At 46.7% G+C, this 57,528-nt stretch carries 60 protein-coding genes and 5 pseudogenes (1 of these 65 cut by a window edge); 2 read left to right on the forward strand and 63 right to left on the reverse strand.

From position 1 onward, the window contains the following. The 31 genes and pseudogenes from OGM81_02610 to OGM81_02760 all read right to left on the reverse strand — a co-directional run. On the reverse strand, nt 1–83 hold the 5' end (the start) of the coding sequence (locus OGM81_02610) for a CD0415/CD1112 family protein (protein ID UYJ44055.1). It extends 790 nt beyond the left edge of the window; the window shows 83 of its 873 coding nt (coding positions 1–83); the start codon lies at nt 81–83; the stop codon falls past the left edge of the window. A 29-nt stretch (nt 84–112) separates the two neighbouring features. Further along, on the reverse strand, nt 113–274 hold the full coding sequence (locus OGM81_02615; protein UYJ44056.1) for a Maff2 family protein: 162 nt from the start codon (nt 272–274) through the stop codon (nt 113–115). 21 nt (nt 275–295) lie between these two features. Beyond that, entirely contained in the window at nt 296–1,906 is a 1,611-nt protein-coding gene (locus OGM81_02620; GenBank protein UYJ44057.1) for a recombinase family protein, read from the reverse strand. Between the two features lie 111 nt (nt 1,907–2,017). Further along, nucleotides 2,018–2,206, reverse strand: coding sequence for a transposon-encoded TnpW family protein (locus OGM81_02625; protein UYJ44058.1), 189 nt, complete (start codon nt 2,204–2,206; stop codon nt 2,018–2,020). Beyond that, nucleotides 2,203–3,057, reverse strand: a complete 855-nt coding sequence (locus tag OGM81_02630; protein UYJ44059.1) for an ATP-binding protein — start codon at nt 3,055–3,057, stop codon at nt 2,203–2,205. Before OGM81_02630 ends, OGM81_02625 begins: the two co-directional genes overlap by 4 nt. Beyond that, nucleotides 3,054–3,803: a phage replisome organizer N-terminal domain-containing protein gene (locus OGM81_02635; GenBank protein UYJ44060.1), complete on the reverse strand. Its 750-nt coding sequence runs from the start codon at nt 3,801–3,803 to the stop codon at nt 3,054–3,056. Before OGM81_02635 ends, OGM81_02630 begins: the two co-directional genes overlap by 4 nt. Beyond that, nucleotides 3,793–4,005 (reverse strand): hypothetical protein, encoded by a 213-nt coding sequence (locus tag OGM81_02640; GenBank protein UYJ44061.1) that lies wholly within the window; start codon nt 4,003–4,005, stop codon nt 3,793–3,795. The genes OGM81_02635 and OGM81_02640 overlap by 11 nt, the downstream gene beginning before the upstream one ends. Nucleotides 4,006–4,190: 185 nt before the next feature. Then, nucleotides 4,191–5,813, reverse strand: coding sequence for a relaxase/mobilization nuclease domain-containing protein (locus tag OGM81_02645; GenBank protein ID UYJ44062.1), 1,623 nt, complete (start codon nt 5,811–5,813; stop codon nt 4,191–4,193). Beyond that, the gene (gene mobC, locus OGM81_02650; protein UYJ44063.1) at nt 5,785–6,183 is read right to left on the reverse strand and encodes a plasmid mobilization relaxosome protein MobC; all 399 of its coding nucleotides are present in this window, start codon (nt 6,181–6,183) and stop codon (nt 5,785–5,787) included. Before mobC ends, OGM81_02645 begins: the two co-directional genes overlap by 29 nt. A gap of 92 nt (nt 6,184–6,275) precedes the next feature. Next, complete coding sequence (locus OGM81_02655; protein UYJ44064.1) at nt 6,276–6,545, reverse strand: hypothetical protein; 270 nt, start codon at nt 6,543–6,545, stop codon at nt 6,276–6,278. Nucleotides 6,546–6,811: 266 nt separating this feature from the next. Beyond that, nucleotides 6,812–7,015 (reverse strand): annotated as a pseudogene (locus tag OGM81_02660) (YfbM family protein). Between the two features lie 70 nt (nt 7,016–7,085). Next, nucleotides 7,086–8,525: an aminoglycoside O-phosphotransferase APH(2'')-Ia gene (gene aph(2'')-Ia / locus OGM81_02665; GenBank protein ID UYJ44065.1), complete on the reverse strand. Its 1,440-nt coding sequence runs from the start codon at nt 8,523–8,525 to the stop codon at nt 7,086–7,088. After that, nucleotides 8,526–8,825: pseudogene (locus OGM81_02670) on the reverse strand (GNAT family N-acetyltransferase). After that, nucleotides 8,804–9,079 (reverse strand): YfbM family protein, encoded by a 276-nt coding sequence (locus OGM81_02675; GenBank protein ID UYJ44956.1) that lies wholly within the window; start codon nt 9,077–9,079, stop codon nt 8,804–8,806. Before OGM81_02675 ends, OGM81_02670 begins: the two are co-directional and overlap by 22 nt. A 170-nt stretch (nt 9,080–9,249) precedes the next feature. Then, nucleotides 9,250–9,378, reverse strand: a pseudogene (locus OGM81_02680) (Maff2 family protein). A gap of 235 nt (nt 9,379–9,613) precedes the next feature. Beyond that, nucleotides 9,614–10,447 (reverse strand): annotated as a pseudogene (locus OGM81_02685) (TraG/TraD/VirD4 family protein). A gap of 41 nt (nt 10,448–10,488) precedes the next feature. Continuing rightward, nucleotides 10,489–10,647 carry a transposon-encoded TnpW family protein gene (locus OGM81_02690; protein ID UYJ44066.1) on the reverse strand — a complete coding sequence of 53 codons (159 nt, stop codon included), beginning with the start codon at nt 10,645–10,647 and terminating at the stop codon, nt 10,489–10,491. A gap of 142 nt (nt 10,648–10,789) precedes the next feature. Beyond that, the gene (locus tag OGM81_02695; protein ID UYJ44067.1) at nt 10,790–12,661 is read right to left on the reverse strand and encodes an AAA family ATPase; all 1,872 of its coding nucleotides are present in this window, start codon (nt 12,659–12,661) and stop codon (nt 10,790–10,792) included. Nucleotides 12,662–12,672: 11 nt separating this feature from the next. Then, nucleotides 12,673–12,975, reverse strand: a complete 303-nt coding sequence (locus OGM81_02700; protein UYJ44068.1) for a hypothetical protein — start codon at nt 12,973–12,975, stop codon at nt 12,673–12,675. Then, nucleotides 12,972–14,468: a MobA/MobL family protein gene (locus tag OGM81_02705; protein UYJ44069.1), complete on the reverse strand. Its 1,497-nt coding sequence runs from the start codon at nt 14,466–14,468 to the stop codon at nt 12,972–12,974. Before OGM81_02705 ends, OGM81_02700 begins: the two co-directional genes overlap by 4 nt. Continuing rightward, entirely contained in the window at nt 14,434–14,793 is a 360-nt protein-coding gene (locus OGM81_02710) for a DUF3847 domain-containing protein (GenBank protein UYJ44070.1), read from the reverse strand. Before OGM81_02710 ends, OGM81_02705 begins: the two co-directional genes overlap by 35 nt. Nucleotides 14,794–14,837: 44 nt before the next feature. Next, complete coding sequence (locus OGM81_02715; protein ID UYJ44071.1) at nt 14,838–15,023, reverse strand: hypothetical protein; 186 nt, start codon at nt 15,021–15,023, stop codon at nt 14,838–14,840. A 119-nt stretch (nt 15,024–15,142) separates the two neighbouring features. Beyond that, entirely contained in the window at nt 15,143–15,661 is a 519-nt protein-coding gene (locus OGM81_02720; protein UYJ44072.1) for a ClbS/DfsB family four-helix bundle protein, read from the reverse strand. A gap of 136 nt (nt 15,662–15,797) precedes the next feature. Continuing rightward, entirely contained in the window at nt 15,798–16,142 is a 345-nt protein-coding gene (locus OGM81_02725; protein UYJ44073.1) for a TnpV protein, read from the reverse strand. Then, nucleotides 16,139–19,078, reverse strand: coding sequence for a DUF4368 domain-containing protein (locus OGM81_02730; GenBank protein ID UYJ44957.1), 2,940 nt, complete (start codon nt 19,076–19,078; stop codon nt 16,139–16,141). The genes OGM81_02725 and OGM81_02730 overlap by 4 nt, the downstream gene beginning before the upstream one ends. Before the next feature lie 98 nt (nt 19,079–19,176). Continuing rightward, entirely contained in the window at nt 19,177–19,674 is a 498-nt protein-coding gene (locus tag OGM81_02735; protein ID UYJ44074.1) for a PcfB family protein, read from the reverse strand. Between the two features lie 31 nt (nt 19,675–19,705). After that, entirely contained in the window at nt 19,706–19,891 is a 186-nt protein-coding gene (locus OGM81_02740; GenBank protein UYJ44075.1) for a hypothetical protein, read from the reverse strand. A 4-nt stretch (nt 19,892–19,895) separates the two neighbouring features. Further along, on the reverse strand, nt 19,896–20,558 hold the full coding sequence (locus OGM81_02745) for a phage antirepressor KilAC domain-containing protein (protein ID UYJ44076.1): 663 nt from the start codon (nt 20,556–20,558) through the stop codon (nt 19,896–19,898). A gap of 12 nt (nt 20,559–20,570) precedes the next feature. Next, nucleotides 20,571–21,452: a replication initiator protein A gene (locus OGM81_02750; GenBank protein UYJ44077.1), complete on the reverse strand. Its 882-nt coding sequence runs from the start codon at nt 21,450–21,452 to the stop codon at nt 20,571–20,573. Nucleotides 21,453–21,826: 374 nt separating this feature from the next. Then, on the reverse strand, nt 21,827–22,447 hold the full coding sequence (locus tag OGM81_02755; GenBank protein UYJ44078.1) for a sigma-70 family RNA polymerase sigma factor: 621 nt from the start codon (nt 22,445–22,447) through the stop codon (nt 21,827–21,829). 404 nt (nt 22,448–22,851) lie between these two features. Then, nucleotides 22,852–23,058, reverse strand: coding sequence for a hypothetical protein (locus tag OGM81_02760; GenBank protein UYJ44079.1), 207 nt, complete (start codon nt 23,056–23,058; stop codon nt 22,852–22,854). Nucleotides 23,059–23,338: 280 nt separating this feature from the next. Here OGM81_02760 and OGM81_02765 point away from each other — a divergent pair, with 280 nt between their 5' ends. Together OGM81_02765 and OGM81_02770 are read left to right on the forward strand one after the other, a co-directional pair. Continuing rightward, entirely contained in the window at nt 23,339–23,740 is a 402-nt protein-coding gene (locus OGM81_02765) for a helix-turn-helix transcriptional regulator (protein UYJ44080.1), read from the forward strand. A 45-nt stretch (nt 23,741–23,785) separates the two neighbouring features. Further along, on the forward strand, nt 23,786–24,340 hold the full coding sequence (locus OGM81_02770; GenBank protein UYJ44081.1) for a hypothetical protein: 555 nt from the start codon (nt 23,786–23,788) through the stop codon (nt 24,338–24,340). 71 nt (nt 24,341–24,411) lie between these two features. Here the strand turns inward: OGM81_02770 and OGM81_02775 are convergent, their stop codons facing one another. From OGM81_02775 to OGM81_02930, 32 genes and pseudogenes are all read right to left on the reverse strand, one after another. Beyond that, nucleotides 24,412–24,738 carry a hypothetical protein gene (locus OGM81_02775; protein ID UYJ44082.1) on the reverse strand — a complete coding sequence of 109 codons (327 nt, stop codon included), beginning with the start codon at nt 24,736–24,738 and terminating at the stop codon, nt 24,412–24,414. Between the two features lie 67 nt (nt 24,739–24,805). Next, nucleotides 24,806–25,801: a hypothetical protein gene (locus OGM81_02780; GenBank protein UYJ44083.1), complete on the reverse strand. Its 996-nt coding sequence runs from the start codon at nt 25,799–25,801 to the stop codon at nt 24,806–24,808. A 182-nt stretch (nt 25,802–25,983) separates the two neighbouring features. Further along, nucleotides 25,984–27,657 carry a phospho-sugar mutase gene (locus tag OGM81_02785; protein UYJ44084.1) on the reverse strand — a complete coding sequence of 558 codons (1,674 nt, stop codon included), beginning with the start codon at nt 27,655–27,657 and terminating at the stop codon, nt 25,984–25,986. 5 nt (nt 27,658–27,662) lie between these two features. Then, complete coding sequence (locus tag OGM81_02790; GenBank protein UYJ44085.1) at nt 27,663–28,649, reverse strand: class I mannose-6-phosphate isomerase; 987 nt, start codon at nt 28,647–28,649, stop codon at nt 27,663–27,665. 19 nt (nt 28,650–28,668) lie between these two features. Next, nucleotides 28,669–29,985, reverse strand: coding sequence for a sugar phosphate nucleotidyltransferase (locus OGM81_02795; protein UYJ44086.1), 1,317 nt, complete (start codon nt 29,983–29,985; stop codon nt 28,669–28,671). A 254-nt stretch (nt 29,986–30,239) separates the two neighbouring features. After that, nucleotides 30,240–31,184: a GDP-L-fucose synthase gene (locus tag OGM81_02800; GenBank protein UYJ44087.1), complete on the reverse strand. Its 945-nt coding sequence runs from the start codon at nt 31,182–31,184 to the stop codon at nt 30,240–30,242. Between the two features lie 14 nt (nt 31,185–31,198). Beyond that, nucleotides 31,199–32,287 carry a hypothetical protein gene (locus tag OGM81_02805; protein ID UYJ44088.1) on the reverse strand — a complete coding sequence of 363 codons (1,089 nt, stop codon included), beginning with the start codon at nt 32,285–32,287 and terminating at the stop codon, nt 31,199–31,201. Next, complete coding sequence (gmd, locus tag OGM81_02810; protein ID UYJ44089.1) at nt 32,287–33,333, reverse strand: GDP-mannose 4,6-dehydratase; 1,047 nt, start codon at nt 33,331–33,333, stop codon at nt 32,287–32,289. Before gmd ends, OGM81_02805 begins: the two co-directional genes overlap by 1 nt. 379 nt (nt 33,334–33,712) lie before the next feature. Further along, nucleotides 33,713–34,036 carry a hypothetical protein gene (locus tag OGM81_02815; GenBank protein ID UYJ44090.1) on the reverse strand — a complete coding sequence of 108 codons (324 nt, stop codon included), beginning with the start codon at nt 34,034–34,036 and terminating at the stop codon, nt 33,713–33,715. A 240-nt stretch (nt 34,037–34,276) separates the two neighbouring features. Then, nucleotides 34,277–34,795 (reverse strand): dTDP-4-dehydrorhamnose 3,5-epimerase, encoded by a 519-nt coding sequence (locus OGM81_02820; GenBank protein ID UYJ44091.1) that lies wholly within the window; start codon nt 34,793–34,795, stop codon nt 34,277–34,279. Nucleotides 34,796–34,865: 70 nt separating this feature from the next. Continuing rightward, the gene (locus OGM81_02825; GenBank protein UYJ44092.1) at nt 34,866–35,729 is read right to left on the reverse strand and encodes an AraC family transcriptional regulator; all 864 of its coding nucleotides are present in this window, start codon (nt 35,727–35,729) and stop codon (nt 34,866–34,868) included. A 161-nt stretch (nt 35,730–35,890) separates the two neighbouring features. Continuing rightward, nucleotides 35,891–37,759: a glutamine--fructose-6-phosphate transaminase (isomerizing) gene (glmS, locus tag OGM81_02830; protein UYJ44093.1), complete on the reverse strand. Its 1,869-nt coding sequence runs from the start codon at nt 37,757–37,759 to the stop codon at nt 35,891–35,893. 85 nt (nt 37,760–37,844) lie between these two features. Then, nucleotides 37,845–39,230 carry a phosphoglucosamine mutase gene (glmM, locus tag OGM81_02835; protein ID UYJ44094.1) on the reverse strand — a complete coding sequence of 462 codons (1,386 nt, stop codon included), beginning with the start codon at nt 39,228–39,230 and terminating at the stop codon, nt 37,845–37,847. A 34-nt stretch (nt 39,231–39,264) separates the two neighbouring features. After that, complete coding sequence (locus OGM81_02840) at nt 39,265–40,089, reverse strand: acyltransferase family protein (protein UYJ44958.1); 825 nt, start codon at nt 40,087–40,089, stop codon at nt 39,265–39,267. Further along, complete coding sequence (locus OGM81_02845) at nt 39,983–40,276, reverse strand: hypothetical protein (GenBank protein ID UYJ45023.1); 294 nt, start codon at nt 40,274–40,276, stop codon at nt 39,983–39,985. The genes OGM81_02840 and OGM81_02845 overlap by 107 nt, the downstream gene beginning before the upstream one ends. Further along, on the reverse strand, nt 40,273–41,706 hold the full coding sequence (locus OGM81_02850; GenBank protein ID UYJ44095.1) for an oligosaccharide flippase family protein: 1,434 nt from the start codon (nt 41,704–41,706) through the stop codon (nt 40,273–40,275). Before OGM81_02850 ends, OGM81_02845 begins: the two co-directional genes overlap by 4 nt. Nucleotides 41,707–41,725: 19 nt before the next feature. Then, entirely contained in the window at nt 41,726–42,961 is a 1,236-nt protein-coding gene (locus tag OGM81_02855) for a Coenzyme F420 hydrogenase/dehydrogenase, beta subunit C-terminal domain (protein UYJ44096.1), read from the reverse strand. Between the two features lie 119 nt (nt 42,962–43,080). Beyond that, nucleotides 43,081–44,154, reverse strand: a complete 1,074-nt coding sequence (locus tag OGM81_02860; protein UYJ44097.1) for a polysaccharide pyruvyl transferase family protein — start codon at nt 44,152–44,154, stop codon at nt 43,081–43,083. An 18-nt stretch (nt 44,155–44,172) separates the two neighbouring features. Beyond that, nucleotides 44,173–45,363 carry an O-antigen ligase family protein gene (locus OGM81_02865; GenBank protein ID UYJ44098.1) on the reverse strand — a complete coding sequence of 397 codons (1,191 nt, stop codon included), beginning with the start codon at nt 45,361–45,363 and terminating at the stop codon, nt 44,173–44,175. 156 nt (nt 45,364–45,519) lie between these two features. Then, nucleotides 45,520–45,624, reverse strand: a pseudogene (locus OGM81_02870) (sugar O-acetyltransferase). A 145-nt stretch (nt 45,625–45,769) separates the two neighbouring features. Further along, entirely contained in the window at nt 45,770–45,910 is a 141-nt protein-coding gene (locus OGM81_02875) for a hypothetical protein (protein UYJ44099.1), read from the reverse strand. Beyond that, nucleotides 45,900–46,820 (reverse strand): hypothetical protein, encoded by a 921-nt coding sequence (locus OGM81_02880; protein ID UYJ44100.1) that lies wholly within the window; start codon nt 46,818–46,820, stop codon nt 45,900–45,902. Before OGM81_02880 ends, OGM81_02875 begins: the two co-directional genes overlap by 11 nt. A 12-nt stretch (nt 46,821–46,832) precedes the next feature. Continuing rightward, entirely contained in the window at nt 46,833–48,035 is a 1,203-nt protein-coding gene (locus tag OGM81_02885; protein UYJ44101.1) for a glycosyltransferase, read from the reverse strand. 30 nt (nt 48,036–48,065) lie between these two features. Beyond that, nucleotides 48,066–49,148, reverse strand: coding sequence for a glycosyltransferase (locus OGM81_02890; GenBank protein UYJ44102.1), 1,083 nt, complete (start codon nt 49,146–49,148; stop codon nt 48,066–48,068). Between the two features lie 627 nt (nt 49,149–49,775). Then, complete coding sequence (locus OGM81_02895) at nt 49,776–50,849, reverse strand: glycosyltransferase family 4 protein (GenBank protein ID UYJ44103.1); 1,074 nt, start codon at nt 50,847–50,849, stop codon at nt 49,776–49,778. Nucleotides 50,850–50,857: 8 nt separating this feature from the next. Next, nucleotides 50,858–51,640, reverse strand: a complete 783-nt coding sequence (locus OGM81_02900; GenBank protein UYJ44959.1) for a WecB/TagA/CpsF family glycosyltransferase — start codon at nt 51,638–51,640, stop codon at nt 50,858–50,860. A gap of 77 nt (nt 51,641–51,717) precedes the next feature. Beyond that, nucleotides 51,718–52,710, reverse strand: coding sequence for an NAD-dependent epimerase/dehydratase family protein (locus OGM81_02905; GenBank protein ID UYJ44104.1), 993 nt, complete (start codon nt 52,708–52,710; stop codon nt 51,718–51,720). A 22-nt stretch (nt 52,711–52,732) separates the two neighbouring features. Next, nucleotides 52,733–53,170: a serine acetyltransferase gene (locus OGM81_02910; GenBank protein ID UYJ44105.1), complete on the reverse strand. Its 438-nt coding sequence runs from the start codon at nt 53,168–53,170 to the stop codon at nt 52,733–52,735. 11 nt (nt 53,171–53,181) lie between these two features. Beyond that, nucleotides 53,182–54,414: a nucleotide sugar dehydrogenase gene (locus OGM81_02915; protein ID UYJ44960.1), complete on the reverse strand. Its 1,233-nt coding sequence runs from the start codon at nt 54,412–54,414 to the stop codon at nt 53,182–53,184. A 4-nt stretch (nt 54,415–54,418) separates the two neighbouring features. Then, complete coding sequence (locus OGM81_02920) at nt 54,419–55,195, reverse strand: nucleotidyltransferase family protein (GenBank protein ID UYJ44106.1); 777 nt, start codon at nt 55,193–55,195, stop codon at nt 54,419–54,421. Between the two features lie 17 nt (nt 55,196–55,212). Further along, on the reverse strand, nt 55,213–56,385 hold the full coding sequence (locus OGM81_02925) for a GHMP kinase (GenBank protein UYJ44107.1): 1,173 nt from the start codon (nt 56,383–56,385) through the stop codon (nt 55,213–55,215). A gap of 22 nt (nt 56,386–56,407) precedes the next feature. After that, a complete protein-coding gene (locus OGM81_02930) occupies nt 56,408–57,457 on the reverse strand; it encodes a GDP-mannose 4,6-dehydratase (GenBank protein ID UYJ44961.1) in 1,050 nt (349 codons plus the stop codon). Between the last annotated feature and the right edge of the window lie 71 nt (nt 57,458–57,528).

Genomic DNA, 57,528 nt, shown 5'->3' on the forward strand with positions numbered 1-57,528 from the left:
ATCGTACTCAGGTTGGACTCCACCATGCCGGAAAGAAGTTCCCTCATCCATTTTTCGATTGCTGCGAAAATATTATCGAACAATGGCGGGTTTTCCTCCTATCGCTTGTTGATTAACCGAACAGACCAGAGAGCAGCGGGATCAGCTGGGTGCCGATGAGAATGACACCGCCGCCGGACATCAGCTGCTTCATGCCCTGCGACTTTACTGATGTGCGATAAAGAAGTAATAGAAGTGTAAAAAATTTTGCCGTTCCTATCCGGCACTTGCGCATTGTGTCGGATAGGTCGGGCGGTTATTCGGGCAAGTCCACCTTGCCAACAAAAGAATAATAAATCTCAATGTCCTGTCTGCGGGTCTTGTTCTCGTCATAGCTGCACTCATGCACAACGATTTTCTCTACAAACTCCCGCAGCAGAGTAGGGGTAAGTTCTTCAAAGCTGGTATGCCGCCGGACAACATTCATAAACTTTTCTGCGTTCACGGTGGCTTCCTGTGCTTTGGAAAGCTCCGCTTGAATAGCAGCGGCTCTTTCTTTCAGCTCCCGTTGCTCTGCTTCATAGTCTGCCGACAGCTCTGTGAAACGCTCGTCTGATATGCGCCCGGTCACGCTGTCCTCATACAGCCGCTTGAAGATAGCGGATAACTCGGCTATGCGTTTCTCGGAGGCTTCCAGTTCCTTTTTCTTGGCGGCGTTCCTGCGTTTGCCCCCGTCCTCGTTCTGCTCAATCAAGAGTTTCATAAACCGGGCTTCATGCTTTGCCGCATAGCTGGTCACTTTCCGCAGATTGGAGAGTACACCAGCGGTCAAGAGGTCGGTGCGGATAAAGTGCGCCGTACAGTCATGGGTGCGTTTCTTGTAGTTGCCGCAGATATAACAGTCCTGCTTGCGCTTGTCCGTCTGGTATCGCTGCTGATACATCACGCTGCCGCAGTCCGCACAGAACAGTATGCCGGAGAACAAACCCACTTCATCATAGCGGTTTGGGCGTTTGCGCTGTTTGCGAAGCTCCTGCACCCGTTCCCATGTTTGGGTGTCTATGATAGGCTCGTGGTGGTTCTCGAAAATCACTTGCTTTTCCGGGGGATTTTCTACACTGTGCTTGACTTTGTAAGAAAGTTTTTCTGTCTTGAAATTTACCAGACAGCCTGTGTATTCCCGGTTTTCAAGGATATGCACTACGGTATTGGTCGCCCACTTGCACTCATAGCCGGGGTGGTAGCGGCGGGTGCTGCCCGTCCTGCGGTATTCAAGCGTTCCCGGCGTGGGGATTTGCTGCTCTGTGAGCATACGGGCTATCTTGGTCGGACCATTCCCGGCAAGACAGAGGTTGTATATCTGCTTGACTACGGGTGCAGCTTCCTCGTCAATAATGAAATTTTCATCCTCGTCCATGAGGTAGCCATACACAGGCTTGCTTGTGATGGGCTTGCCATTCATGCCTTTTGAGCGTTTTACTGCTTTGATTTTCTTGCTCGTATCTCTCACCAGCCATTCGTTAAAGATATTCCGCAGCGGGGCAAAGTCATTGTCGCCCTGTGCGCTGTCCACTCCGTCATTGATAGCGATGAAGCGGACACCTTTCTGTGGGAAAATCATTTCCGTGTACATTCCCACTTGCAGGTAGTTTCGCCCTAACCTCGACATATCCTTTACGATAACTGTCCCGACTTTTCCGGCTTCAATGTCCGCAAGCATGGCTTGAAAACCGGGTCTTTGAAAGTTCGCACCAGAATAACCGTCGTCCGTGTACCAGCGCAGATTGGAAAAGCCGTTCTGCTTTGCATAGGTTTCAAGGATACGCTTCTGATTGGAAATGGAATTGCTTTCGCCTTGCAGCTCGTCCTCATGGGATAGTCTTGGGTAAAGGGCGGTAATTGGTTGTTGGTTGGTCTGTCTTAACATAAAATCCTCCGTTTCCGACAGCCAGCCCCACTATTCCGTACCTTGATTGTACCACATGGGGCGGCTGTCTGTATAGCGGCAAAAGCGTCAAATCTGCTTCTTTATGGTCGGTCAAATCGCCGTTTTTTGTGTAGCAGCTTCCGCTTCCAGCACTTTCATCATCTTGTCGGCTGCGGTGTCGGTTGCGCCCTGCTTGAAGAAGCCGGAAACGGTAAGGACGGAGTTGCCCATGCGGATTTCCGTCACACAGTCCGGGCGGCGGTCTGTTTTGGTGGTGCTTGTCTGTTTCGTTTCTGTCATAGGCTCTCCTTTCGCTGCTTCATCAGTTGCTTTAAGCGTTCCAGCTTTTCCTGTGCGGTTTCCTTTCGGAAGTTGCTGCCCGTGAAGCGGACGGGGGCGCACATGGAAGTCAGCCTGTCATAGATACGGGCGTGGGGCGTGTCCTGCGGGTGCTGCAATTCCTCCAGCGTGAGGTTGGTCGTGGCGATCAGCGGCTTGCCGCTTCGGTAACGGCTGTCAATCACGCTGTAAACCTGTTCCAGCCCGTATTCTGTTCCTCGCTCCATACCGAAATCATCAAGTATCAGCAGAGGGTAGCTGCAAAGGCGGGAAATATATTCGTTCCTGCCCTCAAAGCTGGCGGCAAGGTCACCCAGTATCGTTGCAAAGTTTGTCATGCAGACGGCAACCTCTTTTTCCATAAGGGCGTTGGCGATACAGGCGGCAAGGTAGCTTTTTCCCGTCCCCACGCCGCCCCAAAACAGGTAGCCGATATTTTCAGCCTGCATGGTTTCCCAGCTCTCCACATAAAAGCGGGCGGTTTCGGTCTGCGGGTTTCTGCCGTTGTCATGCTCAAATGTCCAGTTCCGCATAGCAGGGTCGGTAAAGCCCCGGCGTTTCAAGTCCTCCACTTTTTCAAGGTGCTTCTGTCGGCTTTCGGCGGCTTGCTGCTTTTCACGGGCTGCCCGCTGGCAGTCGCACTCTGCCGGGTGGCGGTCACGCCCGAAACAAGTCTTTCCCTCTGCAAAATAGGCTTCTTTGGGCGTATGGCACTTACCGCAGTATAAAAGCCCGTCCTCGCCTGTGTAGTCCTCCGCTTCGGCGGTAGTGGCTGTAATGTCCGTAATCATAGCTTCAATTCCGTTTTTCATAAGCTCTCGCCCTCCTTGCATGAATAATCGGGTATGCCCTGTTTCGGGGCAGCCTTGCCTTTGGCAGCGTCCTCCTGCGCCCACTTGTAAATGGTGGCTGCATGGCTGTGGTACTGTTTCCCGGTGGAAGCGATATGGCAGGAAAGCCGGTCAATATAATACTCCCACTTGTCGGGCAACTCTGTTTTTAGCCCGGAAAGCTCTGTATCGGTCAGTATCACATTGTTGTATCTGCCATAAGCGGCGGGGGCGGGGTGTCCCGTTTCTCCCTCTCTCTCTTTTTCTATCTCTATCTCTTTCTCTAACTCTATCTCTATCTCTGGTGGACGAATGTCGGACAAATGTCCGCCTTTTGTCCGGGGCGGTAAAAGTGCCTTGTTTTCCAGTCTTGCAGCCCGTTTCCGCTCGGCTTCGGTAGAGGACTGTCCTATCATCAGCTCAATGTCGGTCATATAGAAAGCCCCGCTGTCAAGCTGCTCCACAAGCCCCAACTGCCGGAAAATCTCTAAAGCCCTCTCAACCGTCCCTATCTGGTGGCGGGTCAGTGTCGCTATCATCTGCGCTGTGTAGGGGATATGCTCGTCAAGCTGCAATTTCCCGCCGTTTTTCAGCGATTTTAAGTACAGCTTCAAGAGGATATTGGAGTATAAAATCCCGTCTTTCATATCTTCCAGCAGCACAATGGAGTCGCTGTCAAAAAAGTTCTCTTTCAGCTTGAGGTAGTAATACTTGCGGTTATCTGCCATTGTCCCTGTCCTCCTTTTTCCGGCGTTTGGAGTAGTAGTGGGGGCAGAGTATGATAACCGCCCGGAAGCTCTGCTTGCAGCTATGGGTACAGCCCCGGCAGAGGTCATTGTATGTGATACGATCGCAGGTGGAATTCCCGACTTTCACTTGCCGCAGGAAAAAAGACCATTCCAGCCGCCGTTTCTTGCTCATTCTTGGCATGGGTGCGCTCCTTTCTGCCGTTTCCGCTGGTGTGGCGGTATCGGCGGTAATTCTGTATCATCTCGGTATCATTTTCGGGTTTTTTCTGCCCTATAAGCCCGTTAAAAAATCCTTTGGTATTTGCGGATAGGGTACGGGGCAGCCCCCTTGTTCTGTATAGGTTCGGGTACATTTTGGGGCGGTTTTTATCGTTCCTGTTCCTGCCTTTTCACAGGCTTGCGCTCCCGGTGTAAAATCTGGTCGATATTGCCCTTGACAGTCTGTAAGCGGCGGTATTCCTCCCGTTTTGCCCGGTAATCGTTGTAGCCGCTGTTTTTCTCTTGGATAAGGGTTTCAATCTCTGCTTGCAGGGCTTTATAGCTCGGCAGCTTGGAAATGCCGTTTTCCCTGAAATAGCGGGCGGCTGCGTCTGCTATGATAAAGTCGCTTTCGTACTTCTGACGGTAGGCTGCTTTTGCTTTGGCGTTTTTCTGCTGTTTCAGCCCGTCCCGGACAGGGCGGGTCTTGGAATAGGCAAGCACCTGCCGTTGCAGCTCCTTTTTCCCGTTCAGCGTCTTTTCCATCTGCTTCAGCTCTGTAAGGCTTTCCCGCATGGCGGTATAGGCGGCAGAACAGGCTTCGTCCAGTTCCTCCGGGGAAGAAAAGCCGTACTGCTGATAGGCGGTAACGGTAGCTGCCATTTGCTTTAGGTTGTGCTTTGCCGCCCAGCGGTCATAGCCCACGCCCTTGCCCTCGGCTCGCTTGGCTTCCCGGTCAACCATGCGCTGCAAGGTGTTGTCTGCCGGGGTGGTTTTTGTGGTTTTTTCCCCTTGTGACAGCTTTTTAACCGCGGCAGGGTATTCGAGTATGGCTTTGCTCTGTTCGGCGGCTCTGTGGGCGTTCTGCGTAAGCAGGACAAGGACAGCAGCCTTGTCAAAATCGTCCCCCAGCTTCCGGGCTGTGATAGGCTTTGTCCTGTCCGGCGTGAGGTAGGAAAGCCGCCCCCGGCTCTCCTTGACGGTCACACCCTCCCGCAGCAAAAGGGAAGAAAATTCGTCAAAGCTGCCAGCTTGGGAAAGTGCCTGCCGTATCGTCCGGCGCAGCTTCGCCTTGTCCGTTTCAAACTTGGTGGGCTTGGTCGGCTGTCCTGCGGCTTCTCTGACAGCGTTCTCTTTATCAAGGGCAAGCTGTCCTTTCTTTGCCGCCCAGTATTCCCGTTCGGTTATCCGTTCCTTGCTGCCGCTTAGGAGGTCGATTTGGTAAAGCCCCTCCCGGTGGCACATCTCCATGACTTCACTCTTGAAATATTCCATAGCGGCGTTGGTGCAGCGGTGCTTGCAGCCCTCCCGTGTGTCGGCTGGTCTGTCCATGTAGGGCAGAAGCGGGACTTCATAAATCCGCAGGGAGTTGATGACGATATGCACATGGATATTGCCGCTGTGGTTATGCCCGTCCGGGTGGGTGCAGACTAAGGCTTGGTGTCCGGGGAAATGCTCTTTACAGAACTGCTCGCCCAGCTCCTGCGCCCGGTCTACGGTCAAGCCGTTGTCTGTCCCGTCCCGTGGGTCAAAGCTGATGATATAGTGGTGGCTTTTCACATCTTCCCGTTTTTGGTTTTTCTCATAGCGGAGATTAGCCCGCATACAGGCAACAGCGAAATCCTCGCCCCCACAGTTGAGGGAAGAAATGCGGTAATCCTCCCTCGGTATCAGCCGCCCGTTTTCATCAAGGGTGGGCTTCATGGTAAACTCGTCATGCTCAAATGTGAGATAGGCTTCCGCTGCGCCATAGTCCGCATTTTTAGAGCTGATATGTTTGAATGTTGCCAACAGCGTCACCCACTTTCTGCAAGACTTCAAACTTTAGGGCAGCAAGGTCGGAAACCGCCGCCCGTACCTCCCCGGCAAGCTGCGGGTAGGGGCTGTGCCACTCGTTCAGCGTCCGGGCTATCTGGTTTAAGTTGCCGCCGATCCTGCCGTATTCGGCGGTCAGCTTCCCGACAGCGGCAAGCAACTCGTCATTGACGGGGGAAACGGTTATGATGGGGCGTATGGCTGCCCCGGTTATGGCTTGCCGGATAAACTCGGCTTGGCTCATGTTGTAAGCAGAAAGCCTTTCCGCAAACTCGGCGTATTCTTCCTCGGTCATGCGTGTCTTGACTACCCGGCTGCGGTGCGGCGTGTTATATCGTTTTCGCATGGTAAAACCTCCTTCGGCTGTGCGTGGTGTCCTCTCACTAATAGGAGAAAAACAGGGTGTAAAGCGGAACTGTTTTTGAAAAATCCGAAAAATTATTTTGAGGGATTTTCCAGCGGCGTAAGCCGCATAAGCAGGGTTTGGGGAAGGCACTCCCCAACAAGATTCCCGCAGGGGCAAAATGAGCGATAAGCGAATTTTGGTACTGCGGTAGAATCTTGCTCTAAGAAACTGCCGGACTGCCGCTCACTTCCTACTGCCACTTTTTCGGGAAATCGCAACCAGCTTTTTTTCACACATAGAGCGTTGGGCTGGCTGCGTTTTGCCCGCTGTATGAAAAAATCAGCGGCTTTTTCCGGCTTCATTCCCTAATACAGAACATTTTGAAATTTGCCAAACGGACAACAAAAAAGCAGCAAATCTTTTTCGGATTTACTGCTTCATGTGCCGCTGCGTGGCGACGGTTATTCAGTTGTAAATAATAAAAGAGGGCGGTAGCACTTTGGGCTATCGTCCTCTTGGCTGCTTATCAGCAAAAACGGGCGAGGCTGTCAACGGTGGGCGAAGCCCACTTGCTTGCCGTTGACTGGCTCGGCTGGATTTGCTATCTGCTCGATAAACTGAAATTTGCTTAAAAGTCAACAGTAAAAATCACTTGGCAATTTTCTTTCAGTGCGTTTTCGTAAAAAGCAAGAATTTCTTCGCTCCAACCTAAAGTGTGTTCTAATCCATCATCGTTTTTATACATAAAATTTTCATCATCAATATTCCAAAAGTTCTTTTGTATTATTTCTTGCAATTTATTCTGATGAAGATATTCAACAATATCTCTGACATCTTGATGATTTTTTTTTAAACTATTTAATACTAATGTCTTTTATAATAGCTTTTCATATATTATATAATCAATCTTTATAAGTCCTTTTATAAATTTCTTTTCTACCATTTTCGATAAATTCCTGTTTAATATTTTTAATTCCATAAACAATAGTTTCAATAGGATAATATTCTTCAACTATATCTTGATATTCTTTTGCTTTCTCAATATCTATATTTCCATACATTCTTAATATATCTTCTCCAAAATTTGTTCCTATTTCTTCTTCACTATCTTCAAGTAAGTATATAAAATCACAATATTCATCTATAATTCCAGAATCTCCAAAATCAATTATTCCAGTTAATCTATTATTGCCATCTAACAATAGATGATTACAACTAAAATCATTATGGCATAAACACTTTTTACCCTCAAAAACTGTTGTTGCATTTAGTCTTTCCATAAAACTTTCTATATAATCTTTTTCTATATCAGTTAAATCATTATAAATAGTTTCACGCAACAATATATACTCTTCTAATACATTTTGTTTATTATCAATAGTACATTCACTAATATCTGTATAATCTAAACCGTGCATTTGTCTTAAAAAACTGGCAATATCTCGTTTTAACAAATTTTGTTCTTCTTCTGACATAGTAGAATAAATTTCTGGTGTTAAAAAAGTTCCTTTAATTTCTTTATAACCTAGTATAGATAATTCATCACTAATATACGAATATTCAATATTAGGAATTTTTACATTAGTTTCTAAATTTGTATTTAAAAAATTATATATTGCTTTTTCTTTTGCATAACCTTTTTTCTTATTAGTACTAAATTTTGTTTTAAAAATGTATTCATTATTAACTAAATATGCCACACTATCATAACCACTACCGATTATTTCAATACTATCTACTTTGAAATTATCAAAGTAATGCTCAATTAAATATTTCATTGCCTTAACATTTGTGGCATTATCATCATATCTATATTCCATTAAATAACAATCTTCTTTTTTGCCCTCGTGTAATTCATGTTCTGGCAAATCTTCAATAATTCTAAAACCAGATTTTTGGTATGCCCTTATTGCTCTTGGATTATTTTTATGAGGGTCTAAAATAACTGCATTAGCATTTCTTTCTTTTTTCAAAAATTCAAAAATCAATTTAATATATCTTGTACCAATTCCTTTACTCCAATAATTTGGCTCTCCTATAAATTGATCCATACCATAGACTATCTCATCAGTTTTTGGATAATGATAATCAGTATATAACTCATCATACATTTTATATATTTGTCCATATCCAATAGGAACATTGTTATATTCAATAATTACTCTAAAAACTTCATCTTCCCAAGGCTCTGTATAATGTTTTTTTAATGATTCTAATGTATATTTTTTATCTCTACCACCATAAAATTCTAATACTCTTTCATCAGTTAACCATTTTAACATCAAAGGAAAATCATCATCTATTAAAGTTCTTATACATATTTCATTTTCAACTATATTCATTTATTTATCACCTTTTTCATAATCATATACATATACTATTTCATCTTTATAATCATTTTTACCACCTAATTTTTCATATACATGGCAAGCTCTAGGATTACCTTTATCAGTTATTAAAAACATTTCATAACAACCAATCTCTTTAGAATATTCCTTAATAAAAGATAATAATTTTGAACCATAACCTTTGTCTTGATAGTTAGGTAACATTCCTATTGAGTGTAAATAAAACATTGTTTTTCCATCAGGTCTTAAAAGTGTATAGCAATATGCAAATCCTATAATTTTATTATTTTCTTCAATGTAATAATTTCATCATCCGTTTCTACCAAAACTTCTCCGCCAAAGACAATATTAGTCGGGATGCAATTATCTTCATTCCATTGTCCACCACCTAAGCAATACTGAATACCCTCCCATGCTTTATCTAATTCACAACTGCGCGGACTTCCGATTAAGGCTTCTTCTATTTCTTCCAACATATATTCATATCGTTCTTCTTCTGGCACAGAGCGAAGTTTTTTTACATCTTCTTCGTTCAGTGCATAAAGCATACCTAATCTTGACATATTGTTATCCTCCCATATCAATTCTTGTTTGTTGATTTGTTCATAATCATATTCTACCATACAGATTTTAAGAAATCTATTTATTTTCCCTTAATTTTAGGAATAGTGAGGGGCTGTTGTCTATTAAATTCTTGTGTGTTACTTTACCGCACATGAGCATTTGCGCCAGGGTTATCGTTTCCGTACCCTTCCATGAGGTTCACAACGCCCCAAACGCCAAGGCCCGCGCCGATGGCAACAACGAGAGTCTGCAGAACGGTAATAGCCTGATTGAAGAATTCCATAGTCGTTTTTCGCCAGATTGCAGCATTAAGAAAAAGCACGATTCCAAAAGAAAAACAGGCTGGCACATCTTCGGTGCTTCCTGCTCCTGCAATTCTGGCTTCTCCTTTCATTTTCATAAAAAATCAGTCTTTTGGAATCGCAAAATGTAGAGATCAGTCGGACAAGTCACCTGCCATGGGGTCTGCCCGGACAGGCGGGCGAGCATACTTGTTTCGGATAAGCACCTCCTATTTTTTATGCGGTTGCTTCTTCGGTTGCTGGGGTCAAATCCACTTCATAGCAATCAAATTCTTCATCCATCCGTAGCCTGAGTTCGTGCTTCAGATAGCGTTCTACATCGAAAGCATTCTTCTTATCAAAGTCCGAAAGCTCCTTGTACCGCTTATGCTTGGTAATGTCGAATTTGTCGCTCAGGAATGGCCTGACTCCGCGCAGCTGCAGGATGCACTTACTGCCATCCATGACAGAAAGCTCGTCCCGGCTCATAAGCTCCTTTCCGGTCTTTTGGTAGGTTGTACCAAAGGATGGGCTTTGACCGCGTGTGTCGGATGTGTTATATAGGTCGATTGTTTCTTTTCCCAGCGTTTCGGAAATTTCTTTGAGCGTCGAACTTTCCTTGCCGCCGAGGAATAGCATGGTATCGCAGTTGCCGATGATGGTTTCTGCGGCATCCTTGTAGATGGTTTTCAACTGGCTCTGCGATTGCAGGATGATGGATGCCGAAATCTCGCGGCTGCGGATGGTGGCGATCAGCTTATCAAACTTCGGGATCAGACCGATGTTTGCGAACTCATCGAGCAGCAGCCGTACATGATACTTTAGCTGACCTCCGCATTGATCGTCCGCACGGTCACAAAGCAGATTGAAAAGCTGGGTGTACATAATGGACACCACGAAATTGAACGTATCGTCCGTGTCGGAGATGATAACGAACAAGGCCGTGCGGCGATCTCCCAGCAAATCCAGTTCCATTTCATCGTAAGCCATAAGGTCACGCAGCTCCGCAATGTCAAATGGGGCTAATCTGGCACCGCAGGAAATAAGAATCGACTTAGCCGTTTTGCCAGAGACGAAAAGTCAAGGACTTTTTCATCAAATTCAAAAAGAAGTTACATTTTGCGGACTTCCTCACGGAGCAGACGCTTGATTTTGTCCTCCATCGTCTCTTTTGCGGTCTGGCTGAAATGCACACGGACGATATAGGTTGTCTTTCCGATCTGCTTTCTGACAGTCGGGCAAGGGGCGGTGTTGGTTGCGGTATTGTTCATTCAAAATCCTCCTGTAAATGAAAAATGCCCGGTGACTGTTCATCATCGGGCGATGTCGGTATGAGGGAACAAGGCAAGGCGGCAACATTAAGGTATCTATAAAAACCTTGCCGTCTTTGCCACGCTTGCCGTGTTCCTGTTGTCAGTCTCGGAGATAGCAGACCCATACTGTGCCGTCTTTCTCGGTCACAAGCCTGTCCCCGATACGGCTCTTTGCCGTTCTCATGGTGCGTGAGGAAATCCCACGCTCATTGACCGTCTTTTCCAGCTCTGCACTTGGCATACGCTTTCCATCTGCCAGCAGTTCCAGAATGAGCATTTGCGCTTGTGCGGTCTTGCTCTCGGTCTTGGCGGTGTCTGTCCCGGCAAGAAGCTCGTCAGCGGTAATGTCATAAGCTCCTATCCATTCAAAGCCTTTCTCGTCTCCCAGAGAAAAGGCAAGGGACTGTCCGGGCGGCGCAAGGGAGCTTTTCTCATGGATAAGCACCCTCGTTGTGGGGCTGTCCTTCAGCTTGCCGATAAAAAGCAGACTGCGGACTGCCGCCGTAATGTCGATAGACCCTAATCCCCGATAGGTGCTTTGCGTTCCTGCGGCTTTGTTCAGGTGTCCGATCAGCACGATAGCGCATCCGGTAGCCTGTGCAATGTCTCCCAGACTACGGAAGATGGGACGGACTTCATTTGCCCGGTTCATGTCCACATCTGCGCCCAGAAACGCCTGCATCGGGTCAATGATAACCAGCCTTGCGTTGTTCTCTCGGATTGCTCTTGCGATGCGCTCATCAGCAAGGGTCAGCGGCGTGTCTCTATCGTCAATAACAAGCACTCGTTCAAGGTCTGCGTCAGCTTCCATCAGCCGGGGCTTAACGGTATCGCCCAGACCGTCCTCGGCGGTCTGATAGATGATATTGAAAGGCTCAAGTGTCTCCATACCGGGTAAGGGCTTTCGGTTGGTGCAAGCCGCCGCAAGACGCATGGCAAAGTAGGTCTTGCCCTCGCCGGGGTTGCCCTGTATGATGGTCAGCTTTCCAAAGGGGATATAGGGAAACCATAGCCATTCCACGCTCGTCAGCTCCACATCTGCCATGCGGAGCATGGGAACAGGCTGGGCGGTGGGCAGCTCTCGCAGCGTGATTGTTTCGGCTATGAATTTGTGGCTCGGAATGTCCTTTTGCCGACGGAGAACATCGTTCCAGTCTTTCCTTGCCGGGACAAGGCGAATGACGGCGATCTCGCTGGGAATGGACTGTGCCAGTCGGGTACAGGCTTCGCTTCCTGCGGTGTCGCTGTCAAGGCAGAGGAACACTTTTTGGGTGTCCTTGCGTTCAGAAAGAAAACGGTCAAGAGCCTTGCCCGAAACGCCGCCCAGGGCAAGATAATTTCTTTTCTGCCAGTCCTGCGGATAAAGGCAGATGAATGATAACAGGTCAATCGGTGCTTCAAAGACAAAGAGCTGATTGCCGTTTCCCTCATAGCGGAACGGATAGGACTTGTCAGCCCCGGCAATGTCCTGTCTGAATGGGTCTGCCGTTCCTCGCACATGGGCGTATCTCGGCGTACCGCTTCGGTCTCTGCCGACAAACACAACATTGTGCCGCTTTGCGTCCTCGTAAATATCCCCGGAAAGAAGAAAAGTCTCAACAAGCGTTTTGTTGAGACCTCGGCTTTCGCAAAGATATTGAATTGCTCTGTCGGCTGTTCTGTTGTGCAAGGGCAAGTGGAACGCTGTGGGCGGTGCTGTGGTGGCTTCGGTCTGTCCCTCGCCGTTTTCGCCTGTCAACATCTGGACAGCTTCGGGAAAGGACTTGCCGTAAAACTCCATGACGAAATCAATGGGATAGCCGCCCTTGCTCTGGCTGTGGCGAAACCACTTGTTTCCCCGGACGGTCAGGCTGTCATGTTCTTTCCAGCGGTATTCCCGTCCGCTTTTGATAAGCGTCTCTCCCTGTGTGCGGAGAAAATCTTCCAGACTGACGGCGTTTGCCCGGTCAATCTGCGCTTGGGTGTACTGCATGGGCGTCCTCCTTACTTCTTGAAAACAGCGCATCGTCTGCAAATGCCATGCTCACGCTCGTCCAGCGTGTAGGGGCAGTTCGCACATTCCTCGCCGTACTGTCTCATGATAACAGGCAGATAGCCCAGCTCCTGCAACATATCATTCTGGCGGTCGGTGAGGGTGGCTTCAAAGGCAAGGCATTTCCGGGTGTGTTCGTCCAGCTCGATCAGGTCGGAAAGCGGTCTGCCATCGGTCAAAGCTTCTCCGCTCAAAAGGCGTTTTGCCGTTCTGCGGATGGGGTTGTACTCGTTCTTCCAGTCGTATTTTTTCATCGTGTCATATCCTCCTTTTTGTGTCGTGTTTGGGGTCGATTTTGGAGCATTTGTTCCTCTGTACGCTCGTTAAATCGGGCGGCAGTATCTACACACGACTTGACCTTCCAAAGACGGTGTAAATCGTCTCTGACGGTCTTAAACTCGCCGTAGGTGGTGTTGTGCGCCAGTTCCAGCTCGTCATACTCTTCGGTCAGCTTTTTCATATCCACCTTGCCGTCCGGGAACTCTCCGGTCAGCTTGCGTCTGGCGGCGTAGAACTGTTTCAGTTCCGCTTCATGCTCTGCCTTGTACTTGGCTCTGGGCTTCTCAAACTTGATTTTCTGCAAGCCGTCATAGACAGGCTTCAAGCTCTGGAAAGCAGCGGAGCTGTCATAGAGCTGCTTAATTGCTTTCATTCGGGCGGTCTGTTCGTCCAGCGTTTTCTTCAAGCTCTCTGTGGCAGCACTGTGTTCGCTGACACGGCTTTCCAAATCTTCAAGGGAGTAAATGCCGTTTGCCCGGAGATAATTGAAAGTCTCGTTCATCTCCTTTAGATTGCTGACCTTGCCTTTCTGCGAATACGCCCCGGCTCTGCGCTGGGTGTAATAGGCGTTCAGCAGAGAAACAAGGTCGGGGGCCTGCGGCTTGGCAAGCTCTGCTTTTGCTTCGGCAATCCAATCGAACAGGAGAGCGATTTTCTTCTTGATGTCCCGGATAACGGCATTGGTTGCCTTGATCCAGCGGTTGAACTCGCCCTTTTCGGTGCGTATGCCTTTCTTCTCCATTGCCCGGACGGTTGCGCCCTCGTGGACGGTGGGAAGAAGCTCCACGCCCTGACGCTCATAGCTTCGGTGGTCGATACGAACGTCAAGCTCCTTTTCCGCAAACTTGGCGTTGCATAGCTCCGCCCATGTCTGCCGCCAGTATTCCAGCGTTTCGGGACTGCCCCAGTCGGTAGTGGGAACGGCGTTGAAAACAAACTCGCCGTTCTGGTCTCGGATACGGTTGCCGTCCTCGTCCAGCTCATACACCCGGCGTTGCTTTAGTCCCCATTTGCCGTTCTGATCGATGGGGCGGATAGGGCAAAGCACATGAAAATGCGGGTTTGGTATGCCGCCGTCCTCCCGGTCTGGCTGGTGTACGGCGAAGTCAACCACCATGCCACGGCTCACAAAGTTCTCCAACAAAAATTGCCTTGCAAGAGCGATGTTTTCCTCAAGGGAAAATTCATTCTGCAAGGCAATGTCAAAGCTGTATGCAAGCTGGGCGTTCTTTCCACGCTCGGCTTTTTCCACGGCGTTCCATAGGGTCTGGCGGTCTGCGTATTCTGGCGGTGCATGGGACGGCAGGAGAATGTCGGAGCAGATCACGCCGCCCTTGCGGGTGTAGTCGCTGTATTCGCCGTAATACTCGCTATACAATCGCTCCCCGGCACGGTAGGCGGCAGAAGCAATAGCGGACTGTCCTGCGCTTCGCTTAGTCTGCGTGACGCTCAGATGAAATAGTGCCATCGGCTTTCAACTCCTTTTCTCTGTTCGCTTGACTGATATGGGTAATCGCCATGTGACGGACGGCTCGCTGGACTTCGGACAGGGAAAAGATGTGTTCCATCAGCTCTGTCATTTCGGTGCGTGTGAGATCTTTGACCTCTGGGGCAAGGCTCTCAATCGTGCCGCCCAGATTGCAAAGGCGGTGGGTGCGCTTGGTGCGTTCGCCTTTCTCCAGATACTTCTTTCTGTTCTCCAGACGCTCCAGCTTGTGCTGTTCCTGTGCAAGCTGCGTCTCAGCTCGTTCCTTTTCGGCTCGGAGCTGGTCGAGGGTTTTCGGTTTTGTCATTGGGATTGACCTCCTTTTTTGATTTTGGGGATAAAAAAAGACCGTCAACTTTTCGCATAGTGCGACCAGTCAACGGTCAGTTTTTCGGTATTCAGTTTTTCAAACTTGCTGGCGGCGAACAGCATTTTATGCTGTTTGCGGACGGCAAGTCCACAGGGGATAGCCGCATTAGCGGCGCAAGGGGGTGTAGCCACCTTGACGGAACGAAGTGACGCAACATTCTCGGTCATGCAGTTTTCTTCTGCTGACCGGGAATGAAGCTCCGCAGGACGCACTACTCTCGATAGGAGAGTATAGAAGTGCGCCCTTTAGTTCCTAAAGGGATTTTATCAGTTCGCCAAACTGGAAGTTATAGTGCAATCTTTTTCCATTTTCTAATCTTGGTTCTAAAGGTTCCGAACGGAGCAACTGTATTAACATGTATGAATTTGTATACTTCCCAGACAGCTGTTTTAGTTGCTTCGTCAGCCCATTTTCTCATATGTGGTTTAAATAATTCTTCATCACTCAGAGAATCAATCATTGCATAAATAGAGTTGATATTCTCATTCAATCTGTCTTTCAATTCTTGCAGTGACAGCTGAGCATATGTATCTGTGAACCATTGATATAATTCGCCAAGCTGATTCCACTTAAAATTATCCGAAGGAGTTTTGACAGGAATACCCTTTCTTTCGTCTGATTCCCATTTAATAACAAGAGTTGTCCAGCCAACCTGATAAGCAAGATTTTCTGCCGGAGTTCGATCGATCTCATCAATTCTCTTATCTTTTAAATGCTCCGGAATATCATTAAATTCTGAAATATATTTTGCAAAGCTTTTATTTATCTCGTTTTTAAGTTCGTCTTTATTCTCATATGTTCTCAATAGTCTATCTCCTCAGCTTCCGATTTGTTGCTCACTTTTCGTATTCAAATTATACCATAAAACTTGTGAACATTTCTACCGCAACTTTGGACTATATGAGAAAAGTCCGAACAGTTTTCTGCCCGGACTTCCTCGCTCAATCGTAAATCAATTCCGCTTTCACAATCTCCTCTGCCTGTGCCTTGCAAGCGTTCATCTGCCGCACCCATTCCATTTGGTTTTCGGCTTTCAGCCTTTCGGTCACGCCGTACTGCTTTGCCAGTTGCGGCACGATCAGCTCCATTCGGTTTTGTGCCGCTTCGTCAATCTCGGCGCAATGCTCAAAGAGCCTATCGGATAGCACCAGCTCATTGAACAGTATCGGGCGGTGCATTTCCAGATACGCCTTGCGGAGTCTGCCGTAGTGTCCGAGGGGCTTTGTCTTGCGGATAATGATGTTCGGGATAAGATAATCACCGTTCTGTGTGTAAGTGATATTCATGCTGTTTGTACTCCTTTCATCGGCTCTCTCTGCGGTAAACTGCTGACGGGAACGAACACTCCCTTTGCAATGTCCTCCGCACGAATGGCGGCTTTCTTGGCTTCGATTTCTGCCTTTTTTCTCCCCTTGATTTTGTCCTCGTATCGCTTCTGCGCTCCGCTGGCTTTCCGCTTCAAGTAGTTCTGATGAAGCCTGTCCTTGCGTTCCTCACGCTTGCGGATTTCCTCTAATTCTTCCGGGGTCAGCTCCACTTCTCCAAACGCCGGGGGAACGAATCGCCCAACAAAATTGAAGTAAATCTCGACCTCCTGTGTGGTCTGTATACTGCCTTTGCGGTCACGCTCATGCACAAGGATTTTCTCGATAAACTCGTTGAGCATGGCAATGGTCAGCTTGTCGAAGTTCTCGTACTTGTCAATCAGAGCGATAAAACGATCAGCGTCCTTTTCGTGCTTCTCATAGCTCTTGACAGCCTTTTCCAGAGTAGAGATTTCGGCGGTAAGCTCGGACTGTTCCTTTTCGTATTGAGCGTCCAGAGTGGCGTATCTGCTGTCGGACAGCTTTCCTAAAATGTTGTCCTCATAGATTTTACAGAGCAGGACTTCCAGCTCGGACACTCTCTGCTTTGCGGTGGCAAGGCGTATCCGCTGTTTCTTAACCTCTGCTGTCTGCTGGCTGGACTGCGCTTCCTGCACCACACGGACAAACTCGGCTCGGTCATGCTTCGCATACTCGGCAATGGCTTTGAGCATTTCAGAGACAAGGGACAGTACCACATCTTCATTGATACGGTGCTGTGTCGTGCAGAGCTTTCCAACTGGGACTTTGCTGTATTGGGAACAGGTATATTGAGAAATACGCTTGCCGTTGTTGGTACGGTGGACATACATCTTGCCGCCGCAATCGGCACAATAAAGCAAGCCTGTGAGGGGAGCTGCTTCGCCCCAGCCGTCCGGGTAGCGTCTGACATTCCCACGGATTTTCTGCACAAGGTCAAAGGTCTGCTGGTCAATGATAGGCTCATGGGTATTCTCGAAAATTGTCCATTCGTCCTCCGGGACATAATGGCTTTTCTTGTCCTTGAAGTGCTTTCGGGTCTTGAAATTGATGGTGTGTCCCAGATATTCACGCTTTTCAAGAATGTTGCAGATGGTGGAAGAACCCCAGCCGTACACATCTTTGAAAGTCTTGTTTTTGTTCACGCCCTCGCCGTGTTGGGCAAGGTAAGCAGACGGAATAAGCACCTTTTCCGATTTCAGTTTGCTGGCGATCTGATACGGACCGTAGCCGTCAATCGTCATGGCAAAGATGCGCTTGACCACATCAGCGGCTTCGGGGTCAACCAACCATTGGTCTCTGGCTTCGTTCCAGAGATAGCCGTAAATGACCGTGCCTGTGAGGTGCTTGCCGGACTTGCCTTTTGACTGGAAAGTGGAACGGATTTTACGGCTGGTGTCTCTGGCGTAATACTCGTTCATAATGTTGCGGAAAGGGGTAAAATCATCGTCCCCTCTGGCACTGTCCACGCCGTCATTGATGGCGATAAGGCGAACGTCACGCTGACGCAGGATTTCCATAATCTGACCGACTTTCAGATAGTCACGACCCATGCGACTCATGTCCTTGATACACAGGTACTCCACATTCCCGGCTTCAACCTCTTTCATCATTGCCAAAAATCCGGGGCGGTCAAAGCAGGTGCCGCTAATGCCATCGTCTGTGAAATGGACAATGTTTGTAAAGCCCTGCCGTGCGGCGAACTCCTCCAACATAGCTTTTTGATTGGAAATGGAATTGCTCTCACGCTGTTGGTCATCATCTTTGCCAAAGTCATCACGGCTCAGTCGTTCGTACAGAGCAGTGATTTTCTCGTTTTTTCTCATAACTTGCGCTCCTTTCTTCGGTTTTAGGTTGTGTGTTCTAAGAGACTTCCCAACCGCTTGATTAAGAAGTCTTTTAGAGCATACAACACCGGCAGCCAGCTTGTATTTCTTATACTGACGGACTGCAAAATGTTCCGGCTTCTTCTGTTCCAGTTCCTCAAACAGTTCATCCACAGGATTCTTAAATTCTTCATCATCCTCGCGGGCTTCGCTGGCGTTGATGAACTCCAGCAAGGTGGAGAAGTTCTGCTCCTCCTCCGGGGCCTCATACCAGATATAGCCGATCAATGCACAGTAGAGCAGCCGTTCCGCTTTGATCCAGAAATCTTCGCCGGACTTCTCGCCATCCCCCTTTGTGTTGGCGATAATTGTATTGACCAGTTTCAGAATATCCTTTTCGCTGCGGATGTAATGGAACGGATTGTATCGCATGGATTTTTTGAAGTTGATGGTGTTCAGGACTTTGATTTTATACCCGGCATCCGAGAGCATCTTTCCGCACTCGATAATGATTGTACCCTTGGGATCGGTTAGGACATAGCTTACCTTTTGGGGCATTTGCATCAGATTGGGCTTAACGTAGAATCGGGTCTTGCCGCTGCCGCTGCCGCCGATCACAATGACGTTTTTATTGCGAGCGTACTTCGGATGCTTTGGTCTACCACTCATCATCAGCCGTTCGGTCTGTGTGAGGATGACGTTGTTCTCGAATACCGGGTCAATAAAAGGTTCGATGTCCTTCTGGTTGCCCCATCGGGCAGAGCCATATTCTTCGCCTTGCCGATACTTCTTCGCGTTCTTCCCTTTGAAGTAGATTACTGCTTTCAGCGCAGCTGCGCCGACCAGCCCCACCATCAGGTCGAACGGGTGAAAACTGGGTAAGACACTTTTGTAGGCCAGGCCAAAGTTCATAAAAAGAACCATGAGCCTGTCCACCACGGAATCGCCATTGCAATGACGGTAGAGCCATGCGGCTTTTTCCACCATGTAAAAGGCGATGATGTACGGAAAATTCAGCAGGATCAGCTTTTTCATATCCGCTGACTGCACCATCTTGCTGAACTCTGCAGCCAGTTTTTTGCCCCATGCCGTCCCGCCCGTCTGGTTGGACGGTGCTTTGCGCGGCAGGCGGGCAGGTTTTTTCAGATTCTTCATCGTGTCGGTTCCTGCTCCCTCTTTTTTTCTTTCTTGAGCTGACGGTGATTGGAAAGTTCCTCTTTCACCTTTTCCAGCTTCTGACGCACCGATTCGCGTTTCTGCTTTTTCAGCGTTTCACTGGTGTATTCCTTAAAGGCGGCGGTCATAACATCCACATCCTTGGCCTTAAAAAAGACCAGATATTCGCTTTTTCCCTCCTGTTCCACCTTTTTCAGACTATAATCAATGCCATATTTCCGGGCCACCCGGTCGAAGGATTTGATATTATTGTCCGTAACCACGATGTTCGTGATCTGCGCGCCGCTCTTTTGCAGGCTCTTGATGCTCTGCCGACCTGTTTTCTTACATTGGCTTTTTTCTCCTTTCCCACACTGCTTTTTCTTGTCCATTTCTGCCAGCAACTTTATCAGGGCTGCTTTCAAAATCTGTGCAGTGATTTTTCCTCCTTTGATGCACAGCGAAATGGTTTTCTCGTTGACTTCTTCCTGCACGGCTGTTCACCTCCCATCTATCGCCGCTGCATCAGGGGCGGACTGCCCCGGCCGCAGGCGGCGCGGTATCTCCCAGCACCGAGCGGAACTTCTTACGGCACTGGTGCAGCAGATAGCCGCACTCCCATTTGTGGCGGCAGTGCTTGCAGGGATGGCCGCTGTCCGTTCCCGGACGCTGGCGCATCATGCGTTCAAACGGATTATCGGTAAAATTCATAGGCTTAACCTCCCTGTTCAGCCAGCGGCAGCACACCGCGCCGCTTCAACGTATGGTAAAGGAACTTCCGGCCTTTCTGCGTCCATGCCGTGTGCAGCTTTTCCACCTCGGAGCCATCGCTGCGCTGGAGCCGGAACGTCAGGCTGGACGTATAGCCCTTCCCGTGGTGTTCCGAATACAGCACCCACTGGCCGTTGACCCGGTACTGGATGCCGTGCAGATGCAGCAGCCGATTGAACACCTTTGCTCCGCAGCCGTACTCTTTGGCGATCTGCGTGGTCGTAACCAGCGAATCCGAATCAATCAACTGCGCTTCGTAGCTGCTCCGGCGCGGCGGCTTCTTATGCAGCAGGCCAAGCAGTGTATCCCAGTCAAACGGCTGCGGACGATACGCCGCGCCGACTGCCGTGTGATGCAGCTTACAGAGCTTCTTTGCCATGTCCTGCGTAATACGGTAGTCTTTCACATACCGCTGGACCGTGCGCCCGCCCTCGTCCTGCAGCCGGACACGGGGCATATACTCGTAGTCGCGGTCCTCGATGAAACTATACTGGCACATACGCGGGAACCACTTGCGGAAATCGCTGCGAATGTGCATCTGGTCATACAGATCACGCGCCCACAGCGTAGAGGGCAGCGTGTCCATACTCATGAATACGATGTTCATGGGGTTGTCCTCCTAGTTTTTATCTACTCTGCCGCCCCAACCAAATTCATGCCGAACCTGTGCGGAATAATAGCTATCCACGGTCACAGGTGCGTTATAGAGTGTTGCCAGCAGGTATTGCTTGATGTTCCGAATCTGAGTGCTGTTTTCTTTTAAGCACTCCAATATGTACTGGATATGCGAGGAATCCAGCTTCATCAGGCGGCTTTTCACCACCTCTTTCGGCTTTTCTTCCCCGCAAATGCGCAGGAACTTCTTTCTGCTGGTGACGGTTTCCACCAGCAGTTCCAGAATCTCATACAGGACCGCTTTATCTGCCGGATAGCCCTGTTCCAGAATTTCCAGTTCCAGAACATTCTTGAAATAGCGGCGGTACTGTTCTTCTTCCTGCAGTTCAGCCGGATAGATAAGATCAGTCTCACTATTATCTGTCTTATTTATCTTCTCAGTATTACTTCCGTTTGATTTTGGAACTCCCGGAAGTTCGGTTTTCAAACCGTCGGAAGTATGATTTTCATACTTCCAGTAGTTCGATTGTGAAAGCCCCGCATAAAGGTCTTTCACATACAGCAGATTGGGTTTGCCAAGTCCTTGTCTGCGCCGCTCGATAAGCTGAAACTCCTGTTCCAGTTCATCCAGCAGTTTGACTGCCTTTTGTCTGGCACAATGAATAGAGTCCATGACTTCCTCTATCGTGCAGATAATGTAGGCGTTGCCGTGCTTGTCCTGCCAGCCGTTCTTAATGGAAAGGCTCATACGGTCAAGCAACACAGCATACAGCAGTTTGGCATCCCCAGACATCTTCTGGAACAGATCAGCCTTGACCAGTGCTTTCGGCACACGGTAAAAGCTGTATCGGTCTGCTTCCAGACCTTTGAAATACGGGTACTCCATGTAAATTCATCACCCCCTTATCGGATTGGATTTGCACTATTGGAAATAACAGTACATTCCTACGGTGGAACACGTTTCCTTGCTCCACCGCAGTGTATCTGCTGTTATTTGAGCTTTGCCATTCCGCCCCAGCCCGTTCCTGCCCCATATTTCAGCGGCGTTTTCTCTGGTAAGACGCGCAGGATGCACATTCAGTGCCAGAAGTATCTCTCTGGGATGGCTTATTCAGTTGTCAAAGAACTTTTGTGAGGGCTTGTTGTATAACCCTTACACCTATAGCATTCTGAAAGGGGTGTTTGGCAACCACTTTTTCAAATTTTCTCAAAAAAAATTTGCCGCAGGGATTTTTAAGTCCCTACGGCAGTTTTTCTATATTATGTATAAGTGCAACGGATGCGGTGAAGCCCCTTTTTGATTCCCTTTGTCACATATTGATGTGATACTCCCATCTCAGCAGCAATTTCCCGGTGCGTCATTCCCTCAATATAGTGGCGACAAATCATTTCCCACTGGTGCTTTTTCAGCAGTTCGCTTGCCTTTCTCAAAAATTCTTTATTCAACACAAAATCCATAACATTTATACGCGGATCTTCCATTTCATTGTTATACTCCGGATTCACATCCGCCGCATACGAAAAAGTTTCACTTTCCCGTGCTTCAAGATTACGCACAAGTCGATCCTCTCCCTCCAGCACAAGACGAATATGCCATTCCATATCCTCAAAATGGTTATGTGGAATTGTCTGATGCTCATTTCCCTGCGATTCATAGTAGTAGTGTGTACAGTTATGAAGTGCAAACACCGTATATCTTTCGTGTGCATGGTAGGAAACATATCCATTTTTATAGACGACTACTTCCGCATGGTTCTCCATCTGTTTTCGGAGAATCACTTCTATACCATCTTCCAATATCTTCTTCAAACCCGGCACTCGCTTAAATTCACTTGCAACAGGAACCATCTTCTTCAGTTCTTTCAAAGTAATAAAATTCATTTTAACCACCTTCCTGCCTTTCGGCAACAGGTGAGTCTTCTATGAAAGAACAGCAGAAATGACCTCAGACCCACCCGTTTTTTTTTTGAACGGGGAGCCTAAGCTCCATTCGATTAAAATTATGCCTATACCTATAGCATTCTAAATAAGGGTTTTGGCAACCACTTTTTTCAAAAAACTTTCAAATAAAAAAGCCGAAACAGGATGAACTACTTGCAGGCGCACTACTGCGCTGCATTCGCTCATTCTGTTCCGGCCTATATCACATATTGCTACGGTATCGCTCTAAACAAACAGATATTATATTGTAGACCCAAAAGAACGTCTGGTGGAGCTGGTCGGCTAACCAGGTGCCGCCTAAGATTCCACCTCTGCGCTTTCAGTGTCCGATGAAGCACTCTGCTTCAGGCTTCTTTCCGTTGGTTCTCTGCTGTAAAAAATTCGATACTCTTCACGGGAAGGCCGTGAATACATTCCACCAGAGATTCAGCAGAAATATAATCTTCACAGCCACCACGCTTGATCTGAAGCATATTCTTTCCATCAACGACACTGCGATTCCCGATCCGCAGCCCCTTTGGGGTGCGGATTTCATGTTCTCCGTTGCTCATCTTCTCACGGCCTCCTTTGTGTTGGTTTGAGTTTCTTTTTTCTATTCAATTTCACCTTTTGAACTTCCGCTCTTTTTTCACCTTTTTCAGCTTGCATATTCACATTTTTTACGGTATAATAATCCAAAAGATGATAGAATATAGCATATATTATAAGCAAGTCGTGTCGCCGTGTCAAGAGGAAAATGTGAAAATTTGTTGCATCTTCAAGGTTGAATATTTACAAATTCCATTGCACATTGTTACAACACGATAACTACTCCATAGAAAGGTTGCAAACATGAAATTTGGAGAGAAAGTTCGCGATCTACGAAAGAAACATTCTTTAACACAGGACGAATTGGCACAATGTCTGGGTATCAACAAACGAACGATCATCGGATGGGAGCGTGATGGCCGCTATCCTCGCAGCATTGAAATGCTTGAAAAGATGGCCGATATATTCCATGTACCTCTGACCTATTTACAGCCAGATCAGTCTTTATTTATTGAACGCGCCGCCGAAGCCTACGGAAAAAAGGGCAAAATAGAAGCCCAGCATCTCGCATTCGAGCTTACTGAGCTATTTGCCAGCGGAGATTTGACCCCGCAGGATATGGACGGCATCATGTATGAAATGCACAAAGCCTATTTTAAGTACCGAGAACAAAAACGAGAAAAGGAACGAATAATGAACCTGTGAACCACTGTTCTATTCACTATGCCATCCCCGGAAGGAGATCACATTATGGATTCTGCGTTTATTCACCAAGCTACCAACGAACTTGTCCAAACTGCCGGAACTCGCAACATCAAACAGATCGCGCGCAGTTGCAGTCTGGACATCAGTGAAACATCCCGCATTAAAGATATGTTGGGTTTGCTTTCACTCTATTTTGATAAGCCTTTGATCCTTATCAATCGCCAGCTGGACAAACAGACAAAGCAGATGGTGTGCGGCTATGCGCTAGGACATTATCTGGAGCATCAGCTGCTCATGGACTTGCATACCCTGAACAAGTTTCTGACCATTAAGGATAAGCACATCCTTCTTTACGAGCATAACGCTTTCACATCCCACCTGATGCTGGACAGTGATGAAGTCTATCAAATGACAAAGCGTGGGTTGGACGCTGCTCAGATTGCCGCTGCTAAGGGAATCCACCTCAATCTGGTGCTGGTGAAGCTGCTGGAACTGCATCATCTGGGGTACAATCTGCGTCACTACCACGCCCAACATCATGCGTTTATCAAACAGTTCCATCTTCCGGCACATTTTCAGTTTGATGTTGCCGCTGGATAAACTTATATTCTTATAACTCTAAAACCCGTAATGAACGGCGCGTTATGCCTGTCCATCACGGGTTTTTCGTGTTATTTCAGTTTTGCGAGGATTTCATCAGCACTCATGCCTTCGGCAAGCAGCTTTTTCAGAACGGATTCCGCTTCTGTCTTTTTTGCTTCTTCTGCAGCTTTGGCATCGGCAGCAGCTTTCTTAGCCTCCAACTTTGCTAACTCTTTCTGGGCAGACTTAAGAGCAGTTTTCTTATCTTTCAGATCAGCTTTCAGAGTGTCGATGTTGGCGACGGTGGAATCGATTTCTGAAGTGAGGGAAGCAATAGATTCCTGCTTTTCTGCAATCTGGGATGTAAAATCAGTAGTGAGTTTGGGACGATTTTTGCTGCCTTTCGTTCTAGACATGGTGAGCGACCTCATTTCTGTAGTAAATTTGATTTAAGTATAGCACTGTGAGATGATAAGAGCAATATCAGCTCAGGCGAACTCCTCCATTATTCTCTAAAAATGTATATACTACATCCGTTTTATTCTTTAACGGAATATAAATGCTGATGGACTTAAAGTAATTTCTAATAGCCAGTTCTCTTCTATCCTTGCTATGCGACATAAGTAGTGTGTAGTTTTCTGTTTCTAGCCCACGGTCATTTACTTTAATATTGTTATTATCACTTTCGCTCATCTTTTTTTGTTTAAGCAATTTTTGCCATCTTCGAAGTATCTCGTTGTCTACCCCAATTTTATCGGCGGCCAGTTTGTCATAATAAGTAATAATCCTGATTAAAATATCATAGAAGCCCACTACTCCACGCAATTTGAGTTTGAATGGTTCATCCTTAACAGTAACAATCATCTGCGGTACTTCTTTTAGTCCACAGTCCTCTTTGGCTAATGTCGCTATCACAGAGTAATTATCTGCCGCAACTTTTGAAAACACTTTATCTCCGTGAGCCAAACAGTTCCGACAACTCTTAAAGTACTTATAAATCAACCGGAGATTATCGCAATATGTGCTACGCCCTGTAATTTTAAAGCATCCTTTTATTTGAGACGTCGGCTCATTTTTGAGTTCCGTTTCAAAGGAAAGAAACTCTCCTTTTTTCATATCTGAAGCAATATCCTTTTTCTTTCTATTTGACACCAAGGTCAATACGCTACAAACAAAGTCATCAACCCATGCGTCGAATATCGCTGTCGCATTAATTAGTAAAATTTCTGATATGAATTCTTCTTCCTGCTCCCATGTATAACCATGTGCGATTCGTTCTAAATTTAATCCGTGTATATACAACCCTTTAACTACCGCACTCTTGGCCGCATTATTATTTTCTCCAGGATTGTTGACAAAAAACTCTGTTGCATCTTGCCTCAAATTCCACAATCCTGCATCTAAGGCCCACACCATATCAAATGTTTTCGTGATTTCCTGACATGCAGACTGACTTGCTTCAAAAAAAGAACTAGCCATTTTATTACCTCAGTCTTAATCAACAACCCCGCTGCACCTTAGCCACAGTACTCTTACTGTGTTGCCTGCTGCCCACCACGGAGAGGTGTGCAAAGTTTCGAGCAGCAATGGGAGCTCACGCTCCCAGTATATCACAAGTTCATTTTTAAATCATCCTTGTGATGAAAAATTATCTGATTGCGTTACTTCAGGTACTCTTCCGCACTCTTGCAGATTTCTGCTTCCACCTTCTCGGCGGCTTCCTTATTCTCTGCACTGACAGAAATATAGGTCTTGAGCTTCGGCTCGGTGCCGGAGGGACGCACCACAATAGAGCAGTTGTCTTCCAGCAGGAACTTGAGCACATCGGACTTGGGCAGACCATCCAGACCCGGTGCGTAGTCCAGCAGTTTGACGACCTTTTTGCCGCCGAACACCTTGATATCACCACGGAATGCCTGCATAATGCTCTGCATCTTGGCAAAACCGGCGCTGCCGTCGAACTCGTAGCTGTGCAGAGTGTTCAGGCAGTAGCCGTATGTCTTGTACAGTTCATCCAGCTTGTCCAGCAGGCTGATACCCTGCGTCGCATAGTAGCTGAACATCTCGCAGATCATGTACGCACCGTCCACACCATCCTTATCGCGGACGTAGGAGCCGGTCAGATAGCCATAGCTCTCCTCAAAGCCGAACACATAGCTGTCTGCCTTGCCCTGCTGTTCCAGTTTTCCAATCTGCTCACCGATGAACTTGAAGCCGGTCAGCACATTGATGGTACGCAGGCCGTAATGAGTAGCGATCTGCTCGCCCATGTCCATCGTCACGATGGTCTTGACCATGACCGGGTCGGCAGGCATCTTGCCGTGCTTGACGCGCTGGCTGCAAATATAGTCCAGCAGCAGCATACCCGTCTGGTTGCCGGTCAGCAGCTCGTACTCCCCTGCCTTGTTCTTGACAGCGATACCCACACGGTCACAGTCGGGGTCGGTGGCCAGCAGCAGGTCGGCGTTGCACTTCTTGGCATACTCCATGCCCAGTGCCATGGCTTCCTTGATCTCCGGGTTGGGATACGGGCAGGTCGGGAAGTTACCGTCCGGCTGCTCCTGCTCTTTGACCACGGTGATGTTGGTGTAGCCCGTCTCCTTCAAGGTGTGAGTCACAGGCTTCAGGCCGGTGCCGTTCAACGGGCTGTACACGATGGCCACATCCTTGTTGACGGTCTCGCCAAAGAGAACAGACTGGCTCTTGACCTGCTCCACAAAGGCAGTGTAGACCTCGTCCGGGATGTACCGGATGCTGCCCTCTGCCACGCCTACTTCAAAATCGCTGGTCTTGACGTCGGCAAAGATGTCCAGCTTCTCGATCTCAGCCAGAATTTCCGCAGCGGCCTCGGTGGTAATCTGGCAGCCGTCAGCGCCGTAGACCTTATAGCCGTTGTACTTGCTGGGATTGTGGGAAGCCGTCACCATGACACCCGCAGAGGTGTGCAGATAGCGGGTCGCAAAGGACACGGTAGGAACCGGCATCAGGACAGTCCAGATGTTGACCTTGACGCCATTCGCTGCAAACACACCGGCGGCGACTTTTGCAAACACATCGCTCTTGATGCGGCTGTCGTAACCGATGGCCACAGACGGCGTTTCAAAGTTCTTTTTCAAATAGTCTGCCAGACCCTGAGAAGCCTTTGCCACGGTATAGATGTTCATGCGGTTGGTGCCTGCGCCGATGACGCCGCGCAGACCGCCCGTGCCAAAGGCAAGGTCACGGTAAAAAGCGTCCTCGATTTTGGCGTCATCCAGCGTTTTCAGTTCCGCCACTACATCGGCATCTGCGGTGGCGTTTGCCAGCCAGCGCTCATATTCTTTTTTGATATCCATATTGTTTACCCTCTTACATCGAGAAATTGTGCCTGTCCATGTATCGTCAGTGTCTCGGAATCTGCCGGGACAAAGATGCAGTCTCCCTTATAGAACAAGATGCTGCCATCCTCATAGGAGATCGTGCCGCAGCCGTTGACGCAGAGCAACACCCGGAAGGCGATTTCATCCGCGCGGTAGTGCACCTTCTGCCGCCGCTCGGTGTTGACGATCATCCGGTACACCTCAAAATACTTGCAGCGGGTCAGCAGCTCAGAGGCAACGCCCTGCCGGTATTTCAACACACGGAGCGGTTGCTTCGGCTCTGCGCTGCCTTTCAGATTCGCTACATCCAATGCCTTTTCGATGTGCAGCTCCCGCTTTTTGCCGTCCTTGCCCACACGGTCATAATCGTACAGGCGGTAGGTCAGGTTGGAGTTTTCCTGAATTTCGGCCACCAGTGCACCGGCTCCGATGGCATGGATAGTACCTGCCTCAATAAAAAACAGGTCGTCCTTCTTGACCGGGACCCACTGCAAGTCCTTCATCAGGGTTCCTTTGGCAATGACATCCCGCATCTGCTGTTCGGTGCGCTCCCGTTTCAGGCCATACACGAGCTTTGCATCCCGTCCGGCATCCAGCACATACCACATCTCGGTCTTGCCAAGCTGGCCGTTTTCGTGCTCCTGTGCGTAGGCGTCGGTGGGATGCACCTGCACCGACAGATCCTTCTTGGCATCGATGAATTTGATAAGGATCGGCAGCGCATTCTTTCCCTTATGGCGCTCGCCCAGATACTCCGGGTGAGTTCTCAGCACCGCTGCCAATTCCTGTCCATCAAAGGCCCCGCCTACCACATAGCTGGGGCCATCGGGGTGCGTGGAGCACTCCCATGTCTCTGCCAGCGGAGTCAGGTCGATGTTTTTTTCAAATTCATCATTTAAACGACTGCCGCCCCAAAGATAATCCTTGCCGGACGGCCGGAGCAAAAGAGGCTTATTCTTGTTTTGCATAACTGCCTCCTGCGGTGTCTCAATATTCCAGTTCGAACTTCTGCTTGTCGTGGACGTCGATGGCTTCGCCCAGCTGCACTTCGATGAGCTTCAGCTCGGTCTCGGCGATGATGGTGTGGCGGCAGCCTGCGGACATGGTGATGACGTCGCCCGCCTTCACATTCTGCTCCATGCCGTCCACAATGGTCTTGCCCTCGCCGGCAATGACCGTCCAGACCTCGTCCCGGTGCTGATGGCTGTGGTAGTTCATCTGATGGCCTGCATTCAGGGTCACTTTGATGGTCATGGAAGCCTTATCGATGTCGATGACCTTAAAGCTGCCCCACGATTTTTCGGCAAACATGACACGATGGTCGAGCGTGTTAACATAGGGCTTGATGTAACTGGACTGCTCCTTATCCGAGACCAGAATGCCCTCCGGGCTGGCAGAGACCACCACATCCTTCAGACCCATGCAGAGGATGGGCACATCCAGCTCATTGACCACATGGACGTTCTCGCACTTCTCATTGAACAGTGCCTCGCCGATCGCGTGACTGTCCATTGCCTCGGTCAAAGTGTTCCAAGTACCGAGGTCTTTCCAAGTGCCTGCAAAGCGCATGACCTCGATCTCCGACTCATGCTCCACCACAGCATAGTCGAAGCTGATTTTGTTCAGGGTATCATATTTATTGAACAGATCATCGTAGTCTACAAAATCAATGAGCTCGTGGGCGCGGTTCAGCACATAGCCCAACTTGAAGGCGAACACACCGCCGTTCCAGAGCGCACCCTTTGCAATGTAATCCTTTGCCACTTCCTGCGTCGGCTTTTCCTTGAACATGGATACCTTGCTGACCTGCTCTTTGCCGATGGGGATGATATAGCCGTATTTCTCGCTGGGATAAGTCGGTTCAATGCCCATCAGGACCAGATTCGCGCTGCTGACGGCGGCACGGTCGCCCAGCGCTTTCAGCGCCTCAAAGTAGTCGTTCTCCACGTAGGGGTCTACCGGACAGACGACCACGGATTCTTCCTCGCCGACGCCCTGCACATCCTTCAGGTAGGCTGCTGCCAGTGCGATGGCCGGAAAAGTATCCCGGCGGCAAGGCTCCACGCTGATGCCCACTTCCTCGCCCAGCTGATTGTGGATGGCCGAAACCTGCGATTTAGAAGTAGCAATGGTGACCGTTGCATCGGTATCGACCGCCTTGATCTGACGGTAGACACGCTGCACCATGGATTCCAGCTCGCCGTCTTCCCGGTGGAAGATCTTGATAAACTGTTTGGAACGGATATCGTTGGAAAGCGGCCACAGACGCTGGCCGGAACCGCCGGACAATAACACCAGATTCATAATTTTTCTCCTGTCGTCCATGGTGTATCTGAAAAGTCGAAAATTTAGTCTATTTCTACAAGCACAGCTGGATTTTGCGTTAAACGGCCTTGAAATCCACAAAGGATTCCTGCGGCCATTTGCCTTAAATCCCGCTTGTGCTTGCGAAATATTCGTCATTTTCTTTGTTTTCAGATACACCTTAGCAAAAAGGGCCGTGGCCCTGCACGGACACACGACCCTTTCAAATCGTTTATTTATTTTAGCTTTTGCGTTTAGCGCTCTGCACGCATCGGGTTGTTCAGGAAGTCCTCGTAGGACAAGCGCAGGCCGTCCTCCAGCTCGGTCTTGTAGCTCCAGCCCAGATTGGTGGCCTTGGACACATCCAGCAGCTTGCGGGGAGTGCCGTTGGGCTTGGTGGTATCCCACTTGATCTCACCGGTGTAGCCCACGACCTTGGCAACCAGCTCGGTCAGCTCCTTGATGGTCAGCTCCTTGCCGGTACCGGCGTTGACGGTCTCATTGCCGGAGTAGTTGTTCATCAGGAAGACGCACAGGTTTGCCAGATCGTCCACATACAGGAACTCACGCAGCGGAGAACCATCACCCCAGCAGGTAACGCTGGGCAGATTCTGCTCCTTGGCCTCATGGAAGCGGCGGATCAGTGCCGGGACCACATGGCTGTGGGTCGGGTGATAGTTGTCGTTGGGGCCATAGAGGTTGGTGGGCATGACGCTGATGTAGTCGGTGCCGTACTGGCGGTTCAGGAACTCGCAGTACTTCAGACCGGAGATCTTTGCCAGTGCATAGGCCTCGTTGGTCTTTTCCAGCTCACTGGTCAGCAGGCAGCTTTCCTTCATGGGCTGAGGAGCCATGCGGGGGTAGATGCAGGAGGAGCCGAGGAACTCCAGCTTCTTGCAGCCGTTCTTCCAAGCCGAGTGGATGGCGTTCATCTCCAGCGTCATGTTGTCATACATGAAGTCGGCCAAGGCCTCCTGATTGGCCACGATGCCGCCGACCTTGGCAGCAGCAAGGAACACATACTCCGGCTTCTCCTGTGCGAAGAACTCTTCCACAGCATCCTGACGGGTCAGGTCCAGCTCCTTGTGGGTGCGGGTGATGATATTGGTGTAGCCCTGACGCTGCAGCTCACGGACGATTGCAGAGCCCACCATGCCGCGATGACCTGCAACATAAATCTTAGCATTCTTTTCCATCATAATAAGACGCTCCTTTATTCAGTCAGCGTCAGCAGCTTTGAAACGATTCCGGCCGCTGCGTTGTGATATTCCGGCACTGCCGGATAGGTGATCTGTTTCATTTGTTCGAGCAAGTCTGACATTTCCGTCAGCTGCTCGTAGGTGACTTTTATCGCCAGCTTTTTCTGTTCCAGTAAACGGATGGTCGTGCGATCTTCCAACACGCTGTCACGCGCAAACAGAGCCATTGGCTTTTGCGCCAGCAGGCATTCGGCCACCGTGCCCCAGCCCGCCTTGGTGATCACGTAGTCTGCGGCTGCCACATAGTCCTGCGTGTGCAGCGTTGAATAGGGAATCACCGTCACATTGCTTCCCGTCAGCGGAACGCCCTCTGTGACGTAGAAATGAGCCTCCACGCCTTCTACCGAGACAGGCTGTGTGAACTGTGCCGACATTCCCAAGGCCACAAACACGATCGGGCAGGTATGGTGCGCACGAATCACCTGAATTTCGTCCGGGTGGAAGGGGCGCGCCACCAGTGAAGCTTCGCTCAACTCTGCCTGAGACAGAAATTCCAGCATTTCCGGGTTGTGCAGCGCATAAAGCATCCCGTACCGTATCTTCCGGTACTCTGCGGCATACGCTTTCCAGATGTGTTCCGGCAAAAACTCCCGGTACAGCTCCGTCCATGTGAAATTTCCCACATAGAGCATCGGCACACCGGCCTGCTCACAGGCTGAAATCGACCAAAGCGGCATATCGCAAAGGGCAGCGGCAATCTCCTGTTGATGCAGCCATTCTGCCTCCCGTTTTGCCCGTTTTGGCAGTTCAGCCAGATACTGCTCACAGGCATCGGTCAGTGCAACCGTATCGACCAGCAGCGTGCCTTGCTGAAGGATCAATCCAATGTCGGTATGTTCTGCACGATACCGGATACGGGAGAACTGCTCCGGGGTAAGGAGCTCCAGCAGATTGGCTTTTGCAAATTCCAGATGCCGCTTCCCGCACACCACATAAACATACGCATCGATTCTGCGCACCGCTTCTGCGATCAGCGGAATATTCCGGGCGATATGCCCGAAGCCGTGATCCGACAGGTAAAAGCAGAGATTCTTTGCCTGCATCAGATGTTCTTCAGGGCCTTTTCGCGCTTTGCACGCTCACGGTCGTGCTTGGCCATGATCTCCACCAGCTGCTCGTAAGTAGTGGACTGCGGATTCCAGCCCAGAACGGTCTTTGCCTTGGTGGGGTCGCCCCACAGGTTGTCCACATCGGTGGGACGGAACCACTGAGGATTCACGCAGACCAGCATCTTGCCGGTAGCTGCATCATAGCCCTTCTCGTCGATGCCGGTGCCCTCCCAGCGGATGGTGATGCCGTTGGCGGCGAAAGCCTTCTCGGTGAAGTCGCGGACGGTGTGCTGCACACCGGTAGCAATGACGAAGTCTTCCGGCTTATCCTGCTGCATGATCAGCCACATGCACTCGACATAATCCTTGGCGTAACCCCAGTCGCGCAGGGAGTCCATGTTGCCCAGCTCCAGATGATCCTGCAGACCCTCGGCGATACGGCCGGCAGCCAGCGTGATCTTACGGGTGACAAAGTTCTCGCCACGGCGCTCAGACTCATGGTTGAACAGGATGCCGTTGACAGCGAACATGCCGTAAGCATCGCGGTACTCCTTGACCATCCAGAAGCCGTACTGCTTGGCCACGGCATACGGAGAGTAGGGGTGGAACGGGGTGGTCTCGCGCTGGGGAACCTCCTCGACCTTGCCGTACAGCTCAGAGGTAGAAGCCTGATACACCTTGCAGGTCTTGGTCAGGCCGCAAACGCGGACAGCCTCCAGCACGCGCAGAACGCCCAGTGCGTCCACATCGCCGGAGTACTCGGGGGCGTCGAAGGAAACCTGAACATGGCTCTGTGCAGCCAGATTGTAGATCTCATCGGGCTTGATCTCGCCCACCAGACGGATCAAACCGGAGGAATCGGACAGGTCACCGTCGTGCAGGGTGATAGCGTTCTTCTCGATCAGGTGGTCGATACGGGCGGTGTTGGAGATGGAAGCGCGGCGGACGATGCCGTGGACCTCATAGCCCTTCTCCAGCAGAAACTCTGCCAGATAAGAGCCGTCCTGACCGGTGATGCCAGTGATAAGTGCTTTTTTCATGTGTTTTATTCCTCTCCGAAAAATGATCTATCTTTTGATGAATTTAGTATAATTTTATCGTACAATTATATTTTATAGGTTAGAGTGCCTTCTCTAAAGGGCAAAAGCAGTGTTCTATTAGCACAATATTGGTTTTTGGTGCTCATGAAATATACCTAGCTGTATCCATTCAAGGCATGTGCTGCTCAAAAATCCTTTAAACTTTCCCCTGTGGTACCTCAATCAGCTCAAAACTATAGAACGTCCCATAAATATAGGACACGCCACGGATATCTCCCAGTGCTTTTGGCCGTTCTACCAGCGGCTTTCCTTCCGTCTTTTCAAAAGCAAGCAGTACCGAACTCCACGTCAGGCTCTTACTGCTTTCTCGACGATTGATTCACAGTTCCTTGGTCATTTCTCCATTCCGCCCGGTCTTGATCTTATAGGGAAACGGCAATCCTGATATCGTCTTGAACCGGTATCCTTGAAAAGCTACCACACACTTCCAGAGATGCTGTTCATCATGACTGCTCTGCAACGCTTCAATTGCTTTCTTCCTCTGCCGCATTCGTCGAAGTCCCTCTGCCACAACGCTGGTTTGCTCCCTCTCGCAGTTTTCTCTGAAATACACGCCTTTCTTATAAGGTAAACAAGAAGTCACAGATGCTTTTGACAAATTCAGTTCTGCAGCCGCCGCTTCCAATGCTTCTTTATAAGACATCCCCTGTTTTTCCTCAAAAGAAGCGTTCACCACATCTGCAATTTATAAACACCGGCCGTGATCAATAGCTTTCGCACCTTGATGGGATTGAGAGATAGTGTGTCTGCGATTGTCTGAAGGGAGTTATTTGTATAGAGAGCCACAGCCGCTTCCATCTGCTCCCGTAGGATAACGGATGCATCGTAGCCTGGTTTCAGCGGCTTCCGGCCTGCGCCGGGTTTTCTTGGTTTGTATGGTCTTTTATCTCCCACCGAGCACCTCCAACTTCATAGCATTCCGATCCTTTTCTGAAACAATGTACTCCCCATCAGGCCACGGCTCACCTTCCCAAATAAAATCCGAATCATACCGCACAGTCTTGGCGGCTTTACCGCAGAAATCATTATCTACACACCACTGCATCAAGGTATCATCTTCCAACGTCAGATACCCATGAGCAAAGCCTCGTGGTATATACATCTGCTTCCGGTTTTCAAACGACAACACCGCACTGTATGCGTGACCGAAGGTTTCTCCTGGACGCAGATCCACAGCCACATTGAAGATTGAACCATGTAGGCAGAACACCAGCTTCGCCTGGGCGTGTTCGCCTTCCTGAAAATGCAGACCACGCAGCGTGAACGCTTTCTTGCTGTATCCTTGGTTAATCTGTCGAACAGTAAAATTTATAGATTGGTCGTAAGGCACGGCAAGATATCCTCTGAAGTCTTCAAAGGCTGGGGCTGTGAGTATTATTGGCTTCGTCTGCCTTGTATCCATCGTTGCATCTCTCATTTTGTTTTCGTTTCAAACTATATGCTTTTTAGGAAAACACAGGGTCTCCCCTGTGTCACCACCGTTTCCGATATTCTCTTGGACTGATGCCTTCTACTTTTCGGAACATCCGACTGAAATAATTCGCATCTCTCATGCCGACCGCAGCACCAACTTCATCTACAGTCATATCTGTGAAGCGAAGCAGCTGCTTGGCTCTGGTGATTCGCTTTGAGATCAGATAGTTATTGACCGTTGTTCCGTATGTTTCTCTAAAGATTTTGGACAGGTAGAACTTATTGATAAAGAAGTGCTCAGCCAGATTATCCAGTGCGATTTTCTCCGTATAATGCTCATCCAGATACTCCTTTACAGCTGCCAGTTCCAACCGCTTTCGAGATATCGTCACGCTCTCCGGATGCCAGGACTGCTCCATCAGTAAGGTGAGCAAAATTCCCAGCTTCTCATTGATCCGCATATCTCGAATATAATCGGATGAAGAAGCAAGATCATAAAGTTCCGTAAGTAAATCCGTGAATGGCTTGATATCCTCCGGGTGGAATACGGGGCATCCGCCACGCTCTTTATACTTTTCATATACGGCAGGAAGAGATGGTGCATAGAAGTGACACCACTGGAGCGACCAAAGGTCATCTGAGGTCGAATGGCTGTACGCTTTCCGGCAGTCGATGAACACACAGTCTCTCTCGCTCAGATGATATGTTTGCTCCTCATAGGAGAGTTCTCCCTCGCCAGACAGAACGATAAGGCAAAGGAACGACACTAGATTCTCTCTCTGGGATACATGTGGATGAACAGCCTGCAAAGAACCTACCTCCTGCAGATGGAGCAAGGATGTTCTGGCAAAGGTTGATGGGGTGTAAATGATTCGGGAGGAACTTACGTAAGAAGACTGTGGGTTAAATAGTTCTTGGTTCATTAGCTGCTCCTTTCCAGTTTTTTCTTATATCAACTTCATCAATTGATCTTCGCTTTCGCTCATTGCTCTGGAAATACATGCTTCTCAGTAATTTCTACCATATATTCTTTCAAAAAATTAAGCTTTGTATCTCAATAATTAAATATGGTCTTTTACCCTATTTATTCTACAGTAACGCTCTTTGCAAGATTTCTCGGTTTATCAACATCAAGTCCCTTTGCAACAGATACATAGTACCCAAGCAACTGCAGCGGAATCACTGCCAAACTACCAACGAAGTGCTCATCCACCTTTGGAACATATACCGTGAAGTTTACCTGATCTTCAATTTCATACTTACCATAAGTAGTGAGCCCCATCAGATACGCTCCACGGCTCTTGCACTCCAACATATTGCTGATAGTCTTTTCGTAGAGTTCGCTCTGGGTAAGCACACCGATGACCAGTGTTCCCTGCTCGATTAGACTGATGGTTCCGTGCTTCAATTCGCCCGCAGCGTATGCTTCGGAATGGATATAGCTGATTTCTTTCAGTTTCAAACTGCCTTCCAAGCAGACTGCATAATCAATGCCACGGCCAACGAAGAACACATCGTGTGCATTGGCATACTTCGCAGCAAACCACTGGATGCGTTCCTTATCTTCCAGAGCTTTCTGCATCTTTTCCGGGAGAGTCAGAAGTTCAGAAATATAGTAGCTGTACTGCTCCTCCGTGATTTTTCCTCTCACCTTTGCGAACTGAACAGCCAAGCAGTACATGGCCGCAAGCTGTGCGCTGTATGCCTTGGTCGTAGCAACAGAAATTTCAGGGCCAGCAAGTGTGTAAAACACCTTGTCTGCTTCACGGGCAATACTACTACCCACTACATTGACGATTGCCATTGTGGTAATGCCCTTTTCTTTTGCCATACGCAGTGCTGCCAGTGTATCTGCTGTCTCCCCAGACTGGCTGACAACTATCACCAGTGCCTTCTGGTTGAGCGGCATCTTACGATAACGGAACTCAGATGCAAGTTCCACACGCACCGGAATATCGGCCATATCTTCCAGTACATACTGAGCAGCCATGCCCACATGCCATGCGGAGCCGCAGGCAACAATATAGATCTGCTCGAAGTTCTTGATTTCATCCTCGGTGATCTCCATGCTAGACAGGTCGATGGCGCTGTCTTTAATCACGGAGTTAATGGTATCCTGAACAGCTTTCGGCTGCTCATGGATTTCCTTCATCATGAAATGCTCAAAGCCGCCTTTTTCGGCAGCCTCGGCATCCCACTTGATTTCAGTGGTCTGCTTCTCGATCTCATCACCGTTCAAGTCATAGAAATGAGCTTCACCCGGAGTCAGTTTTGCGAACTCAAGGTTGCCAATGTAATACACGTTGCGAGTGTATTTCAGAATTGCCGGGACATCCGAAGCCACATAGGTCTCACCATCCGCAATGCCGATGATCATCGGGCTATCCTTACGTGCCACCCAGATCTCGCCCGGATAATCACGGAACATCAGCTCAAGCGCATAGGAACCGCGCACACGAACCATCGTCTTGGCAATGGCATCAATAGGACCGAGGTTGTACTTTTTATAATAGTAGTCCACCAGCTTGATGACCACTTCCGTATCCGTCTGACTATAGAATGTATAACCGTGCTTCAGCAGCTTTTCTTTCAGTTCGGTATAGTTCTCGATGATGCCGTTATGTACGCCAACGACCTCAGACTCCACTGTGCCGGAACCAGAACGGGTACAGTTACCTGAAACATGCGGATGTGCATTGGTTTGGCTCGGCTCACCGTGAGTTGCCCAACGAGTATGACCAATACCACAGGTTCCTTTCAATGCCTTGCCGCCATCTGTTTTCTCGATCAGATTGGACAGGCGTCCCTTCGCTTTCACGACCTGTGCCAGATTTTCTCCGTCACGGACAGCCAGTCCGGCCGAGTCATATCCTCTATATTCTAGTTTTGACAGACCATCCAGCAGGATCGGTGCTGCTTGTCGATTTCCTGTAAAACCAACGATTCCACACATAGGTTTATCCCTCCCGTTATTTAATCTATTATCCTTTCCCTTTTATGCAAAACGACTCTGGGAACTGCCAGAGTCGTCATTGACTTTATGCCTTATATCCCTTTTCGCAGATTACATTGACCACTTCATCAACATACTTCTGGCAAGTATTATGGTCAGGTGCTTCCACCATGACACGCACCACCGGTTCAGTACCGGATTCACGCACCAGAATACGACCAGTATCGCCCAGTGCCTCAGCAACCTTAGACACGGCTTCCTGCACAGCAGGATCATTCTGTGCAGCCTTCTTATCGGTCACACGAACATTCTCCAACACCTGCGGATAGATCTTCAGCGGTGCCGCCAGTTCGCTCATCGGCTTCTTCTTAGCCAGCATGACTTCCATCATCTTCAGGCTGGTCAGGATACCATCGCCGGTGCTGGCGTACTTGGAGAAGATTATATGGCCGCTCTGCTCGCCACCGATACGGCAGCCGTTCTTGGCCATGTACTCGTAGACATACTTGTCGCCAACGGCAGTCTTAGCGTAGCCAATGCCCTGCTCATCAAACGCTTTGTACAGACCAAAGTTGGACATGACAGTCGTAACCACAGTATTGGTCAGCAGCTTGCCACGCTCTTTCATATAGCAGCCATAGATATACAGGATATGGTCGCCAGTGATGACATTACCCTTCTCGTCCACGCACAGGCAGCGGTCGGCGTCACCATCGTAGGCAAAGCCAACATCCAAGCCCTTCTCCACTACGAACTTCTGCAGACCCTCGATGTGGGTGGAGCCAGCATTGTTGTTGATGTTCAGACCGTTCGGCTTGTTATTGATAACGTAGGTATCTGCACCCAGAGCATCGAAAACGCTCTTCGCGATGTTCCAAGAACTGCCGTTGGCGCAGTCCAGACCGACCTTGACACCCTTGAAGGAATAGATGCCCAGAGAGATCAGGTAACCCATGTAGCGGTTGCGGCCAGCCACGTAGTCCACCGTGCAGCCGATATGCTCACGGTGTGCAAAGGGCAGTTCCGGCCAGTCCTTATCAAAGACATGGAGCTTGCCATCGATATAATCCTCCACCAACAGCAGAGTCTCCTCCGGCATTTTTTCGCCGTAGCAGTCAATCAGTTTAATGCCATTGTCGTAGTACGGATTGTGGCTGGCGGAGATCATGATGCCGCAGTCAAAGTCATCCACACGAGCAATATAAGCCACGCTGGGCGTAGTAGTGACGTGCAGCAGGTAGGCGTCTGCGCCGGAAGCAGTCAGACCTGCAACCAGACTATATTCAAACATATAGGAGCTGCGGCGGGTATCCTTGCCGATGACAATGCGAGCAGGGTCAGTATCACCATTGCGCTCACGCAGTGCGTTATAATACCAGCCCAAGAAGCGGCCAACCTTATAGGCGTGATCCGCTGTTAATGTAATACCGGCTTCTCCACGGAAGCCGTCGGTTCCAAAATACTTTCCCATTGTTTTCTCCTCATATTTTTACAGAATCGTTTCATTATGTTTTAATTTTTCTATACATCATCTCCGTTATCTTTATTGTGGACAATGCCAGCAGGATTTCGAGCACGGCACAAAATATATATGCCACCGACCCGCCAGCAAATGTTGTTTGGGGGAAGCGAACAAATAGGTATTCTCGCAGCAGAAAACCGAAGTAAGTATTAAAAAGATAGCATTCCAACGAAACTGTTCCCAATTTTTTTAAAAAAGCAACCACACATTTCGGAAGAAAATCGACTGCATACGATGCCGCAAAGCAAAATGGAACGCTCAGCAGGGAAAAAAATATATTTTCTGTGTAGTCGCTTCCAAATCCAGCTTTGCGGAACACCACCTGTGCAACGTACACTATGAATATCGCCACGACACCACTTAACGGAACGGGCATATCGGTTCTAACCTTTTTGCCGCAGCAGTATCCAATCATTATAATAAACACCGTTTGATGCAGCAAATGCAGGTGATCATAAAGTTCGGGGCTTGTATAATAAAGAACAGCACCCAGAAGCAGCCAAATGCTTCCAGCGATCAATGTTGCTCTTCCTCGATTTTTTGTGTTATCGATGGTTTTTCCATACCATGGCATACACAAATAAACCGGGATCAGCATTGCCAGATACCACGGCCCATGATGATAAAGCCAGAAGGAAAGCGTTGAAACATCCATCAAAAATGCCATGATATCTCGTTTTATCAGAATGTCCAGAACAAAATTACAACTTCCCGATATAATCAGGTAGGGAATGAACGTTCTTTTGATTCTGTTCTTCCAGAATACACTTCGGGGTGTTCCTCTGCTCAAGGAATAATAGCAGCTTATTCCAGATAAAAAGCCGAAAATCGGCACACCCAACTGCCCATATCGGAGCAGTTTGCTCAGAATTGTTATACCCCCCCCCGGTTTCAGAAGGCAGATACCCTCCAAAATGAACGAGCAACACAAAAACCGCTGCAATTCCATACAGAAAGCTTCTGTTTTGGGACAGCACTCCGCTTTTTACCATCATTTTGATTCTCCACGCTCCTTTCTAAACATTCCTGCAAACTCCATCAAGAAGCGATAGTTTAATGCCAAAGCCACTGCCGCCACGAATATCAATCCTGCGACTTCTGCCCAAATTTTTCCGGAATAGTACGATGCAATTGCAGTTGCCAGCATCACTATCAACAGCAACAGTTTTTTCCATGACATCGTAATACGGCAGTGACGCTTGTTTACATCCCACAGACGCCAGAAACTGATTGCCATATATCCGCAAATCGAGGATATCGGTGCCGCATACATTCCAATCTGGTTTACAAGTGCAAAGTCTACCACGACATTAATCACAGCCGCAGCCATTGTCGAAAACGCCACCTGCTTTGTTTCATTTTCAACCAGATAAATTGCCGAGATCATACCGATCACTGCGTTAAAGAACACGGCAATCATATACCAGGGAATCAAGCCGTACGCCTCTGTAAAAGACTCATTGACGATGATTGTAAAAATCAATGGGATGCATACGATAATACCAATTGCAATGCTTGCAAAGAAGGTGATCATTTTATCGAACATCTCACAGACATATTCTGGTCCGCCTTCATCTTTATAATGAAGTACGACCTGCTCTGTCCACGACGTATTGAAAATCGAGAAAAATGTCGTATAAATCGTAGATATCTTCGCTGCAACTGCAATCAGTCCATTGGCTGCAATCGAAACAAATGTAGAAATGATCATGCGGTCTGAAGAATGGATCACCGTCCAGGAAAGCTCATTCGGAACAAGCGGGATCGCATAGTTCATCACCATTTTCATATCTTTTTTGTTTGCAGCCTTGATGTCAAAGTATTTCCAGATCCTTGTACACACAAAAATGTATGTGCCGCCGATCAACGGTCCAACGATCTGCGACACGAGCATTGCCGAAACACCCAAACGCATAATTGCAACAAAGAGGATATTCAGCACGATCATCACGAATGCTGAGATAAAGTTGCCTGCCGCATAGACCGTGTTGTTTCCCAAACCTCTTGCAATTCCAGCAGCAGTCTGCAAGAAAATGGATGCAAGCACATAGATCAACAAGAACCACTTATAATCGATCGTGATAAAGGGATGCACCAGCAAAAAAACAATGATATATCCAACAAATATCACTATGGTTTCCAGAATGACCGTAGAAGATATTTCTCTCAGTCTATGCTCATCATCCCGGCAGGTAACGAGAAAGCGAAATACCGCCTGACTCATTTGCAAACCAATCACGACCGCAATGAGTGACGCATATGTAGTCAACAGATCTACCAGACCATATTCTTCGGTAGTCAGCAGTGCTGTATACAGCGGCAGCAGCAAAAAGTTTACGATTTTCGTACTGACCTGGCCGATCGCAATGATACCGGTATTTTTAAACAACGCCTTACTTGTTGACGAATTATTGATTTTTTTCATGATTTCTTTTCCTTATTTGTTACGCGGAAAAATATTTTGCTCCCTTTTTGATTATTTTCTTAAGTTTTGTCGGCACCAGTTTTCGGCACGCCAACCGTATTTCCTTCACATGCAATGTACGTATCACAAAATAGCGCTGCATTTCCTTCTTGCAGGCGCACTGAACCGAAGCATCAAATCCGTTTCCTTCCGAATATAGCTTGAGAAACTCTTTTCGGTGCACATTCGGAGCTGAAGGGCCCCGCAGTTGTTTTTCAAACCGGTATGCCTCTTCGGCAGGTCTGCGATACAGTTGGATTTTTTCTTTTTGCTGAAGGGTGTCCAGCAAAAATCGGCCTTTGGGAGTAGATGGGATAACACAAGATACCGACCTGTTCTCCTCTGTCCACGGTTCCAGTCTGCCTAACCCGCTGAAATCGGAGATCGTCAAATCTCCCACTCTTTCTGCTCTTGCATATCTGCAATGATAGCAATTTTCCCGGTAAGTCAGCATCTTATGGTATCCCACCTGATACGAATCAAGATATTCCACTGGTGCAGAATAAAAGACTCGATTTCCTCCGCGCAATGTAAAAATGAAACTGTTTGTTCCGTACTGCGGATCGCGAAAGAAAACAGTTTCTGCTTCTTCGTTTTTCTTTTCCTCGATGCTGTGGATATGTTCCTTCAGGTACCGTGCCGAACAGGTTCCATGACAAATGATGTCCACCAAAAGCAGATTTTCATATTCTTTCCCAAGATATGCCCGAACACCGGCAACATGGCAGGGCAATCCAATAAACAAAACATTTTCTCCTGCGTTCAAGTATCTCGCAATCGATGCATATGTATCCCCCATTTTACTGAATACATACTTGGAATTTTGGCAGGCTTCTATATCCTTTTTATTTTGCACCTCAAAATAATGTGCCTCATGCGCTTTGTCCAATTTAACGCCGAACGCATGCATCCCATTTTTCAGAGCAAACTGATACAATTCCGCTGCAATTCCGCCGGAAGCACTTTTTCTGCGCGTGTCTGCATCGGTGCTCCATGCCGCATAAACTTCTTCTGCCCGCTTTTCTGGGAAGAAGCTGTTGTTCAGGTGGCACACTTTCTGGCATTTTCCGCATCGGATGCACAAAGATTCGTCAATTTTCGGAAACTCTTCACCATACTCATTTTCTGAGACCGAAATGGCATGTTTAGGGCAAGCGCTCAGACATGCCATGCAACCGGTGCACCTATTATGTTCCGGTAAGCTGATTATTCTCATCCTTTTTCTCCATCTTAGACTTATTTATTGTACTCCCAAAACTCCGTGCAGCCAAAACGGCATTTTACAATCTGCAACCTCATACTACTGATCTCACATAAAAACTAGGTTGCCATTATTCAGGCTTTCAGCATTTCCTTCAAAACTATAACCGACTCCTGTCGGAAATCCTGAAGTTTTCTGTCCACGATGGCGTAATCTATCTTTTTACACGCTCTCACATCCAGTTCATCACCACAGCGATCCAAAACACCCAATCTCTTTGCAAGCGAGATCACCCTCGACTTATGGGCTCTCGTATAAAAGAAAAACTGTCTATGGAAATATATCGAAAACAGCATTCCATGATAAGATGCCGTAAAGACCATGGAGGCATGTTTGATCAAGCCCAGAAACTGCTCCAGTGAAGTGGGCTTTACATTTTTTGCATTTTTTGCCGGTCTGTAATAATTGATGTAATATACTTTTTTATTATTTGCCTTCGCATAAGAAATTGCATCATGCAGGCATTTATGGTCATCACTGTCGAAATAAACCAGCACATAGTCATCCTCTGGATAACTGCTGGGCGGAATCGCTCGTTCCCACTCTTCCGTCGTCAGGAGCAATGTAGGGTCGCATACCTGTTCTGCTTCTCTGCCAGAGATTTGCCACACCCATGATACTGCTTCATCTTCCCGAACTGCAATTCTTTGAAAAGACTTTAGTAATCCAGAAAGTTTTTCTTCATTCTCCCGAATGTCACAGTTTCCTACGGACGAAGAAAATGCATATTTTTTGGAATCATCTCTTACAAAATCCAGAAAATAAGTATAGTCATCCTCTGTAATATCTCTGCCCCAGACGATATCACTGCCTACAATGATTTTACTGTAATCCGGCTCCGCTTCCCAAATATTATCCGGCTCGTATGGTTTGGACAGCATCATTTTTTCTTTCCCAAACTGCTCCAACTTTTGGGCTTTTCGTTTGATCGCCGGACCATAAAGACACTGACGAACGATTCCTTTCGGGTCGGACAGTCTTAATTCCGGTTTTAGATTTTCTCTTTTTTCGATTGCAGGGCACCGATAGTCAATAATTTCACACGAATACCCCAAATCTCTTATTTTTTCATACAGACCATACGCCTGAAGGCTTGAGCCAAAATTGGAAGTCCGATGAAATGTTAATACACCGATTTTACGATCCATTTTTCTCCCCTTTTTTCTTTATTTTATCGCGCTAGAAACGGCATATTCTTGTCTTTTTTCCAAACACTTGTGAGAATCCGCAATAAGCAAATATAAGAAATAAATAATCGAATATCCAATAAATTCTTCTGAAAATCCCATAATATTCATGACCACAAGTGTCATCAGCATAAATCCCTGTAAATAATATTTTTTATGCTTCTGATTTGTTTTAAAGCACATAAAAATAATCAACGAATATGCCGCCATTCCAAGGATGCCGGAACGAAGTAAAATGCCAGCAAACAAATTATGTGCACTCCTATTTGTTGGCTGCCAAACCGCCAAATAAACTTTTGTGCCAAGTCCATACCCTAAAAATGGTCTGTTTATAATCTTGATAAATGCCATCTGCCATATCTGTGTCCGCCCGTTAAAGTCACCACTTTCGCCCAACACAGCAGTAACAAAGTAGTTCACGAATCCAACAGACGTACCTGCCATCAACAAAACGATCAACACTGTAGAAACCCAGAATCCATTTTCGACAATAACTTCTGAGATCATTTTAGACCTTGATACAACAAACATTGCTCCGATCATCAACACCAGACAAACTGCCGCCGTTGAAATGAAGATTTGCATCAAGTAAGCGATCGTACTCCCAACTGCCAGTAAAAGCCAAAATTTTGCTTTCCATTTATCTTTCTTCGGGCAAATGCTCAAATAGGTGTAATCAAACGCAAGCGCCGGAATCATGTAATATGTAATCGTCGTTTTAGAACCTATGAAGCAGTTTATGACCTCATCTGTTACATAACCCAGATCTAATCCTGGCAAGATGAATGTCATGGCATCTAGCAGCAAAAAAACAGAGAGCATTATACCCATCGTTTTGCAGATCCCGGTTGGATCCCGTTTCATAAAATACTGAAGAACCACGATTCCTGTAAATGTGCATCGAAACAGATAGGAATAGTCTGCCGTCAAACTTCCCTGATAGGAAAACGTCGTAATTCCAAGGACGACCAAAAAAAGCAAAATAATATTGCCTTCCACCTCCTGATACTGCCGATCCAAAAGATAGACTACTACACAGCAAAAGAAGGAAGCGCTTCTAATATATCCGCAGAAAGAATGTACCCACGTACCAATAAACGCCGTCGGTTCCAAAATCGCAAACAGCACAACTGCCGCAAAAAACAAGTATATTGTTTTCTTTTTTACCACTTTTTCACTTCCTCTCATTATTTCATTTTTACAAACCACTTATTTTTTAAATAAGTATTGTTTCAAATAGACTTTTTTGTCTGCCTGATAGGCATCTTTATCATAAGGCTCCATTTCATGCAGACTTTTCAGCGCATATTCTTCTGTTGTCATTATTACTTTTGCCGGTACTCCGCATGCTACCATTCCATCGGGAACATCCTTTGTAACCACACTGCCTGCACCGATCACACACCGTTCCCCGATATGAACTCCTGGCATAATAATTGATTTGCATCCTATAAATGTGCGATTTCCTACTTCAATTCTTCCGTATTTTATTACATCTCTATATTCTTTCCTGTCACGGAATGCCCATGTTCCTCCATCATGGTTCACAAACGTAACATCAAACGAAATACGAACGTCATCTCCTAGCTTGATTAGATAGGGTTCCGAGCCAAAGTTTACCCCCCCCCATCACACTAACACGCTCACCTTCTACCATACCAGCTTTCAGAGCTTCTTTATGCGAATCAGTAAAGATTTTTTTGATTTTATTCAGCATTTTTATACTTCCTTTCAAAGTCAGACAACCCAATTCCCTGATATTTATTTTCAGCGATCATCTGAAAATACCTCTCCAAAATCGAGTAAAGCAGTTCTATTTCCTCTTCATCTCGGAAATAAGGACTACCTCCTGCCATAAGCTCTGAAGAATGTACCATAAATTCCAGGTATTCTACCCCATCCTTTTCCACAGCTCTGGTAAGTCTCAACAGATCCTTCATCGATTTTGTAAATGGCCTCAGCCATATTTCTTGCCCTAAAAGTACCGTCTTGACCTTATGTTTTAACGAGCCGCCTGTCATGCATCGAATATGCCGTGTCGTCATCGGCACTTCCAGCAGCCCCTCAACAGGATAATATGGCTTAAGCGGATATTTTCGATAATCATTCCCGCAATTTTTCATATATCCCGGAATTTTCGAAAGATCCAACTGTGGTGTAACAGAGCAATCCACCTTGATTCCTACCTGTTTCAAGATATTAAAATATGCATCATTTGTTGCCCACCGTCCTGAACGATTGGATGTAATATTCATCTCAAAGCGTTCTTGCAGAAGTTTCATCAGTTCCTGCACCTTTTTTGCCGCAACTTCTTCTGGATACTCTGTAATGTACGGATTCCCGCCGTATCTATTTTCCAGCGCAAATTCAGGCGGAGAATTCCATGCATGAATATGCATTCCAATTTCGCATTTTCCTTCTCTCGCTTTTGCAGCTCCATAAGTGACCCACCTATCATCACAGGCCATTTCATAGTTTGTCAGATAGGTTGGAATCAGCCCATATTTTTCGCAGAGGTTTTGAAATCGAGGGATACTCTTTGCATTCTCCGTTGTTATATCATCACCCGGATGCCACATCCAAAGATTATCGCCTTCCGTATCAACTGTTATGATAAAATGCTTCATTTTTTCACGCTTTCACTTTTTCCAGAGCATCATGTATTTTTCAATTTCCGACTCATTGCCATATTCATGGGATGCCAGTTCTCTCTGAATCCTGTTGTATAGTTCTGGTTCCTGTACATACCGCATAATACACTGCGCCACTGACTGCGGATCAAAATCTGCAATCAATCCATTTTTTTCGTTGCTTACTGCGTCTGCCACTGTCATGTAGTTTGTTACTACGACTGGGCAGTGCAGAATTTTTGCCTCATCAAGTACCAGCGATTTTCCCTCATTATCCGATGTCTGAACAAAAATATCTGCATTTTTTATGTATGGATACGGATTGCTCTTTACTCCCACAAACACAAACTCTTTCAACAAGTCAAGCTTTTCAACAAGCGCCTGTAATTTTTCTTTTTCTTCGCCTTCTCCCACCAGGAACCATCTAAACTCAATTCCGTGATCTTTCAAAATTTTGGCAGCCTCAATTGCCCGATCAAATCTTTTCACTGGATTCATCCGTCCGATTGAAACCAGCTTTACCATATCTTTCGGGATATCTTTATACTCCGCAGGATACTCTTTTTCTGCCATGCTACAAATCAAACTCGGTGAAAAAATATTGTCGATTGATACTACTTTTTCTTTAAATTCCGGAAACACTTTCAGAATGCTGCTCACGCATCTGGGCGAAACCGTTATAATACCATTAGCCGCTGAAAAATATGCTCTGTCAAAATCCTGATTTGCCATCAACTCTTCATACTCATGGTGGACATAAAGGTATTTTTTATCCGCATTACACTTATCAATCACAAAATAGTTGGTAGCACCGTGCATATAGGAAATTGCGACATCATAATGCTTTTTTAACTTTGGAATATAAGGGATCCAATGCTTCCACATCCGTTGGATGTCATCTAGTTCAGATTCATTCTTCTCTAGCGCATTCGCCACATAGTGGTTGATTTTCCCCGCAAGACCTCGTCCTGTTACATTTTTCCAGAACATTTCCGATGTGATAGAATAACTCATGCAAAAGCATTCTTTCGGTTCGAAGATCCAATGAACATTCTCCGGAACCTGAGACAGAAACAGTCCCTCCGGTCTGAAAACTAGCAAATCCACATTGACATCTTTTGCATGTGTTTTTTGAAGGGTCGCCAAAAAGGACACCAGGCTCTTTTCTGCTCCACCGCCGCTCAGGCCTGACATTACAACCAATAATTCCATATTTTCAACATTCTCTCCCTCTCCGATTCTTCAAGAAAAAAGCACTTCGCACCACTGTTCTGCAATCACACACGCATCCAATTGTTCTTTCAGTTTTTTCGCCTTCTCCGAAACAGCTACACATGTATCCATCTCCGTTATCTTTTTCATCTTTTGAACGAGTGTCTTTTCATCTCCGACAGGCACCAAAAAACCATTTTTGCCGTCTTCAATAATCATCCGTGCGCCGCCAATGGGACAATCTGTACAAATCGAGGGTATTCCCATGGCAATTGCCTCGATCATCGAATTAGACAGTCCTTCATAGTCCGATGTAAGCATAAACGCACGATAATTTTTCGCTTCTTCCAGAATATTTTTCTTGAAAGCTTCAATAAAAACGCATTTCTGTAAATCAAGTTCTTCGATCAATTTCAGAAGATTTGCCTTTTCCTCGCCTTTTCCAAAAATATGATAGGTATACTCTGGATTTTCATCATGGAACGCTTTGAAGGCTCTAATTGCCATCCGAAGGTTCTTCTGAGGCTGTAATCGACAAAATGTAATAATCTTTTTCTCTGTATTTTGTACATTATAATCCGGGAAATTGCTTTGCAAAGGGTTCAAGATAACGCGGCCTTTTTTTTGAATCGCCTTTGAATAAAAATCCAACGCATCTTTTGTTTGAAAAACAATACCATCCGCCATCCTAAAAGCAATCCTTGTGGCAAATTGAAGCATTTTATTTCCATCTTCCAAACGCTGTGGGTCATTTCGCAGAGAAACTACAATTCGGTTTTTCAAAAACACACTCGCTGCCGCAAGGTATACATTCTGATACGGCAAAAAAGAAACAAAGACTGCATCCGGATTCTCTTTCATTATGCTCCGAATGTCCATAATCTGCGCGATTGGATTTTTTTTTCGTCCGCACCGCGAAACATCCAGCTTGACCTGCGGATTAATTGGATATTCCACAAGATTTTGCTTTACAAGATACAGCGTCGTATCGATTCCCATATCGGCAAACTGACCGACCAAAACACTGACCACTCTTTCTGCACCGCCACCTACCATATTGGGCATAATAAAACAGACTTTTCTAACTGACGCGTCAGCATCCATCCGTTTCATTCGTTTCACCATGATCTTCCTTTCTTTCATATACTTTTGTAAGCAATTGCAGATGTGCTTCTAGGGAGTATCCATTTTAAACGATGTTATACGAAGCCTTTTCTGCCGAATCTCTTTTTTCTTTGCTAAATATTCCCAATCTGCCAGTTCTCCCTGCTCTGTTAGTGAAATCAATTTCTGTCAGTAAATTTACTAAGCTTCTTTCTGCGCCACCATTATTAAGGGCATAGATTACAAATGATATTTTTTCATTTCGTGTTCCTCTGTATTTTTTGATAAATCTGTATCCCGCAATTCACATTACCCCCCTATTAATCGGAGACGTATTAAAACTTTCTTTACTTCCTGTTTTATACATTCTTTCGGAAAGCATTTAAATACTGCGTAATTAAAAGCCTTTCCACTTTTAATCATCTCAAAAAATTCATTTCGATTTTCAGGTTTTTGTGATGGTGTATTTAGCTGGTGATTATGCGCAATAGCATTATCCATATCTACTGGTTTTGTAACTATATGGGTATGTGACAACAGTTCTTTTCCTCTTTCTGTTTGACACAGTATGCAGAGCCATAATTATAAACTCCTTGCATTGTAATTAAGCTTAATTTCATTTTTTGCACCTGCTTTTTATTCTTCTATCAGATGACTATAAATATTAACCATCCTCTCAATATTACCTTCCGCATTAAACTTTTCTCTGATAGTTTGATATGCAGCCTTTCCATATTTGCTTCTTACTTTCGAATCTGACAAGATTTCAACCAAACTATCTATTATTTCTGTAACATTACCTGCGTTAATCATAACACCATTTATTTTATTCTCAATAATTTGAGGAATACCACCAACATTGGTGGATATTGTTGCCAATCCATAGCTCATTGCTTCCAACACTGACATCGGCATTCCTTCATGATATGAAGGGAGAATAAATGTACTGCATTTTTTTAAATACGCTTCTTTTTCTGCATCTCTTATCCAACCAAGCAATTCAACATAGTCACTCAAACCATTTTCATCGATTATTTTTTTGCTTTGGGCAATATCACCATCACCGCCCAAATAAAAATGTGCATCTGGCACTTTTTGCAAAACAGCAGGTATCGCTTTTAAAAGGTCATACGAACCTTTTCGTTCGCCCAGTCGCCCCAAAAAAAGCACTTTTCTGTCCGCATAATCTTCTTTTACATATTTGGGAATAATCACGCCGTTATATAGGATAACGATTTTGTTGGAATCACAAATATTATCTCCAAAGAACTTAGCCCATTCTTCCGAAAGCACAATCACAACATCTGCCATTGCAAAAATTTCTTTAATCTGATTTTGCTTTTTTCTATCAGATTGTTTGAAATAAAAATCATCAAAATCCGCTGAATGCTGATGTATGATTATTTTCTTACCTTCTTTTTTTGCTTTTCTTACAAAGAAACTTTTTCTTGTAAAACTTGCCTGAGCCGCCATATGAATATGGACAATGTCATATTCGTTTACATGCCGCAAAAAACTCACATACGAGCTACAGGCAACTATCATTTTTTTTATTTTATTTCCGTCTTCCATGGACGAAATATAACGCAGTTCCACTTTTTTTTCTAAGCCTAATTCGTAATATGAATTTACTACCGTGGAAATTCCTCCCATTACATCTCGCCCAGGACCTACCATTAGAACTTTTGGGGCATTTATATTTCTTTCCATGAAAATCCTCACCGTGTCTTTTTCAGATTATATTCTGCTGTATAATACAAATATTTGAGCCCTCCTAATACATATCTTCTCCATAGCCTTTTGGGTTCCTTAGAAAGCCTAAACAACCACTCCAAGCTTGCCTTTTCCATCCATTCTGGCGCTTTATCTAATGTTCCAGCAAAAAAATTAAATCCTGCTCCAACACCAAACATTACTGTATTATGTATTTTTTCTTGATGTTGCCACATCCACATTTCCTGCTTAGGAGCTCCTATTCCAACCCAAAGAAAATCCGGACTAAGTTTATTGATTTCATCACAAATTTTCTTATCTTCTTCCTCAGTAAGAGGTCTAAACGGCGGAGAATACATTCCAACAATTTGAATGCCTGGGTAATCTTTTTCAAGATTACTTCTTAATTTTTTAAGAACCTCATCATCTTTTCCTCCATAGAAATAATGAGTTTTTCCCTGCTTTATCCCTTCTGCAAATACATCTCCCATAATATCTGGTGCTGCACAGCGATCACAAGAAAGGCCTTTTCGTCTTCCGATTTTTACAATCGGCATGCCATCTATTGCTGCCATAGAAGATTTATTATACATCTCCGCAATTTTAGGGTTTTCTTTTGCTGAAATAATGGCCGGAACGCCAACTAGATCCACCGTGGCACTAACTGGTGTTGTAGGCATTGAAAATACTTCTTTTACAAATTCTTGTTTAGTCGTTGCACAAACGCCTACCACACCGCACACTTCAAAATCTCGTTTTCGTTGATATATCATATCTGTATTCATCATCAATCCTCATATTCTTCTGAAATAAACAGACTTAGGCTTCAGTCTTTAACGGCTGAAGCCTATACTGATTTACCTGATTATCCTTTAATCTGTTTTTCTATCCAGCGATAGGATTCTCTTAGGCCTTCTTCCAAGGATACAGTTGGCTCCCAGCCAAGAACTTCTTTGGCCTTCGTGTAATCTGCACACCGAGCTTTATCGCCCTCCGGCTTAGTCGTATCAAACTTTGGTTCAATTCCCTTTCCGCTGATTTCTGCAACCTTATATGCAATTTCCTTAATACTGGTGCAGTAAGAAGGTCCAATTTGAATCCAGCCATGTCCCCAGCCTTTATCAAGTGCAAGCACCAATGCATTAACGATATCATTCACATGAATAAAAGCACGTCCCTGCTCACCAGAACCCCAAACCACAAAGTCCTCCTGCGGATAGTTTACAGCCTTACGAATCAATGCAGGGATCACCTGACTGCGTACGCCAAAATCAGTTGGCGTACCATAAACATTATGGAACATCAGTGTGCAACACGGGATGCCTGTTTCTTTCTCCAAATAACCAATTTCCAGCTGACCCATGAGCTTGCTCCAGCCATATGCAGACTCTGGAAATGCAGGAAATAATTCATCTTCATGCAAAGGTTCCGGATTAAGCGTATTCTGACGAGTCAGAGGAAAACTACAAACTGTCCCAACGTACAGAAGACCCTTGACCTTTTCCTTCCCAGCCTTGCGGCATGCCGCAAATAAGTTGGAATTAATCAAATTGTTTACACGGAACAATTCACCTTGATTGCTAAATACATAGTCAATGCCGGCAACAATATCTGCCAAATGGACCACATAGTCTGTAATACCTACAACAGATTCTGCATCTTCAAACACAGAAAGATCTTTCTTAAAGAAATGTGTGTCCAAATCAATGACAGGTTTTCCATTTTCATCATTTAGATATTCTAACTTGCCTCGCCAAAGATTATCAGCCACATAAACATCCCATCCCTCTTTGACTAGACGCTTCACCAAGTTAGAGCCAATCATACCACAACCGCCGGTTACCATAATACTTTTCATTTTAATATCCTCCAAATATAATTTAAATTGAAAACGTGTTTTTTTCGGGTTCATACACCTTTACTACTTTAGCTGGAACCCCTACTGCGGTACAGTTATCGGGAATATCTTGAATTACAACCGCATTTGCACCTATTCGCACATAATTTCCAATGTGTACTGGTCCAACAATTACTGCACCTGCATTGATTTCTACATTATCACCTATTATGGGAACCCCCCCCCGACCGCCGGCAATTGTTACATGTTGACGAATGCAACAATTCTTACCTATCACTGTGTTTTTATGCATTACAACACCTAAACCGTGGTAAGTAATAAATGTCCCTTTTCCAATGGAAACTGACGGCGGAATAACTGCGCTAAACAGCACCCTAACAAGCATCTTTACTATTATTGCTAATATTTTTAGGTGATGATTATATAACCAATTTTCTAAACGATATATTTTTATAATCATCTATTTCTCCTTTAGTCGCGCTGGAAAATATCGCGTGAATAAACCTTATTCTTCACATCATCCAGACACTTGTCGTAGCGGTTTGCGATGATAGCCTGACTCTTTTTCTTGAAGTCATCCAAGTCATTAACAACCCGGCTACCAAAGAATGTATCCCCGTCTTTTAGGGTAGGCTCATAAATGATGACCGTAGCACCTTTTGCCTTAATACGCTTCATAACTCCCTGAATAGAACTCTGGCGGAAGTTATCGCTGTTGCTCTTCATCGTCAGACGGTAAACGCCAACCACAACTTCCTTTTCCTTGCTCTCATCCCAGCTATCATTTGCTTCATAAGCACCAGCAATTTCAAGCACCCGATCCGCAATAAAATCTTTACGAGTGCGGTTGCTCTCAACGATTGCTTCAATCAAGTTCTCCGGTACATCGGCATAATTTGCGAGCAGCTGTTTAGTGTCCTTGGGCAGGCAGTACCCGCCGTAACCGAAGCTGGGATTGTTGTAATGAGTACCGATACGCGGATCAAGGCAGACGCCGTTGATAATCTGCTGAGTATTCAGTCCCTTCATCTCTGCATAGGTATCCAGTTCATTGAAGTAGCTAACACGCAGAGCCAGATAAGTATTAGCAAACAACTTAACCGCTTCTGCTTCGGTAAAGCCCATGAACAGAGTGTCAATGTTTTCCTTGATTGCACCTTCCTGAAGCAATTCAGCAAAAGTATGTGCAGCTTTTACTAGCCGAGCGTTTTCTACATCCGTACCAACGATGATACGGGAAGGGTAAAGGTTATCATACAGAGCCTTGCTCTCACGCAGAAATTCCGGGCTGAAGATAATATTGTCGCAGTGATATTTTTCGCGGACACTTGCTGTGAAGCCAACAGGAATCGTGGACTTTATCACCATAATTGCTTCCGGGTTATACTCAATTACCAGTTTGATAACCGCTTCAACTGCAGAGGTATCAAAGAAATTTTTCTTGCTGTCATAGTTGGTAGGAGCTGCAATGACAACAAAATCAGCATCAGAATACGCTTCCTTGGCATCCAGAGTTGCAGTCAGATCCAGCTCCTTTTCTGCCAGATACTTCTCAATGTACTCGTCCCGAATCGGAGATTTCTTGTTATTGATCATCTCCACCTTCTCAGGGACGATATCCAAAGCCGTTACCTGATGGTGCTGTGCCAGCAACACTGCCAGCGAAAGTCCAACATATCCCGTACCGGCCACGGCAATTTTCAAATCTTTAAACTCCTTCATTATTACTTTCTCCCTTGTATACTTTTCTTGAGAACACACTCTTTACATACTCGTAGCTGTTAATATCGCCAATGTCATACCGTTTGCCCGGCATAACGTAAGCGTACATCGGGGTCTGCTTGCTCAGCCATGCGGCAAAGCTACCTGGTGCGTCATAACCGCAACCATTGTCCAGTGCTTCCTGAATCCGCTTTACATCACAGGCACGATAGCAGTAGAACGGCGGCACAGCCAGATTTCCTTTCGGCTCTTTCGGCTTCTCCTCATAGCTGGTAATCAGGTCATTGCCATCCAACGTAATGATTGCCGTTTTCTGCTGCTTTTTCAGTTCATTTTCCTCATGGCACATCACACAGGAGGTATTTTTTTCCTTTGCGAACTCCACAAACTTGGAAAGACTGAAATTCAGCACATTGTCGCCAGCCATAACCAGCAAATCATCAGCTAAATTCAGTTTTTCTACTGCCATTTGAATATCTTTGACTGCTCCCAGACGAGTTTCATTGGTGCTTGTACCATCGTCGATCACAGTAATCTCATAAGGCCGCGTCTTTTGCTTATTACTTTTCCAATCCTCAAAATGCTGTGCGAACTTGTGGTTGGAAATCACCACAAATTCGTCAATGTCGGTGGTGTCCACCAGATCATCCACCAACCAATCAAGGATGGACTTCTCGCCCACTTTCAGGAGCGGCTTCGGGAAATTCTCGGTCAGTGGATAGAGCCGTGTGGCGTAACCCGCCGCTAAAATCAAGCATTTCATCTATCTGTACTCTCCTCTTATAACTCAACACCATCTGCGCTCTCACACAAGTGGAAGCTATATTTTCCTTCCAATGCCGGGAACGCTTTCAGATACTCTGCTGTGACCTTTGCTTCAATATCTTCGGCCTTGTCTGGGTCAATCAGCGCCATGCAGCAGCCTTTGAATCCCGCACCGGAGAAGCGGCCACCGTAGATACCATCAGTGTCAGCCATAATTTCATACAGTTTTTTCAATTCATCGCAGCCACACTCGTAATTATAAATAGAAGATTTGCCACTCTCGAAAACCAGCTGACCGTAGCCTTCCAAATCACCTTTACGCCACAGTTCTGCACCCTTTTCGGCACGAGCAAACTCGCTGTAATAGTGTTCTGCGCGTCTACGCCACAATTCTGGCAGACGGTCTTTATAGGCTTCAAACACCTCATACGGCACATCGCGCAGCCGGGTATTTGCAAAGGTGTCATAGTCCATCCCTGCATAGCCCATTAGTGCATAGGCCGCTGCCTTGCACTCATCCTGCCGCAGATTGTACTTAGAGTTTTTCAAAGAGCGCTCCAAACCGGAGAAGAAAATCGCCACCTTATAAGGTTTCATTTTCCCACTGGTTGGAATTAACTCATAGCTATCATCTTTCGTGTCAAGGTACAACAAGTGATTTCTCTTGGAATACACCTCACAACTCTGATCGAGTTTGCCGCAAGCAACACCAACATACTGGTTTTCTGCGGCCTTCGCCGTGAGAATCATCTCCATCGGCTCTAGATGGATACCATTCACTTTGCACAGTGCAGACAAAAAGCAAATAATGACCGAAGCCGACGAGGACAAACCGCCAATCGGCAGGCTACCCTCGATAATGCCAGACAGACCAACTTTCAGGCGGTACTTTTCTCCCAGCATCTTTGCCGCACCACGCAGATGATCAGCCCAGTCTCCCTGCTTTTCTTCCGGCACTGCATTTACAAAGAACTGGGCACGCTTCGGGAAGTTCAGCGACTGCAGCTCCACCACACCATTCTGTTTCGGGTGGTAGGCCATGTGGATTCCCTTGTCGATTGCCAGACCGTTGATTTTTCCGTACTGATGGTCGATATGCGCTCCAAGCGGACTGATACGGTACGGGCAGAACGCCACATCAAACGGCTCCTGATGATATAATTCCTTGTAAACCTCAACACACTTCATCGGTTTATTTTCCTATTCTTCATTATTTGTAGAACTTTGCGTACCACTCAGCGAACTTCCGCAAACCCTCGCGCAAACTGGTAGAGGGCTTATATCCGAAGTCACGCTCCAACGCACTGGTATCTGCATAGGTCACAGGTACATCACCCGGCTGCATCGGAACCAGCTCTTTGTGTGCCTCGAAGTCATAATCTTCCGGCAGAACCTTTGCACGAACCAGCTCCTCGCTCAGAATCTGCACGAAGTCCAGTAGGTTCTCAGGGTTCTGATTACCGATGTTGTAAACTGCATACGGCGGAATCGGCAGACCATCTTCACCGTTCTTCTTGTCCGGTGCCTTCTTCATCACACGGACAACTCCCTCGACAATATCATCCACATAAGTAAAGTCACGCTTGCAGTTACCGTAGTTGAAAATCTGAATCGTTTCGCCTTTCAGCAGCTTGTTAGTAAAGCCGAAGTACGCCATATCCGGGCGACCAGCAGGGCCGTATACTGTGAAGAAGCGCAGACCCGTGGAAGGAATGTTGTACAGTTTAGAATAGGCATGTGCCATCAGTTCATTGGACTTCTTGGTCGCTGCATACAGCGATACCGGGTTATCCACCTTGTCATCCGTACTGTAAGGCACTTTTTTATTGCTACCATATACGGAAGAACTAGACGCATAAACCAAATGTTCCACCGGGGTATGTCCTTCATCGTAAGAATGGCGGCAGGCTTCCAGAATGTTATAAAAGCCAATCAAGTTTGCTTCCACATAAGCATCAGGGTTCGTAATGGAATACCGAACCCCTGCCTGCGCACCGAGGTTCACCACAATTTCCGGTTTATACTGCTCAAAGATAGCTTCAATCACAGACTTGTCTGCCAAATTACCTTTTACAAAACTGAAATTTTCAAACTGTTCCAGTTCGTTCAAACGAGCTTCTTTCAGACGTACATCATAGTAGTGGTTCATGTTGTCCAAACCCACGACCTTGACACCCTCTACGGTGGAGAGCAGTCTCTTTGCAAGGTTAGAGCCGATAAAACCAGCTACACCCGTGATAAAAACGCTCTTGTTTCTCAGATTGATTTTCGTTTTATTTCCGTCATTCATGTACATTCTGCACTCCTCACTTTTTCTATATAAACAGCAAC

This window comes from Oscillospiraceae bacterium (assembly GCA_025758045.1).
GTDB lineage: Bacteria > Bacillota > Clostridia > Oscillospirales > Ruminococcaceae > Gemmiger.

What these genes read in the sequence shown, in the direction of transcription:
- OGM81_02695 (UYJ44067.1), bottom strand. Translation starts at nt 12,661, where the DNA reads ATGCAGTACACCCAAGCGCAGATTGACCGGGCAAACGCCGTCAGTCTG.
- mobC (UYJ44063.1), bottom strand. Translation starts at nt 6,183, where the DNA reads ATGCGAAAACGATATAACACGCCGCACCGCAGCCGGGTAGTCAAGACA.
- OGM81_02875 (UYJ44099.1), bottom strand. Translation starts at nt 45,910, where the DNA reads ATGCTGAATAAAATCAAAAAAATCTTTACTGATTCGCATAAAGAAGCT.
- OGM81_02765 (UYJ44080.1), top strand. Translation starts at nt 23,339, where the DNA reads ATGAAATTTGGAGAGAAAGTTCGCGATCTACGAAAGAAACATTCTTTA.
- OGM81_02785 (UYJ44084.1), bottom strand. Translation starts at nt 27,657, where the DNA reads ATGGATATCAAAAAAGAATATGAGCGCTGGCTGGCAAACGCCACCGCA.
- OGM81_02655 (UYJ44064.1), bottom strand. Translation starts at nt 6,545, where the DNA reads ATGAAGCCGGAAAAAGCCGCTGATTTTTTCATACAGCGGGCAAAACGC.
- OGM81_02745 (UYJ44076.1), bottom strand. Translation starts at nt 20,558, where the DNA reads ATGAACATCGTATTCATGAGTATGGACACGCTGCCCTCTACGCTGTGG.
- OGM81_02730 (UYJ44957.1), bottom strand. Translation starts at nt 19,078, where the DNA reads ATGGTGCAGTCAGCGGATATGAAAAAGCTGATCCTGCTGAATTTTCCG.
- OGM81_02715 (UYJ44071.1), bottom strand. Translation starts at nt 15,023, where the DNA reads ATGACCGAGAATGTTGCGTCACTTCGTTCCGTCAAGGTGGCTACACCC.
- OGM81_02710 (UYJ44070.1), bottom strand. Translation starts at nt 14,793, where the DNA reads ATGACAAAACCGAAAACCCTCGACCAGCTCCGAGCCGAAAAGGAACGA.
- OGM81_02880 (UYJ44100.1), bottom strand. Translation starts at nt 46,820, where the DNA reads ATGAAGCATTTTATCATAACAGTTGATACGGAAGGCGATAATCTTTGG.
- OGM81_02675 (UYJ44956.1), bottom strand. Translation starts at nt 9,079, where the DNA reads ATGCTTTATGCACTGAACGAAGAAGATGTAAAAAAACTTCGCTCTGTG.
- OGM81_02885 (UYJ44101.1), bottom strand. Translation starts at nt 48,035, where the DNA reads ATGGAATTATTGGTTGTAATGTCAGGCCTGAGCGGCGGTGGAGCAGAA.
- OGM81_02700 (UYJ44068.1), bottom strand. Translation starts at nt 12,975, where the DNA reads ATGAAAAAATACGACTGGAAGAACGAGTACAACCCCATCCGCAGAACG.
- OGM81_02910 (UYJ44105.1), bottom strand. Translation starts at nt 53,170, where the DNA reads ATGATTATAAAAATATATCGTTTAGAAAATTGGTTATATAATCATCAC.
- OGM81_02905 (UYJ44104.1), bottom strand. Translation starts at nt 52,710, where the DNA reads ATGAAAAGTATTATGGTAACCGGCGGTTGTGGTATGATTGGCTCTAAC.
- glmS (UYJ44093.1), bottom strand. Translation starts at nt 37,759, where the DNA reads ATGTGTGGAATCGTTGGTTTTACAGGAAATCGACAAGCAGCACCGATC.
- OGM81_02845 (UYJ45023.1), bottom strand. Translation starts at nt 40,276, where the DNA reads ATGATGGTAAAAAGCGGAGTGCTGTCCCAAAACAGAAGCTTTCTGTAT.
- OGM81_02640 (UYJ44061.1), bottom strand. Translation starts at nt 4,005, where the DNA reads ATGCCAAGAATGAGCAAGAAACGGCGGCTGGAATGGTCTTTTTTCCTG.
- OGM81_02900 (UYJ44959.1), bottom strand. Translation starts at nt 51,640, where the DNA reads ATGATGAATACAGATATGATATATCAACGAAAACGAGATTTTGAAGTG.
- OGM81_02770 (UYJ44081.1), top strand. Translation starts at nt 23,786, where the DNA reads ATGGATTCTGCGTTTATTCACCAAGCTACCAACGAACTTGTCCAAACT.
- OGM81_02820 (UYJ44091.1), bottom strand. Translation starts at nt 34,795, where the DNA reads ATGGATACAAGGCAGACGAAGCCAATAATACTCACAGCCCCAGCCTTT.
- OGM81_02805 (UYJ44088.1), bottom strand. Translation starts at nt 32,287, where the DNA reads ATGCAGGCAAAGAATCTCTGCTTTTACCTGTCGGATCACGGCTTCGGG.
- OGM81_02755 (UYJ44078.1), bottom strand. Translation starts at nt 22,447, where the DNA reads ATGAATTTTATTACTTTGAAAGAACTGAAGAAGATGGTTCCTGTTGCA.
- OGM81_02890 (UYJ44102.1), bottom strand. Translation starts at nt 49,148, where the DNA reads ATGAAACGGATGGATGCTGACGCGTCAGTTAGAAAAGTCTGTTTTATT.
- OGM81_02690 (UYJ44066.1), bottom strand. Translation starts at nt 10,647, where the DNA reads ATGAACAATACCGCAACCAACACCGCCCCTTGCCCGACTGTCAGAAAG.
- OGM81_02625 (UYJ44058.1), bottom strand. Translation starts at nt 2,206, where the DNA reads ATGACAGAAACGAAACAGACAAGCACCACCAAAACAGACCGCCGCCCG.
- OGM81_02800 (UYJ44087.1), bottom strand. Translation starts at nt 31,184, where the DNA reads ATGATGGAAAAGAATGCTAAGATTTATGTTGCAGGTCATCGCGGCATG.
- OGM81_02630 (UYJ44059.1), bottom strand. Translation starts at nt 3,057, where the DNA reads ATGAAAAACGGAATTGAAGCTATGATTACGGACATTACAGCCACTACC.
- OGM81_02895 (UYJ44103.1), bottom strand. Translation starts at nt 50,849, where the DNA reads ATGGAAAGAAATATAAATGCCCCAAAAGTTCTAATGGTAGGTCCTGGG.
- OGM81_02855 (UYJ44096.1), bottom strand. Translation starts at nt 42,961, where the DNA reads ATGAGAATAATCAGCTTACCGGAACATAATAGGTGCACCGGTTGCATG.
- OGM81_02635 (UYJ44060.1), bottom strand. Translation starts at nt 3,803, where the DNA reads ATGGCAGATAACCGCAAGTATTACTACCTCAAGCTGAAAGAGAACTTT.
- OGM81_02815 (UYJ44090.1), bottom strand. Translation starts at nt 34,036, where the DNA reads ATGTCTTATAAAGAAGCATTGGAAGCGGCGGCTGCAGAACTGAATTTG.
- OGM81_02740 (UYJ44075.1), bottom strand. Translation starts at nt 19,891, where the DNA reads ATGAATTTTACCGATAATCCGTTTGAACGCATGATGCGCCAGCGTCCG.
- OGM81_02850 (UYJ44095.1), bottom strand. Translation starts at nt 41,706, where the DNA reads ATGAAAAAAATCAATAATTCGTCAACAAGTAAGGCGTTGTTTAAAAAT.
- gmd (UYJ44089.1), bottom strand. Translation starts at nt 33,333, where the DNA reads ATGAAAAAAGCACTTATCACTGGCATCACCGGTCAGGACGGCTCTTAT.
- OGM81_02620 (UYJ44057.1), bottom strand. Translation starts at nt 1,906, where the DNA reads ATGTTAAGACAGACCAACCAACAACCAATTACCGCCCTTTACCCAAGA.
- OGM81_02615 (UYJ44056.1), bottom strand. Translation starts at nt 274, where the DNA reads ATGCGCAAGTGCCGGATAGGAACGGCAAAATTTTTTACACTTCTATTA.
- OGM81_02790 (UYJ44085.1), bottom strand. Translation starts at nt 28,649, where the DNA reads ATGCAAAACAAGAATAAGCCTCTTTTGCTCCGGCCGTCCGGCAAGGAT.
- OGM81_02925 (UYJ44107.1), bottom strand. Translation starts at nt 56,385, where the DNA reads ATGAAGTGTGTTGAGGTTTACAAGGAATTATATCATCAGGAGCCGTTT.
- glmM (UYJ44094.1), bottom strand. Translation starts at nt 39,230, where the DNA reads ATGGGAAAGTATTTTGGAACCGACGGCTTCCGTGGAGAAGCCGGTATT.
- OGM81_02825 (UYJ44092.1), bottom strand. Translation starts at nt 35,729, where the DNA reads ATGAACCAAGAACTATTTAACCCACAGTCTTCTTACGTAAGTTCCTCC.
- OGM81_02775 (UYJ44082.1), bottom strand. Translation starts at nt 24,738, where the DNA reads ATGTCTAGAACGAAAGGCAGCAAAAATCGTCCCAAACTCACTACTGAT.
- OGM81_02780 (UYJ44083.1), bottom strand. Translation starts at nt 25,801, where the DNA reads ATGGCTAGTTCTTTTTTTGAAGCAAGTCAGTCTGCATGTCAGGAAATC.
- OGM81_02725 (UYJ44073.1), bottom strand. Translation starts at nt 16,142, where the DNA reads ATGAATATCACTTACACACAGAACGGTGATTATCTTATCCCGAACATC.
- OGM81_02705 (UYJ44069.1), bottom strand. Translation starts at nt 14,468, where the DNA reads ATGGCACTATTTCATCTGAGCGTCACGCAGACTAAGCGAAGCGCAGGA.
- OGM81_02795 (UYJ44086.1), bottom strand. Translation starts at nt 29,985, where the DNA reads ATGAATCTGGTGTTATTGTCCGGCGGTTCCGGCCAGCGTCTGTGGCCG.
- OGM81_02920 (UYJ44106.1), bottom strand. Translation starts at nt 55,195, where the DNA reads ATGAAATGCTTGATTTTAGCGGCGGGTTACGCCACACGGCTCTATCCA.
- OGM81_02860 (UYJ44097.1), bottom strand. Translation starts at nt 44,154, where the DNA reads ATGGATCGTAAAATCGGTGTATTAACATTTCATCGGACTTCCAATTTT.
- OGM81_02760 (UYJ44079.1), bottom strand. Translation starts at nt 23,058, where the DNA reads ATGAGCAACGGAGAACATGAAATCCGCACCCCAAAGGGGCTGCGGATC.
- OGM81_02750 (UYJ44077.1), bottom strand. Translation starts at nt 21,452, where the DNA reads ATGGAGTACCCGTATTTCAAAGGTCTGGAAGCAGACCGATACAGCTTT.